The 57671-nt window shown below is 57.5% G+C and carries 39 protein-coding genes (2 of these 39 only partly in view); 25 read left to right on the plus strand and 14 right to left on the minus strand.

Features of this window, described 5'->3' with window-relative positions:
• Positions 1 to 1727, plus strand: the 3' portion of a protein-coding gene (locus ACVBEG_RS22135; RefSeq protein WP_322177521.1) for a putative bifunctional diguanylate cyclase/phosphodiesterase. Its footprint begins 967 nt before the window's first position; only the last 1727 of its 2694 coding nucleotides appear in the window; its start codon lies off the left edge, out of view; the stop codon is at positions 1725 to 1727.
• Positions 1728 to 1882: 155 nt separating this feature from the next.
• Positions 1883 to 2530: a peptide-methionine (S)-S-oxide reductase MsrA gene (gene msrA, locus ACVBEG_RS22140; protein ID WP_447108309.1), complete on the plus strand. Its 648-nt coding sequence runs from the start codon at positions 1883 to 1885 to the stop codon at positions 2528 to 2530.
• A 100-nt stretch (positions 2531 to 2630) separates the two neighbouring features.
• Here the strand turns inward: msrA and ACVBEG_RS22145 are convergent, their stop codons facing one another.
• From ACVBEG_RS22145 to ACVBEG_RS22180, 8 genes are all read right to left on the minus strand, one after another.
• Complete coding sequence (locus tag ACVBEG_RS22145; protein WP_322277931.1) at positions 2631 to 3467, minus strand: 23S rRNA (adenine(2030)-N(6))-methyltransferase RlmJ; 837 nt, start codon at positions 3465 to 3467, stop codon at positions 2631 to 2633.
• Between the two features lie 126 nt (positions 3468 to 3593).
• On the minus strand, positions 3594 to 4811 hold the full coding sequence (locus ACVBEG_RS22150; protein WP_447108310.1) for a hypothetical protein: 1218 nt from the start codon (positions 4809 to 4811) through the stop codon (positions 3594 to 3596).
• A gap of 119 nt (positions 4812 to 4930) precedes the next feature.
• Positions 4931 to 6130 (minus strand): hypothetical protein, encoded by a 1200-nt coding sequence (locus ACVBEG_RS22155; protein WP_447108311.1) that lies wholly within the window; start codon positions 6128 to 6130, stop codon positions 4931 to 4933.
• A gap of 144 nt (positions 6131 to 6274) precedes the next feature.
• Positions 6275 to 7486: a hypothetical protein gene (locus tag ACVBEG_RS22160; protein ID WP_447108312.1), complete on the minus strand. Its 1212-nt coding sequence runs from the start codon at positions 7484 to 7486 to the stop codon at positions 6275 to 6277.
• A 120-nt stretch (positions 7487 to 7606) separates the two neighbouring features.
• A complete protein-coding gene (locus tag ACVBEG_RS22165; protein WP_447108313.1) occupies positions 7607 to 10162 on the minus strand; it encodes a hypothetical protein in 2556 nt (851 codons plus the stop codon).
• A 179-nt stretch (positions 10163 to 10341) separates the two neighbouring features.
• Positions 10342 to 11559 carry a hypothetical protein gene (locus ACVBEG_RS22170; protein WP_447108314.1) on the minus strand — a complete coding sequence of 406 codons (1218 nt, stop codon included), beginning with the start codon at positions 11557 to 11559 and terminating at the stop codon, positions 10342 to 10344.
• A 115-nt stretch (positions 11560 to 11674) separates the two neighbouring features.
• The gene (locus ACVBEG_RS22175; RefSeq protein WP_443690230.1) at positions 11675 to 13630 is read right to left on the minus strand and encodes a hypothetical protein; all 1956 of its coding nucleotides are present in this window, start codon (positions 13628 to 13630) and stop codon (positions 11675 to 11677) included.
• Positions 13631 to 13665: 35 nt separating this feature from the next.
• Positions 13666 to 14415 (minus strand): hypothetical protein, encoded by a 750-nt coding sequence (locus ACVBEG_RS22180; protein WP_322177511.1) that lies wholly within the window; start codon positions 14413 to 14415, stop codon positions 13666 to 13668.
• 328 nt (positions 14416 to 14743) lie between these two features.
• On the opposite strand from ACVBEG_RS22180, the gene ACVBEG_RS22185 reads away from it, so the two are divergent.
• From ACVBEG_RS22185 to ACVBEG_RS22195, 3 genes are all read left to right on the plus strand, one after another.
• On the plus strand, positions 14744 to 17275 hold the full coding sequence (locus tag ACVBEG_RS22185; RefSeq protein ID WP_447108315.1) for an autotransporter outer membrane beta-barrel domain-containing protein: 2532 nt from the start codon (positions 14744 to 14746) through the stop codon (positions 17273 to 17275).
• A 165-nt stretch (positions 17276 to 17440) separates the two neighbouring features.
• Positions 17441 to 19687, plus strand: coding sequence for an autotransporter outer membrane beta-barrel domain-containing protein (locus ACVBEG_RS22190; protein ID WP_322177509.1), 2247 nt, complete (start codon positions 17441 to 17443; stop codon positions 19685 to 19687).
• A 185-nt stretch (positions 19688 to 19872) separates the two neighbouring features.
• The gene (locus ACVBEG_RS22195; protein WP_322177508.1) at positions 19873 to 20139 is read left to right on the plus strand and encodes a hypothetical protein; all 267 of its coding nucleotides are present in this window, start codon (positions 19873 to 19875) and stop codon (positions 20137 to 20139) included.
• A 41-nt stretch (positions 20140 to 20180) separates the two neighbouring features.
• On the opposite strand, the gene gbdR is transcribed toward ACVBEG_RS22195, so the two are convergent.
• The gene (gbdR, locus tag ACVBEG_RS22200; protein WP_322277924.1) at positions 20181 to 21284 is read right to left on the minus strand and encodes a choline metabolism transcriptional regulator GbdR; all 1104 of its coding nucleotides are present in this window, start codon (positions 21282 to 21284) and stop codon (positions 20181 to 20183) included.
• Positions 21285 to 21748: 464 nt separating this feature from the next.
• A complete protein-coding gene (locus ACVBEG_RS22205) occupies positions 21749 to 23125 on the minus strand; it encodes an L-serine ammonia-lyase (RefSeq protein WP_322177506.1) in 1377 nt (458 codons plus the stop codon).
• 476 nt (positions 23126 to 23601) lie between these two features.
• Between ACVBEG_RS22205 and ACVBEG_RS22210 the strand changes: the two genes are divergently transcribed.
• The 13 genes from ACVBEG_RS22210 to yccS all read left to right on the plus strand — a co-directional run bounded on the left by ACVBEG_RS22210 (position 23602) and on the right by yccS (position 41045).
• The gene (locus tag ACVBEG_RS22210; RefSeq protein WP_322177505.1) at positions 23602 to 24549 is read left to right on the plus strand and encodes a choline ABC transporter substrate-binding protein; all 948 of its coding nucleotides are present in this window, start codon (positions 23602 to 23604) and stop codon (positions 24547 to 24549) included.
• Between the two features lie 67 nt (positions 24550 to 24616).
• Complete coding sequence (gene choW / locus ACVBEG_RS22215; protein ID WP_322177504.1) at positions 24617 to 25462, plus strand: choline ABC transporter permease subunit; 846 nt, start codon at positions 24617 to 24619, stop codon at positions 25460 to 25462.
• Positions 25459 to 26637: a choline ABC transporter ATP-binding protein gene (gene choV, locus ACVBEG_RS22220; protein ID WP_322177503.1), complete on the plus strand. Its 1179-nt coding sequence runs from the start codon at positions 25459 to 25461 to the stop codon at positions 26635 to 26637. The genes choW and choV overlap by 4 nt, the downstream gene beginning before the upstream one ends.
• 190 nt (positions 26638 to 26827) lie before the next feature.
• Positions 26828 to 27421 carry a transcriptional regulator BetI gene (gene betI, locus ACVBEG_RS22225; RefSeq protein ID WP_322177502.1) on the plus strand — a complete coding sequence of 198 codons (594 nt, stop codon included), beginning with the start codon at positions 26828 to 26830 and terminating at the stop codon, positions 27419 to 27421.
• A 108-nt stretch (positions 27422 to 27529) separates the two neighbouring features.
• The gene (gene betB, locus ACVBEG_RS22230; RefSeq protein WP_322177501.1) at positions 27530 to 29002 is read left to right on the plus strand and encodes a betaine-aldehyde dehydrogenase; all 1473 of its coding nucleotides are present in this window, start codon (positions 27530 to 27532) and stop codon (positions 29000 to 29002) included.
• Positions 29003 to 29085: 83 nt separating this feature from the next.
• Complete coding sequence (gene betA / locus ACVBEG_RS22235; protein ID WP_322177500.1) at positions 29086 to 30789, plus strand: choline dehydrogenase; 1704 nt, start codon at positions 29086 to 29088, stop codon at positions 30787 to 30789.
• 203 nt (positions 30790 to 30992) lie between these two features.
• The gene (locus ACVBEG_RS22240; RefSeq protein WP_322177499.1) at positions 30993 to 31646 is read left to right on the plus strand and encodes an RraA family protein; all 654 of its coding nucleotides are present in this window, start codon (positions 30993 to 30995) and stop codon (positions 31644 to 31646) included.
• Positions 31647 to 31759: 113 nt separating this feature from the next.
• Entirely contained in the window at positions 31760 to 33202 is a 1443-nt protein-coding gene (locus ACVBEG_RS22245) for a TldD/PmbA family protein (RefSeq protein WP_447108316.1), read from the plus strand.
• An 8-nt stretch (positions 33203 to 33210) separates the two neighbouring features.
• Positions 33211 to 34536: a TldD/PmbA family protein gene (locus tag ACVBEG_RS22250; protein WP_322182995.1), complete on the plus strand. Its 1326-nt coding sequence runs from the start codon at positions 33211 to 33213 to the stop codon at positions 34534 to 34536.
• A 7-nt stretch (positions 34537 to 34543) separates the two neighbouring features.
• Entirely contained in the window at positions 34544 to 35974 is a 1431-nt protein-coding gene (gene mdtD, locus ACVBEG_RS22255; RefSeq protein WP_322177497.1) for a multidrug transporter subunit MdtD, read from the plus strand.
• Between the two features lie 54 nt (positions 35975 to 36028).
• Positions 36029 to 37408 (plus strand): ATP-dependent RNA helicase DbpA, encoded by a 1380-nt coding sequence (gene dbpA / locus ACVBEG_RS22260; protein ID WP_219064461.1) that lies wholly within the window; start codon positions 36029 to 36031, stop codon positions 37406 to 37408.
• Between the two features lie 129 nt (positions 37409 to 37537).
• Entirely contained in the window at positions 37538 to 38716 is a 1179-nt protein-coding gene (locus ACVBEG_RS22265; protein WP_322177496.1) for a BaiN/RdsA family NAD(P)/FAD-dependent oxidoreductase, read from the plus strand.
• Between the two features lie 145 nt (positions 38717 to 38861).
• Positions 38862 to 41045 carry a YccS family putative transporter gene (gene yccS, locus ACVBEG_RS22270; RefSeq protein ID WP_322177495.1) on the plus strand — a complete coding sequence of 728 codons (2184 nt, stop codon included), beginning with the start codon at positions 38862 to 38864 and terminating at the stop codon, positions 41043 to 41045.
• 19 nt (positions 41046 to 41064) lie between these two features.
• On the opposite strand, the gene ACVBEG_RS22275 is transcribed toward yccS, so the two are convergent.
• Positions 41065 to 41802 carry a substrate-binding periplasmic protein gene (locus ACVBEG_RS22275; protein WP_322277922.1) on the minus strand — a complete coding sequence of 246 codons (738 nt, stop codon included), beginning with the start codon at positions 41800 to 41802 and terminating at the stop codon, positions 41065 to 41067.
• Positions 41803 to 42233: 431 nt separating this feature from the next.
• On the opposite strand from ACVBEG_RS22275, the gene ACVBEG_RS22280 reads away from it, so the two are divergent.
• Both ACVBEG_RS22280 and ACVBEG_RS22285 read left to right on the plus strand, forming a co-directional pair.
• Positions 42234 to 42692, plus strand: coding sequence for a GNAT family N-acetyltransferase (locus tag ACVBEG_RS22280; protein ID WP_322177493.1), 459 nt, complete (start codon positions 42234 to 42236; stop codon positions 42690 to 42692).
• Between the two features lie 170 nt (positions 42693 to 42862).
• Positions 42863 to 43066 carry a hypothetical protein gene (locus ACVBEG_RS22285; protein WP_322177492.1) on the plus strand — a complete coding sequence of 68 codons (204 nt, stop codon included), beginning with the start codon at positions 42863 to 42865 and terminating at the stop codon, positions 43064 to 43066.
• Between the two features lie 135 nt (positions 43067 to 43201).
• Here ACVBEG_RS22285 and ACVBEG_RS22290 read toward each other — a convergent pair whose 3' ends face one another.
• Both ACVBEG_RS22290 and ACVBEG_RS22295 read right to left on the minus strand, forming a co-directional pair.
• Positions 43202 to 43498 carry a winged helix-turn-helix domain-containing protein gene (locus ACVBEG_RS22290; RefSeq protein WP_322278489.1) on the minus strand — a complete coding sequence of 99 codons (297 nt, stop codon included), beginning with the start codon at positions 43496 to 43498 and terminating at the stop codon, positions 43202 to 43204.
• Positions 43499 to 43518: 20 nt separating this feature from the next.
• Positions 43519 to 44040, minus strand: a complete 522-nt coding sequence (locus tag ACVBEG_RS22295; RefSeq protein WP_219064466.1) for a YgjP-like metallopeptidase domain-containing protein — start codon at positions 44038 to 44040, stop codon at positions 43519 to 43521.
• A 307-nt stretch (positions 44041 to 44347) separates the two neighbouring features.
• Between ACVBEG_RS22295 and ACVBEG_RS22300 the strand changes: the two genes are divergently transcribed.
• Complete coding sequence (locus tag ACVBEG_RS22300; protein ID WP_322177489.1) at positions 44348 to 45013, plus strand: polysaccharide lyase family 7 protein; 666 nt, start codon at positions 44348 to 44350, stop codon at positions 45011 to 45013.
• Positions 45014 to 45129: 116 nt separating this feature from the next.
• Here the strand turns inward: ACVBEG_RS22300 and putP are convergent, their stop codons facing one another.
• Entirely contained in the window at positions 45130 to 46620 is a 1491-nt protein-coding gene (gene putP / locus ACVBEG_RS22305; protein WP_322177488.1) for a sodium/proline symporter PutP, read from the minus strand.
• Between the two features lie 457 nt (positions 46621 to 47077).
• Here putP and putA point away from each other — a divergent pair, with 457 nt between their 5' ends.
• The 4 genes from putA to mscK form a co-directional block, all read left to right on the plus strand.
• Complete coding sequence (gene putA, locus ACVBEG_RS22310; RefSeq protein WP_443691105.1) at positions 47078 to 51031, plus strand: trifunctional transcriptional regulator/proline dehydrogenase/L-glutamate gamma-semialdehyde dehydrogenase; 3954 nt, start codon at positions 47078 to 47080, stop codon at positions 51029 to 51031.
• A 199-nt stretch (positions 51032 to 51230) separates the two neighbouring features.
• On the plus strand, positions 51231 to 53033 hold the full coding sequence (locus tag ACVBEG_RS22315) for an acyl-CoA dehydrogenase (protein WP_322177486.1): 1803 nt from the start codon (positions 51231 to 51233) through the stop codon (positions 53031 to 53033).
• 177 nt (positions 53034 to 53210) lie between these two features.
• Positions 53211 to 54953: a potassium/proton antiporter gene (locus ACVBEG_RS22320; RefSeq protein WP_322177485.1), complete on the plus strand. Its 1743-nt coding sequence runs from the start codon at positions 53211 to 53213 to the stop codon at positions 54951 to 54953.
• A 35-nt stretch (positions 54954 to 54988) separates the two neighbouring features.
• Positions 54989 to 57671, plus strand: the 5' portion of a protein-coding gene (gene mscK, locus ACVBEG_RS22325; protein ID WP_447108317.1) for a mechanosensitive channel MscK. Its footprint extends 680 nt past the window's final position; only the first 2683 of its 3363 coding nucleotides appear in the window; the start codon lies at positions 54989 to 54991; the stop codon falls past the right edge of the window.

Below are 57671 nucleotides of genomic sequence, written 5' to 3' on the forward strand. Positions count from 1 at the left end.
TGGCCGATCAATTCGCGCAGGTTCTCAACAACCACAACCGACGCACCGCCACCAGCGCCTTGCATTTGTTCCAGCGCGCCGTGGAACAAAGCGCCAACGCCTTCTTGCTGGTCAATTGCGACGGGGTGGTTGAATACGTCAACCCGAGCTTCACCGCGATCACCCAATACACCACCGAAGAGGTCCACGGCCACCGGCTGTCAGATCTGACAGCGCTGGAAAACCTCAACGAATTGCTGCTCGACGCCAACTCCAGCCTCGCCAAAAGCAACAGCTGGCAAGGCGAGTTCAAGAGCCGTCGCAAAAATCTGGAACCCTATTGGGGTCAGCTTTCGATCTCCAAGGTGTATGGCGACAATCGTGAGTTGACTCATTACATCGGCATTTACGAAGACATCACCCAGACCAAGCTCGCACAACAGCGCATCGAACGCCTGGCCTACACCGACAACCTCACCAGCCTGGGCAACCGGCCGGCGTTCATTCGCAACCTTGATGAGCGCTTTGCCCGTGACAGCGACACGCCCATCAGCCTGTTGCTGGTGGACATCGACAACTTCAAACGCATCAACGACAGCCTTGGCCATCAGACTGGCGACAAACTGCTGATCAGCCTTGCCCGGCGCCTGCGGAACAGCCTGAGCCCCAGCAGCAGTCTGGCGCGATTTGCCAGTAACGAGTTTGCCGTGCTGTTGGATGACACCGACCTCGACGCCGGCCAGCAGATCGCCATCCAGGTACTCAAGACCCTGGATAAACCGATGTTCGTCGACAACCAGTTGATCAGCGTCACCGGCTCCGTGGGCCTCGCCTGCGCGCCACTGCACGGCCGCGATCCGCAAACCCTGATGAAGAACGCCGGCTTGGCTCTGCACAAAGCCAAGGCCAACGGCAAACATCAGGTGCAAGTGTTCACAGAGGCCCTCAACGCCGAGGCCAGCTATAAGCTGTTCGTCGAGAACAATCTACGACGCGCCTTGACCCAAAACGAGCTGGAAGTGTTCTACCAACCCAAGCTGTGCCTGCGCAGCGGAAGGTTGCTGGGGATGGAAGCGCTGTTGCGCTGGAATCACCCGGAAAAAGGCATGATTCGCCCGGACCAGTTCATCAGCGTTGCAGAAGAAACCGGCCTGATCATCCCCATTGGTAAATGGGTCGCGCGTGAAGCGTGCCGCATGAGCAAACAACTGACCGCCGCCGGGCTGGGGCTCTTGCACGTTGCGATCAACCTGTCACCCAAGCAGTTTTCCGACCCGGACCTGGTGTCTTCGATTGCCAGCATCCTCAAGGAAGAACGTCTGCCAGCCCCCTTGCTGGAGCTTGAACTCACCGAAGGTTTGCTGCTGGAAGCGACCGAGGACACCCGACAACAACTCGATTCCCTGAAAAGTCTCGGGCTGACCCTGGCCATGGATGACTTCGGCACCGGTTACTCTTCCCTCAGCTACCTGAAAAAATTCCCGATTGACGTCATCAAGATCGATCGCAGCTTCATCCGCGACATTCCGGATAATCAGGACGACATGGAAATCACCTCAGCGGTGATCGCCATGGCCCACAACCTTAAACTCACGGTCGTGGCCGAAGGTGTCGAAACCGCCGAACAACTGGCGTTCCTGCGTCGCCATCGATGCGACGTCGGTCAAGGCTATCTGTTTGACCGGCCGATTCCAGGGCTGGAGCTGATCGACAAGCTCCGACGTTACCCTCGCGGCCCTCTGGTCTGACATCAGCGCGCCTCTCCCTACGCGTGTCCCGCCCCTTCCCTCGACCCTGAACAGTCGGGCAAACTGTCGGTCTATCGTCACTCACCCTCTATTAATCAGAAGCCCTGACTGACAATGCTTATCCGTTGTCTCGATCTACTCAGAGGATATGGCTCATGGTTTTGCGCTCGGAGATACTCGTGAACAAAAATGAACTGCCTACCGCCTCGCAGGCACTGCCAGGCCGTGAAACGCACATGACCGTGCCGGAAAAGCATTTCGTCAACGGCAACCCGTTGCTCGGCCCGTTTCCTGGCACCGTGGATTTTGCGATTTTTGGGATGGGCTGTTTCTGGGGTGCTGAACGCCGTCTATGGCAGCAACCGGGCGTGTACAGCACGGCAGTCGGTTACGCCGGAGGCATGACGCCCAACCCGACCTACGAAGAAGTCTGCTCGGGCCTGACCGGCCACAGCGAAGTCGTTCTGGTAGTCTACGACACCGAACACACCACCTATGACGCGCTGTTGAAAGTGTTCTGGGAAGCGCACAACCCGACTCAGGGCATGCGCCAGGGCGGCGACATCGGCACGCAATATCGCTCAGTTATCTATTGCACCAACGAAGCCCAACTCAAAGCGGCCCAAGCGAGCAAGGAAGCATTCCAGGCCGAACTGAACAAAGCTGGCCTGGGCCAGATCACAACTAAAATCGAAGAAGCACCGACCTTCTACTACGCTGAGGCGTACCACCAGCAATACCTGGCGAAGAACCCGGCTGGGTATTGCGGACTGGGCGGGACGGGGGTTTGTTTGCCGGCTTGAGTCAAGTGTCTAGCTAACTGTGGGCGCAGTTCATCCTGTGGGAGCAGGCTTGCCTGCGAAGAGGCCAGATCAATCACCGAAGATTAATCTGGCACCCAACTTACTCCGCGATCAACCAATCCATGCGCCAATCACCTTGGGTTTGCCCCAAGGTCTTGGCCAGCCATGGCATCAGCTCGCGCAGCTCCTCTTCCAGACCCCAAGGCGGGTTAGCGATGGCCAGGCCAGAGCCATTCAAGCTTTGCGGGGTGTCCAGCGGGTGCACGAATAATTCTACTCGCAACAACTTCGGCGCACCGGTTTCGGCCAGGTCTTGATAGAAGCGTTTCAACAGACGCTGATCCTTGATCGGGTACCAGATCGCGGTCACGGTCTGACGCATGCGGCCGATGGCTTCTTTCAGGGCCACGGCGCAGCGCTTCATTTCGTCGAGTTGTTCGAACGGCGGGTCGATCAGCAACAGCCCACGTTTTTCCGCCACTGGCAGCAGCGCACGCGGCACGTGCCAACCCTCACCCAAATGCACCGCAACGCGGCGATCACCCTTCATGTTCTCTTTAAGCAGTCGCCCGTCTTCGGGGTGCTTCTCATTGAGCAGAATGCGCTCACGCTCGCGGGTCAGGCGACGGGCAATTTCCGGAGAACCTGGGTAATAACGCAGCTCGCCGTCGGGGTTCATGTCGTGCAGCACTTGCAGGTAATCGGCCGCCAGCGCAGGCAGGTCCGGCGCGTCCCACAAGCGCGCAATGCCCTCGAGCCATTCGCCCGTGCGGGTGGCCTGATCGCCCTTGAGGTCATACAGACCAATCCCGGCGTGACTGTCGATGTAGGCGAACGGCTGCTCCTTGCGCGCCATCAGGGCGATCAAGCGAGTCAGGATCAGGTGTTTGAACACGTCGGCATGGTTGCCTGCGTGGAAGGCGTGACGGTAATTCATGGCGGCTCCTGGAAGGGAGCGGAGTTTAGCAGCTGTGCTGGAAGGGTCCAAATTGCTCGGCGATTATCGCTGCCCGAAATGGTGCGTTTGGGTGACTCCTGCAGGTCACCGGTCAAGGTGTCGTTATTATCTAGTTAGTTTTATTATTTCTATAATACTTCCGCCGGTATGGTCCGGAAATATTTTGATAACGTTCAGCCCAACATTTGAGAAAGAAATATCTATCGGTTTGGGGCCTACGCTTGGGTGTCGCTGACTAGATAATAGTATTCGATTTTTATCGTACGCTTCGAAGAGGCTCGCTTGTCCGTACCACCGAAAACTAACTTTCGCGTACGTTGACTTCAATCTGAGTTCCATCGCAAATACCGCAGGAGGGCTTTCATTGTCGTTGTAATGGAGATACCAAATGTCCCGAGGTGCCGCAGGGGGATAGCAAACAACGCTCACAATTGCGCTGGTGCTCCCCGAGACGAGTGCGATCTCCAGGAAAGGGGTGTCAATACTCCCCCCAAGGGACGTACTTTGTACAGGAATGAACTCAAACGTCTCTAACTGCGCACTTACCTTCAATCGAAGCACAGGGAAAGACATTGCATCATGCTGCGAGGGAGATTTGCCAAATCCAACTTCAATAGTCAGGGTAAGCTCACTGGAGTCTTTCAATCGCTCCAAGTCAACCTGAGGGATATTCAGCGCAATGCCATTCAAGATCTCTTGTTGACCAATAATATATCCATCCAGCAGATTTAGTTGGAACCTGGAGCCATCCACCATCGTACCAATGAGTGTCAGCCATACCGTCTGCCCTACCGCTATCAACGGCCAGGCCTCAACGGTTACATCGCCTCCCCCGTCAAACGTTGTCAAATCCAGTACGTCCTCCGAGACCTGAGTGATCTGCGGGGTGGGCAGTTTGTCTGCCGCGATCGGTTGCACGATCAGGTTCAGAATCTCGGACAGGATCACCCCATCCGGACGGACCACGGCATAGATGACCTGAATGGTTTTGCCCACCGCGAGAGTCACATCGGCGACGGGGACCAGAAACGTTACCTTTCCAAACAGGCTGCCATTTTTTACCTCGAAAGTGTCGTTGCCATTGAAGGACAAGCCAATGAAGTCGGACGACGTCATTGATGGATAAACCACCTCGACATTCACCCCGGAAGGGTTACCCAAAAGCGGGTCCAGGGAATCCGAAGGGGCTTCTTGCACATGCGGTTTGGGGTAATCAGCATTTTGCGTGGGCGCGAGGCTGTTGAGGACCGTCGACAACGCGCTCTTGGTTGCCGAGGCAAACGCGTTGCAGGCTTTTTTTTGTGCTTCGGTTAATGCGCTCATGGTGTTCGTCCTTGATGTTTAATTTCCAGATTGAGCCGCCCAGTACTTTATGGTTTGAGCCCGGCGATTAGTGAAAGGGCTGGTTTATGTACAACAATCAGCCCCCTATTTTCACTCTACTATTGGGTCATAGAGAAATTATCTATAAACGTGCTGGAATTATCACCTGTAACCACCGAAATAGATTTTATTTTTCTATCCGGGCTACTGGCGTATTCAAACCATATTCTAGATTCGAGTTGCTGCGAAACATGGGACCATATTAAACTTCCGCCCTCATCGAAATATGAAACTGTATATATCAAACTTTTGAAGGCGCCGAACCTAACTTTCCTTGCCGGCTTGTTAAGGGTTAACAGCACGCTGGAGGGGCTACCCAGCGTTATTGCCGAACCCGTTATCCACGGGGGCAGAGTAAAAAATCCAGCATCTCTAATAAAAACATTTCCCGCCCTTGCTGTGAGCACCATTGTCGGAAAACCTATTGATTGCCCTACGAGTAGATCTTGATTTGCAGCATTAAAAGCTTCGAACAATATAAAATCTTCAATTGTATATACGGGGTTTGGAAATTTAATCGCCTCTCCCTCATCACCGCCCCTATCGAACCCAACCGTAACCCAAACCCTCAACTCACTCCCAACCGTAAACTTCTCCAACTCCGCCCGCGCAATAGTCCCCCTAACCCCCTTACTCACATCCGCCGCCGTTACCACATAAGCCTTCAGCAACTCCATAGTCGGCCCCCCACTCGGCCCACTCACCGTCAACCAAACCGTCTGCCCCACCGCAATCAACGGCCAGGCCTCAACCGTCACATCGGCATCCCCGCCAAACGTTGTCAAATCCAGTACGTCCTCCGAGGCCTGAGTGATCTGCGGGGTGGGCAGTTTGTCTGCCGCGATCGGTTGCACGATCAGGTTCAGAATCTCGGACAGGATCACCCCATCCGGACGGACCACGGCATAGATGACCTGAATGGTTTTGCCCACCGCGAGAGTCACATCGGCAACGGGAACCAGGAACGTCACCTTTCCAAACAGGCTGCCATTTTTTACCTCGAAAGTGTCGTTGCCATTGAAGGACAAGCCAATGAAGTCGGACAACCTCATTGATGGATAAACCACCTCGACAAGCACCCCGGAAGGGTTACCCAAAAGCGGGTCCAGGGAATCCGAAGGGGCTTCTTGCACATGCGGTTTGGGGTAATCAGCATTTTGCGTGGGCGCGAGGCTGTTGAGGACCGTCGACAACGCGCTCTTGGTTGCTGAGGCGAACGCGTCGCAGGCTTTTTTTTGTGCTTCGGTTAATGCGCTCATGGTGTTCGTCCTTGATGTTTAATGCTTCTGGGTTTCCCGCCAGGACTTCATGCTCTGACGGGCGGGTAGAGACTGATTTATTTTCAACACTTCACCGAAAATCGGCCTGCCCCCCCTTTCTTAAACTTTTATCTGCCCCGCAGCTCATATATACGTGAACGTAAAGTTATCTAGCACGATCCCGGAGAACCCAGCAATTGTTGGGCGATCTATTATTATGGACTTTATTTTCCTTGTGGCAGTGAAATACGCTATCCATTTTGAGGCCGGATAGGTAATTACTGCGGGTTCTAGCTGAGTGGTGATTGTAAGTTCTTGCTCATCTTTGTATGTAATAGTGGCATCCCCTGATTGATATTGAGCTGCAAATCTGATGCTTTTTGCGGGGGATTTTAGTGTAATGGTTATCCGACCGAGATTAAAATGCGCCATTAAACCCGTCATATACGGCGGATATTCATAATTGGATTTAATCCTCCAGCTTTGGGCTGCTGAAATACTGAATGCTCGGAAGTTTTCTAGCTGTTCTGGAGGAAAGTTTTCTTCCTTTGCCGTCTCGAAACCTTCGAAGCTAATCAGAGCTAACTTGAATGCGGCAGTCGGAAGTTCAACTGCCTCTGCCTCATCACTCCCGCCCTCAAACCCAACCTTGCACCTTACCTCCAACTCTCTCCCATCCTCCAATTTCTCCAACTCCGCCCGCGCAATAGTCCCCCTAACCCCCTTACTCACATCCGCCGTCGTCATCACATAAGCATCCAGCAGCTCCATAGTCGGCACCCCACCCGGCCCACTCACCGTCAACCAAACCGTCTGCCCCACCGCAATCAACGGCCAGGCCTCAACCGTCACATCGGCATCCCCGTCAAACGTTGTCAAATCCAGTACGTCCTCCGAGGCCTGAGTGATCTGCGGGGTGGGCAGTTTGTCTGCCGCGATCGGTTGCACGATCAGGTTCAGAATCTCGGACAGGATCACCCCATCCGGACGGACCACGGCATAGATGACCTGAATGGTTTTGCCCACCGCGAGAGTCACATCGGCGACGGGGACCAGAAACGTTACCTTTCCAAACAGGCTGCCATTTTTTACCTCGAAAGTGTCGTTGCCATTGAAGGACAAGCCAATGAAGTCGGACGACGTCATTGATGGATAAACCACCTCGACATTCACCCCGGAAGGGTTACCCAAAAGCGGGTCCAGGGAATCCGAAGGGGCTTCTTGCACATGCGGTTTGGGGTAATCAGCATTTTGCGTGGGCGCGAGGCTGTTGAGGACCGTCGACAACGCGCTCTTGGTTGCCGAGGCAAACGCGTCGGAGATTTCTATTTCCTGTGCCGCAGTTAATACACTCATGGCGTTCTTCCTTGATGTGGGTGAAGCTGGCAGGCACGCGCATGACATGGCCTGCTCCGAGTTAGGGGAATGATTCAGTTTCGGACTTGCACCGAAAATCGATCCGTCCCCAATGGGCGATCAGACTTGCATTACAAAGTTATCCCACAGCGTCCAGTCTTTGTTTTGATTCACGATTTCTATGTAACGAATAGGCTTGCCAAGGCTTTCATAGTGCAAATGTTGATTGCTGGCTTTGGGCAGCACCTCTGCATGAAGCTCTAGTTTATTGGCATCCAGATACCGAATGGCCGTGCTACCGGTCTCTACGCCGTGGACATCGCAGTTCACTACGCGGCATTCGACATTCAGTTCAAGTTCAAGGGTTTGGTTGCCTGAGGCGGCATAACCGAGTTGTAGCACTGTGCCGACGAAATAGTCGGCGGCCTCTGGAGGCAGTATGTAGCCGGGAGCAAAACCCGCCTGCCCTGTCCCGGATAAAAACCGAATGGTCATGTGGGGCGTAGTGACCGACCCTCCGACGGTTATCAAGTCCCCGGTATGGATCGAAAAGTCGTCGGTAATCTCGCCAGGAACCGCATCGCCCAGAATGCTTAATGTTCTGGTGAACGATTTGGACTGGCCGCCTGCGCTGCGAAGCACCTCGTAAAACACATCGACACTTGCGTCTCGGCTAAAGCCAATCAATGCAGTCGTTATGGGCCATGTGAGCATTTGGTTGTCGGTGGCGGCTCTGAAATCCCGCGAGGCTGTGCCGTCTGCGGTGGCACCTGTCCAGTAAATCGTGACGGTGTCCAGTCGCTTCAATGAAATGGCCTGACCGTCTACATGTACAGATGTGCCCTGTGGGTACTTAGCGGGGTCGAAAACATCGCCTGGTGCGTTATCCACCGCTGGCATAAGCAGCAGGATACTGGTGCCTACCGTGTAGGTGGCCGCACTTGAGGGCTGGGTGTTTTCAGTTGTCGCTGACAGCACGCGATAGCTCACGGCCAGCGTGCCATTGATCAGTAGGTCAAGATGGCTTTTATCAACGAGGAAGGTGACGTCTGTGTTGCTCTCATTTTGCCCTACGCTGTACTCATCGGTGTGAACGAGCGAGGTTCCGGTCTGAGTTCTGCCCTCCCAGCGCAGGTAAATGATGTCGCCAAAATCCTTGCCGTTGTAAGGCTTGATACGTACTGTCGCCGCCAAGGTCACTGTGCCGGGATCAATGAGCGCGCCATTGGCCTCATCCACCGCAGGCGGTGCCAATTGGAGGGGCGTTCCGATGACCGTATACCCTGCAATCGGCGAGTTCTGTGTGCTGCCCGTCGCGCTGAACACCACTTGGTAACTCAACTCCAGCGCGCCGCCTGCCAGTTGATCGGCGTAGGCCCTCGGGACGTTGAAGGTGATTTCTTTCAGTTCGCCTCCCACTACGATGACGGTACTGCTGCTGTAGTTGACCGGGTCGCCTAAAGCGCTGGTGCCCTTCCAGTTGACGACGATTTTGTCGCCGACGCTTTGGCCGGAATAGGCGGCGATAGTTACCGTTGCGCTGTCGCCGATGATCAGGGCGAGGTCGATGGTGGTGGTGCCGCCAGCTTCTTTGACGACGGCCAGGGCGAGCTGAACTGGCAAGCCAGTGAGGGTGATGGTGGTGGTTTTTGATTGTTTATCTGGCGTAGCGCCTGTTTGGCTGAGGCTGTAACGCACCACCGCAGAGCCGCCCGCGATGAGTTTCAGGTGGGCGTTGGGGATGGTGAAGGTCGCGTGATCGAAGCCGGGATCGTCGACTGTCACTGGTGCAAGGGTCAGGCTGATGTCGGCGGTCGGTGTTTTGCCTACCCAGTCGAGGGTGACGGTGTAGGCTTTTCCGTTGCCGGTGTAAGAAGGAATCGCCACATGCGCATCAGCATCGCCGAGCGCTTCCAGATTGAGGATCAACGTAACGCGGTCGGCCTCATTAACCCGAGGGGAAGCCAACGCATCTGGATCAATCTCAACCCGCACATAAGTTGACGGTGACACCAACGAGTAGTTATCCACAATGTCGCGGACTTCATAATTGACCAGCAGCATGTCACTGCTGCCGCCCGCTTCGAGCGTCTCTGGGGGGACCACGACGTTTTGCGGCCCTAACGTTGTCAGCGCCGGATGGATCACGCGCAGGTTGTTCCACATCACAGTCAGTTCATCGCCTACTTCTTGATAAGCCCATGCAGGCACGGTGACGATGACAGCGGCAGCTGGGTTATTTACCGGATCAGGGCTGACCGTGCAGGCCACCAGATTTTCGTTGATGGCGGTCGAGGTATCGGGGTCCAAATCCCCCGGCGATAGGCGGCTGACCGCGACGGTGCGCGTGGGCGATGTCTGCAAGTCCCCGGCCTGGTTGTCAAACAGTGTGTAATACACTTCGGCGCCGGGGTCCTGAACAAGGACAGTGCCCACGCTGAAACTCAGCCAGCCCTGGTCGATGGTCGGCTGATCGAGGTTGTACTGCTGCACGTCGTTGTTATTCCAGTACAGCGTGATGGTGTCGCCCACGCGCGTGACGTCAGGGAGTTTGGCGGTCAGTCCGATTCTCTTGCTGGGGTCATAGAGTTGGTGATACCCCAGGCCGCGGCGGGGGTTTTCGTCGGAGTCGTTGAAGTCACTGAAGACCAGAGGGCCGAGATCGTCGATGTTCATGGTTGCCGTCCTTAATGTTTAACTTTAGATAGACTGTCAGAACGTTACGCTCTGACGAAGCGGGAAGGGTTTGATTTAGTTTCAACGCGCTACTGAAAACTTGACCCCAACTTCCGCAACCAATCATATGAATAAATCAAACTGCCTTATTCTTTCGCTGATGAATCAGTCCCATTGACTCATGGCGCGGGTCGGTGCGCTATGGAAAAATCATCCATGACTATTGCACCGCGATCACCGCGGCTATAAATTACAGATATAGTGTATATTTTCTTGCCAGAATCACAAGTATACTCGACCCATTTACCAAGCACGCCACCAAACTGGTACACAGACAACGACAGTCCCTGCACATCAAGATAATTGATTGTTATCGTACCGACTGAATCAGAGTAGATTCCAAAAACCACGCGCTCGGCGGGTGTTGCAAGTCTGAACTCTACTGTGCCGCCAAGCATCCAAACCATATAATTTGTTGCCCAAGGGCTATAGCCCGCATTTACGATTTTAACTTCGGTTCTGGCTAAAATAGTTAGTGCCGGGAATTGCCTAACGCCTCCGGCCGGGATAGTTTCATTGTGAATTGCAGTTTCGAAATTTTCGATTTCTATACGCCAGTTCAGACTTATATTAAAAATTGAAATCGGAAATCCAACAGCTATCGACTCATCACTCCCCCACTCAAACCCAACCTTAAAAACCACCCTCAACTCCCCTCCTTCCTCAAGCCTATCCAACTCCCCTCGCGCAATAACCCGACCAATCCCATTAGTCACATCCGCTGCCGTAATCGCATACCCCTCCAACAACTTCCAAATCGGTACCCCACCCGGCCCTGTAACCGTCAACCAAACCGTTTGCCCCACCGCAATCAACGGCCAGGCCTCAACCGTCACATCGGCATCCCCGTCAAACGTCGTCAAGTCCAGCACGCCCTCCGAGGCCTGAGTGATCTGCGGGGTGGGCAGTTTGTCTGCCGCGATCGGTTGCACGATCAGGTTCAGAATCTCGGACAGGATCACCCCATCCGGACGGACCACGGCATAGATGACCTGAATGGTTTTGCCCACCGCGAGGGTGACATCGGCGACGGGGACCAGAAACGTTACCTTTCCAAACAGGCTGCCATTTTTTACCTCGAAAGTGTCGTTGCCATTGAAGGACAAGCCAATGAAGTCGGACGACGTCATTGATGGATAAACCACCTCGACATTCACCCCGGAAGGGTTACCCAAAAGCGGGTCCAGGGAATCCGAAGGGGCTTCTTGCACATGCGGTTTGGGGTAATCAGCATTTTGCGTGGGCGCGAGGCTGTTGAGGGCCATCAACGAGGAGTCCTTGGTTGCCGAAGCGAACGCGTCGGTGGTTTTTTCTTGTGCTGCGGTTAATGCACTCATGGTGGTTCGTCCTTGAGGATGCGTTAATCGTCTAACGCTTCATGTTCTGAAGTAGCAGAGGAGGAGGACTCATTTCTACCGCTTAGCCGAAATAAGCCATCCCCCTGCTATAGCCCTAAAGTAAGGGGATCGAACAACTGCCTCCGGCCTCGTTCATGGCAAACCGGACAAACTTCTGGAGCCCGTTAGTTCTGCCGCGATCATTGCTGATGCTGTAGTCGAGAATCGCACCGTTCCGGCAAATCAAGTAGATCAACGAGTACGGCAGCGCAACCTCGTAATAACCGGCCGCCAGCATCGCCTGAGTAATGGGCACGTCATCCGACTTCAATCTCGACGCTTCAATGGGCGGGGCAGCTGGATCTGTTGCGTCCACGCTGCTGACGCCCACAAAGTTATAACTTAGGACGGGCGACCTACCGATGTCTATATTGCTTACCCCCGACAAGGTAATACGGAAAGTCGTGCCGTTTAGGCCGGCGGCCCGGGTAATAATATTGCTGGCGTTTGCTTCCGGAAAAATACCCCGTGCTAGCGGAGCGCCATCACCGGGAAGTTCAGCACTCGACGCAACCGTGACTACCTGAACTTTAGATTTAACGGTCACGGTGTTAGTAGCATCCAGCTTTCTTGTGACGGTGAAATAGACATTGATATCACCGACACCTATGGCCCCGATAACTGCAACAAAAGGTACCGGTATCAATATATTGCTCCCTTCGTTCGGCGCGGTGACCGTGACAAATGGCATCTCAGGCAAAGACACTGTGCCCCAGTACAATTGAATGACATCGCCAATAGTCCAGATGACGTTTAAGTCTTCCCCTACACGGGGAATGGTTGCGGTTGCATTCTGCCCATAATTCCCGGGATTTATCGTGTTAACCGGGCTGGTCCCACATTGGATGCTGGGGGGTTTGATGTTCTCATGCTCAGGCGTCGTTGGGTCTGGGTCTGGGTTTGGTCCGCCAGGTGTACGCAAGTCGACATTGACCAAGGCTACAAGGGAGTCGACACGAGGCGAACCGGTTCTCTGCAGCCAGTAGCTGACCTTGATATCCCGACCGTTTCCGACTTCCGCTACGACGTCGTAGGGTACGGCAATGGTCGCGATCGGATCGGGGGCAGGTGGAACTGGGTCGGACACGGAGAAGGGACTGATGGTCCGGCCACCCCAAATGACGTAAATAAAATCACCTGCCACGGCACCGTCGTAGTGCGGAATGACCACCCCGACATCGGCCACGGCATCGTTGTAGGTAATCAGACCGTCATCGTTTTCAGGCACCAGTGGTGCAAGTAATTCCGGCAGATTGAGGAATACGTCAATGGCGGTAGATTCCGGATTACTCCGGACATTTCCAGCCCAGTCGGTTACCCGATAGCTAAAATATTTTTTACCATCGGCCGTGGCTTTCAGATCGGCCTCGGTAATGGTGACAGGCAGTTGACGTTTAGGATCTGTCACCATGAACGTTGGCGAAAGAAAAGAACCTGTTGTGGGGCTGGTTCCCAGCCACAGTTCTACAAGGTCGTCCGCTTCGCTGTCGAAAAAGGGGTCTACGACAATATTTAGAAGCCCGTCCACCAAGTCGCTAACGGTAATACCTGAAAGCTGGGCCTCGGTAAATAGCAAGGGTGGTAACTGATCACCGCCTGGCGCGAGCCGGTCAAACCGGACCGTGAGTGGCAATAACGTAGTTTGACCGTCTTCGGAAGCGGTGTCGTAAATTTGGTAATTCAGTACAACCCGCGTGTCCGTTCCGTTTGCCGGAAAATCCGCTACTTTGATCAGAAGATCAAATTCAGTAAGTGACGGATCGGTAAGATCAACCAAGGACAAGTCAACAGGAGCGCCATAAGCGACGCCATCCCTAAGAAGCTGAATAGAGTCGGTATTTTTCATCTCTGGGGATTTTGGTACTTTCACAACGACATCGGCTGTCAGCAATGCAATTGGAATAGTCCCCCTCAGGGAATCAGCAGCCGGCACCGTGAGCGCGGGCAATGCGGACGGCGCAAGAGTGACTGCAGTTTTTTTTACACCCGCATACGCTTGAATAATGGTCATGATTACACCCTGCTTGATGAGTAGTGTTTAATTAATTAACCCACGTTAACCGCAATTTTTACCGTGCTAGAGATCACTGAAGTGTTACCCAACTTGTCGCGTACTTGATACCCAAAATAGTAATCGGCGGCTGCCGTGAAACTACCTTTAGGAAATCCTAGCGACGTCCTTGTTCCGGCCGTACTTATTTCTATTTCTGCATTTTTAATCAGGTACAGCTCTTGTGAGTCAGCAGAGGCGGGGAGTTCGCTTAGCCAAGGCGTGATAAAATCACCCTTTTCCATTCCGTACCAGGCATAGGCCGTCACCGGCAAGTAGCCATCGACCAAGTCCTCTTCGGTGATACCTTCTTTTTGCTCTTCGGTGAAAGAAAGCGCGGTCAACGAAGTGCCACCTGGGGATTCTCTGTCGAATACAACGGTCACTGTTTTCCCTGAGCGTTCGCCGTCTTCCGTCACAGGATCTATAATTTCATAATCCAGACTTAATTCAGTGAAGCCTCCGGCAGGTGGAAAACGCCCTTTAGGAATAAATAATTCCGCATTGAAATCAGGGTCTTCAGCCTCTCCTTTTTTAAGGGTATAGGTCATGATCAGCGAGGTGACACCGTCATAAAGGTTAAGTATGTCGGACTCTTTCATTTCCGCGAAATGAGGTATCCGCACTAAAAGATCCTCTTCATAACGATCGAGGGGAATCCGTCCGTCCTCCAAAGCAGCAGGGACTTCCAGGCTCGGGAGGTTAGCGCGAGTTTTAATTTTTTTGCGTGAGTGAGAATGTGCCATTTGCGTGACTCCATGTCAGAAGGCACGCTCAGGTTATTCATAAAGACTAAGCGCTGTAACCTGTCATAAATGACAGGTTGGGCGACCAGCAATCATAAAAATCAACTAACCCCCTGATGTTATTGCATATATTATTTAGCAATTGCATTTGTTGCGAATAGCTCTAGCCAAATCAACAAGACGACGACCAAGTTGTTGACGAATAAAACCCATAGGACTACTAAGTTGTTATTGCTTTTGGGAGTAGCGCCGCAATTTCGATCTACGTAGGAAACGAGATCAGCAGCATGCCATTGGGCATTGACTGCTTAACGATCAGGGAGGATTAATGGACATCAGCGATCGCTACAATCTTCAGTTCTGCGGCCAATGGATCGTCGCCATAACGGTTATTACTGTAAGCGGGCAAGCGTGGGGGCTCAATGTGCCCCCAGGTGGATCCGTTACCGTGAATAACGGGGAACCGGCGCAACAATGGTCGTTAACCGCAGCCAGTTTGACGGTAGCCCCAGGCGGGCAAACACTGGACATCGTCACCACAGCCGGGTCAACGGTGGTTCTCAATGGTGCAACTGTTTCTGCCACTTCACTGAGCGCACTGGTGTTAACCAACAGCATTGGAGCGATCACTGACTCGACCCTTGTTTCCACCCGCAATACCGGCCTGTCCGTTGTGCGCGGAGCAGATGACACGGTTCCGGGTTCTACCGCAACGGTCACCAACAGCATTATTTCTGCGGCCGGGCGTGGCCTGAATGTCTCGGGAGGAAGTATCGCCACGGTGATTAATTCACAAATCACGGGCACTGGTGCTGTAGGCGCATCAATTGCCGGTGACGGCCTTGGCATCTCGCTGGTGGGGGGGGAAGTCATCCTTCAGGGCAGTCAGGCAACGGGCAGTAATCATGGGGCTGGCTTATTTTCCAACAGAACCTTAACTGCGACGCCAACGTTGGTTCTCGATGGTTCCAGCCTTACATCCGGTACGGGCAGTGCCATTCTTGTAGGCAATATTGGCATCCCGCCGATGCGTGCCAATATTGAAGTGCTCAACGGCTCCACGATGAGGGCGGGGAATGGAGTGCTGCTTGAAGTTGGGCTTGCAACATCAGCGGTTGGTTCGGTGACCGCGGCACAACTTACCGTTGATAACAGTCAACTGGTGGGTGATGTGCAGGTGTTGGCCGGCGCTACCGCAGATGTCTTGATGCGCAATGGCGCAACGCTGACCGGGACCATGAGCAATATCAGCAGCCTGAACATGAATGCCAGCCAGGTTACCGGGAACGTGGTTGAGCCGTCCGGATCTTCGGCATCAGTCACTATGGCTGCTGGTTCTGTGTTTACCGGCGCGATGAGCAACATCAGCAGCCTGAGTCTGGATAACAGTGTGATGACCGGTGATATTGTCCAAGACGCTCAAACGCCCGCCACGTTGACGCTGACCCATGGCGGCCGCTTGACAGGCACCGTCAGCAGCGCGCAAAGCCTCTCGATTGACACTACGTCCACATTCAACATGGTCAACAACTCGACCGTTGGGGCGCTGACCTTGAACGGTGGGACCGTGAATTTGCGCGGCGGCAAGGGTGCGTTTCGAACCTTGACCGCATCGAGCCTGACAGGAAGCGGCACGTTTGCGCTGGGTACCGACCTTGCAGGTCATCTAAGTGATCTGGTCAACATCACCGGCGCTGCCAGTGGCAGTCATTCGCTTAGCATTCAGAATACGGGGGTCGAACCCCTCCAGGAAAATCATGCTCAGCAGGTTGTCCATACCGGCAGCGGAACAGCGAGCTTCACTGTGTTGGGTGGCCAAGTTGATGCGGGTACTTTTGTTTACCGTTTACAGCAGCGTGGCACCGATTGGTATCTGGTCCAGGAGACCACGGGCGATGGCGGTGATGGCAGTGATGGGGGTGATGGGGGCGACAGCGGGGGCGACCCGATCATCAGTCCAAGTGCTCGGGCTGTCATCGGCGTATTCAGTGCCGCGCCGACGGTGTGGTATGGCGAGTTGAGCACGCTGCGCAGCCGCATGGGTGAGTTACGCAATGGCCACGAGCAAGGCGGCGCCTGGGCCCGCACGTATGGCAACAAGTACAACGTTTCCGCAGCTGATCAAGTGCATTACAGCCAAGTTCAGCAAGGCATATCGTTCGGCGCAGATACGCCAATATCCACCGACGGTCATTGGCTTCTTGGCGTATTAGGGGGATACAGCAACTCTGATCTGAACATGCAACTGGGTTCCAATGGCCGGGTCAGCAGTTATTACCTCGGGCTTTACACCACTTGGCTTGCGAATGACGGCTATTACATCGATGCGATCATCAAGGCCAACCGCTTCCAAAACAAAGCTGATGTCACCATGAGCGACGGGGTCAAGGCCAAGGGCGATTACGGCAACTACGGCGTAGGCGGCTCGGTGGAGGCCGGCAGACACTTCGATTTCTCGGACGGCTGGTTCGTCGAGCCCTATCTGCAGGGTTCGGCCTTGTGGGTGACGGGCGAGAATTACGGCCTGGACCACGGACTTGAAGCCAAAAGTAACAAAGCCGACTCGTTCCTTGGCAAAGTAGGAACTCATGTAGGACGAACGATTGCGTTGAGGTCCGGTGGTTTCGTTCAGCCCTACGTGAAACTGGCGGTGGCCCATGAGTTTGCCAAGAGCAATGAGGTCAGCGTCAATCGCACCACCTTCAGTGATGACCTTTCCGGTAGCCGAGGCGAAGTGGGGGCTGGCATCGCGGCACAACTATCCAATGTGCTGCAATTGCACGCTGACATTGATTACAGCAACGGCAATAACATTGAACAGCCTTGGGGAGTCAACTTGGGTGTGCGATATACCTGGTGATACTGGCGGGCCCGCTATCTGCAAAACGCTGCCTACGTGATTTTGAGTATATCCGCTCATATTTTTAGGAAAAGTCCTACAGCAACTGCTGAAATGCCTGATCTTTTTATATAGTCCTTCTCTATCAAATGGCGCCCCTCGATTATTCAAGGTGTGGGCGTGGCAATGAAGCGGTTCAAAGGGCAAGCCGGGCAACTGGTGATGGTATTGGGCGTGATAACGGCCAACGTGTGCGAGGCCGCCATTGATGTACCGCCGGGGCAAAATGTGGTCATCCGAGATGGCGACCCCGTTTATGAGTTCAATCTTCAGGACTCACATTTGATCGTGAAGGCTGGGGGCGAAACAGGACGTATCCATGCGACCGCCGATTCCCGACTCGAAATGGACGGCGGCAGGGTCACTTCCACGGGTGAACCTGCCATCGCGCTGTACAACAGCCGTGCCGTTATCAACAACAGCACCATCATCGCCGAGGCTGATCCCGCCCGGCCCGACGTCAGCAGTTTCGGCATTCGGCTATCGGGGTTTGAGCAGGCTTCCAGCGCACACATCAGCAACAGCTTCGTTTCGGGGACGGACCGAGGCATTAACGTTACCGACAGTGCATCCCTTGAACTGTTCAATACGCATGTTGAAGGCCACGCGGGTGCTTCGGGCAATGGTTTTGTCAGCGGTGGCGCGGGCGTAGTGGTGGCCGGTGCCAGCGCCTCATTCAATCAGAACAGTGTGGTCACGGGCGATAATAACGGTGTCGTCATTTGGGGTGATGCAACCGGCGCAACTGAAAGACCTGCGTCGCTGGTAGTCGATCAGTCGTCCGTTGTGGGCCTGGAAGGCAGCGCCATTGTCATCACCCGATCGGCGGCTGCCAATCAAGATGTTCATATCGATATCCGCAACGGTTCGACGCTGTCCGGTGGTAACGGTATTGCCCTTGAAGTTAATAATGCGGCAACCGGCTATGTCGCTATTAATGACAGCCAACTGGTGGGCGATGTTCTGGTCACCAGTGACTCGATCGCGCACCTGTCTTTGGCGAACAATGCCAGCCTGACTGGCGCTATCAACAACGCTACGACGTTGAATATCGATGGTTCCTCGACATGGCTGATGGAAGGGAATTCCACGGTCGGCAAGCTCGAACTGAACGGAGGATCCGTTGACTTGCGCGGTACTTCAGACGGCTTCCAGACACTGACCGTTGGCGAGCTGAATGGCTCGGGGACCTTTGCCTTGGGCACCGATCTGGCGGCGCAGAAGAGTGATTTTCTCGATGTCACCGGCAGCGCAACCGGCAGTCATCAATTGCGCGTACAGAACACAGGTATAGATCCGCTGGAAGGCGCTGATCCGCAGCAAATAGTGCATACCGGCAGCGGCGATGCGCAGTTTTCGTTGGTGGGTGACAAGGTCGATTTCGGCACCTTCGCCTATGAGCTGGAACAGCAGGAAAACAGCACGGGCGGCACCGACTGGTCATTGGTGCAAACCGGCGAAGTTTCCGCCGGTTCGCGCTCGGTGATTGGATTGTTCAGCGCGGCACCTACCGTTTGGTATGGTGAGTCCGCAACCCTGCGCAGTCGCATGGGTGAACTGCGCAACGGTGGCGATCAGGGTGGCGGCTGGATGCGCAGCTATGGCAACAAATACAAACTGTCAGCCGGCGGCGGCGTCTCTTACTCGCAAGTCCAGCAGGGTATTTCCTTCGGCGCCGACGCACCGTTGCCAAGCAGTAACGGGCAATGGCTGGCCGGCCTGATGGGCGGGTACAGCAAGTCGGATCTCGACTTGAAAGAAGGCACCACCGGCGAAGTCGACAGCTACTACATCGGGGCTTACACGACCTGGCTGGCAGACGATGGTTTCTACGTCGATGCGCTGATCAAGGCCAACCGCTTCCAAAACTCTTCGGACGTAGTGATGCGCGACGGCGAGAAGTCCAAAGGCACGTACACCAACCACGGTATCGGTGTGTCGGTGGAAGCTGGCAAACGCATAAAGCTCAATGAAGACTGGTTCATCGAACCCTTCGCTCAGGTCTCCGGTCTGTGGGTCAGCGGCCAGGACTACGACTTGGACAACGGTATGCAAGCGAGCAGCAACAAGGCCGATTCGCTAATGGCCAAGGTCGGTACCCATGCGGGGCGTAAATTCGCGCTGACGGATGGCGGCTTTGTACAACCGTACGTGAAGGTCGCGGCGGCGCGTGAGTTCCTCAGCAGCAATCAAGTCAGCATTAACGGCAATCGTTTTACTAACGATCTGTCAGGTTCACGTGCCGAGTTGGGCGCAGGTATCGCTGCGCAACTGACCGATGTACTGCAAGTGCATGCTGACTTCGACTACATGAAGGGCAACAACATTGAGCAGCCGTGGGGCATGAACGTAGGTCTGCGCTACAGCTGGTAAATATTGATTTCATTTAGGGGGCCTAACGGCCCTTTTTTTGGTCTCGCCTTTGCTGCGAGGTGAAGGCGGCGGATCACCGAAAACGACCTGTTCATAGGAATGCCGGCCATTGCCCTCGCAGGGTCTTGCCGCCACGTACGGGCGCAACGAGAATCAACCCATACCGAATAAAAGGAGTGGACGACATGATGCATGCGGATTTGATTGACCAAGAAGACCTGCTCAGCCAACTCAGGGCCTTGGGTTTCGACATGCCCCCTGGCGCCACCGCCGAACAAGCCTGCACCCAAGCGGTATGCGGCCTGACCGAAGCCCGCGCCACGGCGTTACGCAGAATGATCGAACAAATACTCACCGGCAGCGCGACGATCTTGCCAGCAGTGCGCCAGGCAATTGATCAGCAATTGTTGCCAGCGTTGGCGGTATACAAAAAAAATAACCATCCCCTGTAGGAGCCAACACGTTGGCTCCTACAGGGGAGTACTAGCTCGTCTTACAACCGCACACTCGCAAATGTCGATTCATTACGCGCCTGGCTCAGCGCCGACAGCGGACCGGACAGCGGCGCCAGTACCAGTGATTGCGGGATTGGCATCATTGCGACTTGCTGCGCGGTGTTGGAGCCGACGCGTTCGTCACGCGGCGGAATGCCGAAGTATTCACGGTAGCACTTGGAGAAGTGCGGCGTGGACACGAAGCCACACACCGACGCCACTTCGATGATCGACATTGGCGTCTGCTTGAGCAGTTGCCGGGCGCGGATCAAGCGCAGCTTGAGGTAATAGCGCGACGGTGAGCAGTGCAGGTATTTCTGGAACAGCCGCTCTAGCTGACGCCGGGAAACGGTGACGTACACTGCCAGCTCGTCCAAGTCGATAGGCTCTTCCAGGTTGGCCTCCATCAACGCAACGATTTCCTGCAGTTTCGGCTGATTGGTGCCGAGCATGTGCTTGAGCGGCACACGCTGGTGATCCTGCTCGTTGCGAATGCGCTCGTAGACGAACATCTCGGAAATCGCTGCCGACAGTTCGCGACCGTGATCGCGGCTGATCAAGTGCAGCATCATGTCCAGCGGCGCAGTGCCGCCAGAGCTGGTGAAGCGGTTACGGTCGAGGGTAAACAAGCGGGTGCTCATGGCCACACGCGGGAAAGCTTCCTGCATCGCGGCCAGGCATTCCCAGTGCACGCTGCAATCGAAACCGTCAAGCAGGCCGGCACAGGCCAAGGCCCAACTACCGGTGCAGACAGCGCCCAGACGACGCGATTGGCGCGCCTGGCTTTGCAGCCAACTGACGTGCTCGCGGGTCACGGTGCGCTGGATGCCCACGCCGCCGCACACAATCACGGTGTCCAGGACGGGGGCTTTGTGCATGGAGGCGTCAGGGGTGATTTGCAGACCATCGCTGGCCCAGACTTGCCCACCGTCGGCGCTCAGGGTGGTCCAGCGATACAGCTCACGACCAGACAGCTGGTTGGCCATTCGCAGCGGCTCAACCGCCGAGGCGAGGGAAATCAGCGTGAAATTATCCAACAGCAGAAAGCCGATGGATTGCGGCGCGCGGTTCTGGGGTTGGGCCCCGGAGTTGAACGAAGTCATCACGGTATCTCCTCACACAAAGCGATTGATGGCCTCAGGCGAGGCTCTTGTTATTGCCCATGCGATGAGGGCTTTGTGATGACAACGCAAATGCCATGCCTAAAGTTGAATGGCCATTCAATAAAACCTGAAAACGACGTCGTGATGCGTCTATATAAGGACCCACGACTAGAGGGGTTATACGTCGCAGACGCCTTATGCTGCGGGCTGATTCGGGAGGTTGAGCACTTCGGTAGCACTTGTGTGAAGTGCGTACCGACCTAGACTAAAGGAGTGTCACTGCAGTGCACGAACCGACCAGCGGTAGGTGCTCAAAGTGCCGCGCGCTAAAAGGTGGCGGTGCAGACGGACAGTGCCCATTGAAGGAGCAAGCCTATAACTACGCGTCCCGCCGCGATGGCAGTCTGCCTGGCTAACCCGTCAAGCCCGCGCCTGCAGGATTTGGGCTCGCCGCAGATGGTGTCTCAACACTCAATGGCGCTGACCGCCAACCCGCCGCGCGAGGTTTCCTTGTATTTGTCATGCATGTCAGCGCCCGTATCACGCATGGTCCGGATCACCCGATCCAGCGAGATAAAGTGCTGACCGTCGCCCCGCAAAGCCATCTGCGCAGCATTGATCGCCTTCACCGCCGCGATGGCGTTGCGTTCGATGCACGGCACCTGCACCAGCCCGCCGACCGGATCGCAGGTCAGCCCCAGGTTATGTTCCAGTCCGATTTCCGCCGCGTTGCACAATTGCTCCGGGGTAGCGCCGAGAATGTCCGCCAACCCCGCCGCCGCCATGGCGCAGGCCGAACCCACTTCGCCCTGGCAACCGACCTCGGCACCCGAGATCGATGCGTTCTTCTTGCAGAGAATGCCCACCGCTGCGGCCGCCAGGAAGTAGTCGACCACATTGGCCTCGCTGACTTCCTCGCTGAACTTGACGAAGTAATGCAACACCGCCGGAATAATCCCCGCCGCGCCATTGGTGGGGGCCGTGACCATGCGCCCGCCTGCGGCGTTCTCTTCGTTGACGGCCAGGGCGAACAGGTTGACCCACTCCATGGCGCTGAGGGTCGAGCCGATCACGTTAGGCTTGCCTAACTCCAACAGGCTGCGATGCAAACGCGCAGCGCGACGGCGCACATTCAAACCGCCGGGCAGAATGCCTTCGTGCTTAAGGCCCTCTTCGACACAGTCCTGCATGGCGCGCCATAAACGCATCAGTCCGGTGCGGATTTCTTCTTCGCTGCGCCAGACCTTTTCGTTAGCCATCATCAGCTCGGACACGCGCAAGCCATGCTGCCGGCACAGGCCAAGCAGCTCGGCAGCGCTGGAGAAATCGTACGGCAACACCGTTCGGTCCATGTCCAGCACGCCGCTTGCAGCCTGGGCTTCATCCACCACAAAACCACCACCGACCGAGTAATACGTGTCTCGGTGCAGCTCTCCGTCAGCGCCTTCGGCAATCAGGGTCATGGCGTTGGGATGGAACGGCAGGTTTTCATCAATGAGCCGCATGTCGCGCTGCCACTGGAACGGGATGGGCAAGGCACTGTCCAATAGCAGCGTGTCGGTTTCCTTCAGGGTGGCGATGCGCAGCCCGATCTGCGACGGGTCGATAGCATCCGGCCATTCGCCCATCAACCCCATGATCACCGCATTGTCGCTGCCATGGCCGATACCGGTGGCCGACAGCGACCCATATAGCCGCACCTCAACCCTGCCGACCTGGGCCAATTGCTCACGCTCGCGCAGCCCTTGAACAAAAAGCGCCGCGGCGCGCATAGGCCCCACGGTGTGTGAACTGGAGGGACCGATACCGATCTTGAACAGGTCGAACACACTGATAGCCATTACCGCAAACCCTCTGTAGTCGAGACTCCCGACGCCAAAAGCGCCCGGTGACGGAGCTGCTACGCTGAAGCTGCTATCCGCCGAGATGGGCGCATCATCAGGCTTTTATCGCGGCGTACGGCGTCTGACACCGACGTACCCATACTCACTAACGTCGCCGCCGATGGAGAGCATCCCGGCATGACGGTTTGCGACTGATCTGAACATCAAGATGCCGTATCGACACCTGAAAGTACCTTTTTGCCGGCTAAAAAATCTGTAAGCGACGTTGCCGACACTGGATACGACCCTGTGTGTACTGGATGCGACGCCCCCTGTAGGCGTTTGTTTTTCACTGTTACATGATCAGTCTCGACTCGATTGCCAGGCGCAGCGGTAGAGCTGTTGCGTGACACGCCTCGCCATTCAGCTGCAACACACAAACCGCATCAGCCCCTTCGGCTGATGACGAGAAGAAAACACCCAGGAGTCCATCGATGAAAGGTTCCCAAACGTTGCTGTTGGCCGTTGCGCTGAGTCTGCCGCTGTTGGCGCAAGCTGCAGAACCGGCGCAGTGCGCGACCGTTAACTTCTCCGATGTCGGCTGGACCGACATCACCGTGACCACCGCAGTAACCAGCGCCGTGCTTGAGTCGCTCGGTTACAAAACTAAAACCACCATGATTTCCGTACCCGTGACCTACAAGTCACTGGCCGACGGCAAGAACATGGACGTGTTCCTCGGCAACTGGATGCCGACCATGGAGAACGACATCAAGGCTTATCGTGATGCCGGCACCGTGGAAACCGTTCGTCCTAACCTGGAAAACGCCAAGTACACCCTGGCCGTTCCTCAGGCGCTTTACGACAAAGGCCTGCATGACTTCGCCGACATCGCCAAATTCAAGAAGGAACTCGACGGCAAGATCTACGGCATCGAACCGGGTAACGATGGCAACCGCCTGATCCAGTCCATGATCGACAAGGACGCGTTCGGCCTCAAGGCCGCGGGCTTCAAAGTGGTCGAGTCCAGTGAAGCCGGCATGCTGTCCCAAGTGGATCGCGCCTCGCGTCGCAACACTGACGTGGTCTTCCTCGGCTGGGAACCGCACCCAATGAACACTCGCTTCAAGATGAAGTACCTGACAGGTGGCGACGACTACTTCGGTCCGAACTTCGGTCAGGCCACCATCTACACCAACACCCGCAAGGGCTACACCCAGGAGTGCAGCAACGTGGGTCAGTTGCTGAAAAACCTGTCGTTCACCTTGAACATGGAAAGCTCGCTGATGGGCAACGTCCTGGACGACAAAATGAAGCCTGATGTAGCAGCCAAAGCCTGGCTGAAGAAAAACCCACAGATCCTTGATACCTGGCTCGCTGGCGTGACCACCATTGACGGTAAACCAGGCCTGGAGGCCGCTAAGGCCAAACTGACCCAGTAACCCGAGTGCAGGCGGGTTCGCCCGCCTGCAGTTGTAAATATTCCCCCGCATGCGGACGTTCAATACCATGCTGACTGATCACAAAATCCCTCTAGGCCAGTACATCGCTGCCTTCGTCGAATGGTTGACTAAACACGGTGCCAACTATTTCGATTTGATCGCTTCGACACTGGAAACGATGATCCACGGCGTGACGTTCGCGCTGACTTGGTTCAATCCGCTGGCATTGATCGGCCTGATTGCTCTACTCGCGCACTTTATCCAGCGTAAATGGGGCCTGACCGCGTTTGTCATCCTCTCCTTCCTGCTGATCCTCAACCTGGGTTACTGGCAGGAAACCATGGAAACCCTCGCCCAGGTGCTGTTCGCTACCTTCGTCTGCGTGCTGATTGGCGTACCGCTAGGCATCGTCGCAGCGCACAAACCGATGTTCTATACCATCATGCGACCGGTCCTCGATCTGATGCAGACTGTACCGACCTTCGTTTACCTCATTCCTACCCTGACTCTGTTCGGTCTGGGTGTGGTACCCGGCCTGATTTCCACGGTGGTGTTCGCGATTGCCGCGCCTATCCGCCTGACTTATCTGGGTATCCGCGATGTACCGCAAGAGTTGATGGACGCCGGCAAGGCCTTCGGCTGCTCGCGCCGTCAATTGCTCTCGCGCATTGAATTGCCCTATGCCATGCCGAGCATCGCAGCCGGTATCACCCAATGCATCATGTTGTCGTTATCGATGGTTGTGATCGCGGCACTGGTAGGCGCTGACGGCTTGGGTAAACCCGTGGTCAACGCATTGAACACTGCCGATATCGCCCTGGGCTTCGAAGCAGGCCTGGCGATCGTACTGCTGGCGATCATGCTCGACCGTATCTGCAAACAGCCTGACGCACAGGTAAGGGGTGACGCATGAGCATAATCCGCTTCGACAACGTAGACGTTGTCTTCGCCAAAGACCCGCGTGAGGCCCTGAAATTGCTGGACCAAGGCCTCACGCGTGATCAGATCCTGAAGAAGACCGGCCAGATCGTCGGTGTAGAAAAAGCCAGCCTAGATGTCGAGAAAGGCGAAATCTGCGTGCTGATGGGCCTTTCCGGTTCAGGTAAATCCAGTCTGTTGCGGTGTATCAACGGTTTGAACACTGTCAGCCGTGGCGCATTGTTCGTCGAACACGAAGGCGCGCAAATCAATATCGCGTCGTGTACACCGGCCGAATTGAAACTGATGCGCACCAAGCGTATCGCCATGGTCTTCCAGAAATTCGCCCTGATGCCGTGGCTGACGGTGCGCGAGAACATCAGCTTCGGTCTCGAGATGCAGGGGCGTCCCGAAAAAGAACGTCACAAGCTGGTGGATGAAAAACTTGAGCTGGTGGGCCTGACCCAGTGGCGCAATAAAAAACCCGATGAGCTTTCCGGGGGCATGCAACAGCGTGTCGGCCTGGCGCGTGCACTGGCGATGGACGCCGACATTCTGCTGATGGACGAACCCTTCTCGGCCCTCGACCCACTGATTCGCCAGGGCTTGCAGGACGAGCTGCTGGAGCTGCAAAGCAAGCTGAACAAAACCATCGTATTCGTAAGCCACGACCTTGATGAAGCGCTCAAGCTCGGCAGTCGGATCGCGATCATGAAAGACGGTCGGATCGTCCAGTACAGCGTGCCCGAAGAAATCGTCCTTAATCCAGCTGATGAGTATGTGCGCACGTTCGTCGCCCATACCAACCCGCTGAACGTCTTGTGCGGCCGTAGCTTGATGCGCACCGTGGATAACTGCACCCGCGTCAACGGCGAGATCTGCCTCGACCCGAGCGGGGACTCGTGGATTGGTCTCGCGGAAGGCAACACCATCAAGGGTGCTCGCCAAGGCGCAGCCAACCTCGACCTGCAAAACTGGACGCCCGGGCAACCCATGGAAGGGCTGCACCGTCGTCCGACGCTGGTGCATTCAGACATCGGCATGCGCGACGCGCTGCAAATCCGCTATCAGACTGGCAACAAGCTGGTCCTGCAAGAAGGCAACCGCGTGGTCGGCATCCTCGGCGACAGCGAGTTGTACCACGCATTACTCGGGAAGAATTTGGGCTGACTCCACTGTGGGAGCGGGCGAGCCGGCTCCCACATTTTTTCTCCTTTCATAACCCGAACATCAAGAACATCACCCCATAGTCGTAGCCGTTATTTTTTATTGATTGAACGTTCAATTAAAACAAAATAGACTGCTTCACCGCCGAATCGATCAAAACATGATCACTTGGCGACCTAAGGAGATGCTTGAAATGCCAAAGGTCGGTATGCAACCCATCCGCCGTCAACAGTTGATCCAGGCCACGCTAGAGGCGGTCGATCAGGTTGGGATGGGCGACGCCAGCATCGCGCTGATCGCACGATTGGCCGGTGTGTCGAACGGCATCATCAGCCACTACTTCAAAGACAAGAATGGCCTGATCGCAGCGACCATGCGCCATCTGATGAATGCCCTGATCGTGAACGTCAGCGAGCGCCGCATGGCACTCAGCGATAACAGCCCACGGGCGCACCTTCAGGTGATTGTCGAGGGCAACTTCGACGCCAGCCAGGTCAACGGCCCGGCGATGAAAACCTGGTTGGCCTTTTGGGCCGCCAGCATGCACCAGCCTTCATTGCACAGGTTGCAGCGGATCAACGATCACCGTCTGTATTCAAACCTGTGCTGCCAGTTCCGCCGGGTACTGCCACAGCCTCAAGCGCGCAGTGCAGCCCGCGGCCTGGCGGCTTTGATCGACGGATTATGGTTGCGCGGCGCGCTGTCGGGAGATGCTTTCGACACCGAGCAGGCGCAACAGATCGCTTACGAATACATGGACCAGCAACTGGCGAAGCAGGCGAGCTAGAACGCACAACCGCATCAGCCCCTGAACTACCACTGACTCGCGTTGCCACAACCAGATGGCACCAGATCAGTGGTGAGCGCCAAACCACACCGCACTTGCGAGGACACTATGGCCCGTTTCGAACTGCAAAAACTCTACATCGACGGCGGTTACGTCGACGCCAGTGGCGATGCCACTTTCGAATCCATCAACCCGGCTAACGGCGAAGTCCTTGCCACCGTACAGCGCGCGACCAAAGAAGACGTCGAACGCGCCGTGGCAAGTGCCGAAAAAGGTCAGAAAATCTGGGCCGCGATGACGGCCATGCAGCGCTCGCGCATTTTGCGTCGGGCGGTGGATATTTTGCGTGAGCGCAATGATCAACTGGCCGACCTGGAAACCCTGGACACCGGGAAATCGATTTCCGAAACCCGTTACGTCGACATCGTCACCGGCGCCGACGTCCTGGAATATTACGCAGGCCTGGTCCCGGCCATCGAAGGCGAGCAAATCCCGCTGCGCACCTCTTCGTTTGTCTACACCCGCCGCGAGCCGCTGGGTGTAGTCGCCGGTATCGGCGCCTGGAACTACCCAATCCAGATCGCTCTGTGGAAGTCCGCCCCAGCCTTGGCGGCCGGCAACGCGATGATCTTCAAACCCAGCGAAGTCACGTCACTGACCACCCTGAAGCTGGCCGAAATCTATACCGAAGCCGGTGTTCCGGATGGCGTATTCAACGTGCTGACCGGCAGTGGCCGTGAAGTGGGCACCTGGCTGACCGAACACCCGCGCATCGAAAAGATTTCGTTCACGGGGGGTACTGACACGGGCAAGAAAGTCATGGCCAGTGCGTCGAGTTCGTCGCTCAAAGACGTGACCATGGAACTGGGCGGCAAGTCGCCGCTGATCATTTTCGACGATGCCGACCTGGACCGTGCGGCCGACATCGCGATGATGGCCAACTTCTACAGTTCCGGTCAGGTGTGCACCAACGGTACTCGGGTGTTCGTACCGAGCGCATTGAAAACCGCCTTCGAAGCCAAGATCCTCGAGCGCGTCAAGCGCATCCGGGTCGGCAGCCCGCAGGATGAAAACACCAACTTCGGCCCGCTGGTGAGCTTCGCCCACATGGAAAGCGTGCTGGGCTACATCGCCAAAGGCAAAGCAGAAGGCGCTCGTCTGCTGTGCGGCGGCGAACGGTTGACTGAAGGTGAATTGGCTAAAGGCGCATTCGTTTCAGCCACCGTATTCACTGATTGCACCGACGAGATGACCATCGTCCGCGAAGAAATCTTTGGCCCGGTCATGAGCATCCTCAGCTACGACACCGAGGAAGAAGTAATCCGCCGCGCCAACGATACTGAATTCGGTCTGGCCGCCGGGGTCGTCACCAAAGACCTGAACCGCGCCCACCGCGTCATTCACCAGCTCGAAGCCGGTATCTGCTGGATCAATGCCTGGGGCGAGTCAGCCGCAGAAATGCCGGTCGGTGGCTACAAGCAGTCGGGCGTAGGTCGTGAAAACGGCATCAGCTCGCTGGCGCAGTACACCCGCATCAAGTCCGTACAAGTTGAACTGGGCGATTACGCGTCGGTGTTCTGACATCCCACTGGCCGCCTTCGCGAATACATTCGCGAAGGCGGCACATCTGACACACCCCCGCCCATTAACAGAGGGTGCATTTAATGTCCCAAGCATTCGATTACATCATCATCGGGGCCGGCTCTGCCGGTAACACCCTGGCGGCCCGTCTGACTGAAGACCCCGGCGTAACCGTGCTGCTGCTCGAAGCGGGCGGCCCGGACTATCGCTTCGACTTCCGTACCCAAATGCCTGCTGCCCTGGCCTTCCCGCTTCAGGGCCGTCGCTACAACTGGGCGTACGAAACCGATCCAGAACCGCACATGGACAACCGCCGCATGGAATGTGGTCGTGGCAAGGGCCTGGGTGGCTCTTCGCTGATCAATGGCATGTGCTACATCCGTGGTAACGCCATGGACTACGACGGCTGGTCGAAAACCCCAGGCCTGGAAGACTGGAGTTACCTCGACTGCCTGCCGTATTTCCGCAAGGCGGAAACCCGTGATATCGGCCCGAACGACTACCACGGTGGCGACGGCCCGGTCAGCGTGGCCACACCTAAAGCCGGTAACAACCCCCTGTTCCACGCCATGGTCGAAGCCGGTGTGCAAGCTGGTTACCCGCGTACCGACGACCTGAACGGTTATCAGCAGGAAGGTTTCGGCCCGATGGACCGTACCGTGACGCCCAATGGCCGTCGCGCCAGCACCGCTCGCGGTTACCTCGATCAAGCCAAAAATCGCTCGACCCTGACCATCGTCACCCACGCCCTGACCGACCGGATTCTGTTCGATGGCAAGCGCGCAGTCGGCGTGTCTTACATGGTCGGCGACAGCGATACCCGTATCGAAGCCAAAGCGCGCAAAGAAGTGTTGCTGTGCAGCGGCGCCATCGGTTCGCCGCAGATTCTGCAGCGCTCCGGCGTCGGCCCGGCCGCACTGCTCGAGAGCCTGGACATCCCTGTGGTTCACGACCTGCCAGGCGTGGGCCAGAACCTCCAGGACCACCTGGAAATGTACCTGCAGTACGCCTGCACCCAGCCGGTTTCGCTGTACCCCTCGCTGTTGTGGTGGAACCAGCCGGCCATTGGCGCAGAGTGGATGTTCCTGGGTACCGGCATCGGCGCCAGCAACCAGTTCGAAGCCGGCGGTTTCATTCGCTCGCGTGAAGAATTCGAGTGGCCGAACATTCAGTACCATTTCCTGCCGGTCGCGATTAACTACAACGGCAGCAACGGCGTGAAAGAACATGGCTTCCAGGCGCACGTCGGTTCCATGCGTTCGCCGAGCCGTGGTCGCGTGCAGTTGAAATCCAAAAACCCGCGCGAATACCCGAGCATCCTTTTCAACTACATGGCCACCGAGCAGGACTGGCAGGAATTCCGCGACGGCATCCGCCTGACCCGGGAAATCATGCAGCAGCCAGCGCTGGACCCGTACCGTGGCCGTGAAATCAGCCCGGGCATCGACGTGCAGACGGATGAGCAACTCGATCAGTTCGTGCGTGAACATGCCGAAACCGCGTTCCACCCCTCCTGTTCGTGCAAGATGGGCACCGACGAATTGGCCGTGGTCGATGGTGAAGGTCGCGTGCATGGGGTGCAGGGTTTGCGTGTGGTCGACGCGTCGATCATGCCGCTGATCACCACCGGCAACCTCAACGCACCCACGATCATGATCGCCGAAAAAATCGCCGATAAAATCCGTGGCCGGTCTCCCCTGCCCCGCAGCACGGCTGTCTACTATGTGGCCGGCGACAAGCCTGCACGCGGCAAACCGCTGCGTGAAGTCAGCCGTACGGCACAGTAAGCCTGACTGACGCGGTGTGTCCCGCACACCGCGTCAAACCCTTCCTGCACCTGACCGCACTTGATCCCGACCTGTGCGCAGGCCTAATCTATTGCCACGCAAACGATCAACCCCCTGCTTCAATCGACGCGCCAGCCCTGACTGGCCACGAGGCTTTTTCTATGTTTGATGTAGTGTCTTCGAGCTTATGGCCCACGGGCTATATGATCAACCCAAACGCTGAACCCCTCGACCCGAAATGGCTGCAAGCCTTCAGCAAGATTCCCGCCGCAGCGGTCAGCGACTGCCTGGGCCGCAATGTCGGCGGTCTGGGGCTCAAAGCGTTCCACGGTAATACTCCCATGCTCGGCAGCGCCCTGACCGTGCGCGTTCGTCCTGGCGATAACCTGATGATCCTCAAAGCCATGCAAATGGCCCGTCCCGGCGATGTGCTGGTCATCGACGGCAGCGCCGACCTGACCCGCGCGGTGTTCGGCGGCATCATGCGCGCCATGGCACTCAAGGCCGGCATCGTCGGCGTGGTCATCAACGGCGCCCTGCGTGACCTCGATGAGTGGCAGACCGGCGAGCTTCCGGCTTATGCCATCGGTGGCGTACACCGTGGCCCGAGTACCGACGGTGGCGGCGAAATCAACGTGCCGATTTCCTGTGCGGGCATGCTGGTAATGCCGGGCGACCTGATGATTGGCGACGGTGACGGCGTGGTCGCCGCAGCCCGCAGTGAACTGGCCGAACTGCTGGTGCGCTGCCACGACCTGCTGGCGCGCGAAAAAGCCACGCTGGAAGCGATCCAGGCCGGCACGCTGGACCCGGCACGCTTCGACGCAATTCTGCGCAGCAAGGGTTGCCCGGTTTAAAACTGTTCAGGCTGAACCTATAACCCTGTCAGCTATTTTGCGACCGCTATGCGGTCGATCGCGGGTAAGCGCGCTCATACATCCGCGATGCCCGCAAAAAGGAGCCTCCCTGCATGTTCGATTTCTCCGCTCAGCTCAAGCAGCGGTTTGCCGCCTTGCAGAGTCGCGCCGAATTTTTCTCGCTGCGTTACGTCCGGCAAACCAGCCAACACCTGTCGGTACGCAAAAACGTCGCCGAGCCCCCGCACCTGAGCCGTGACGAAGGTGCGATGTTGACGGTTCGGATCAACGGCGTCGAAGCCTACGCCGCGACTAACGATGTCTCGCAACGGGGGCTACAGACCGCGCTGGAAAAAGCCGAGCAACATGCTCTGGCTCTCGCACCCCACGCCCTTCTGGATCTTCGCGATCAGCCGGTGTCCATCAGCCGCGCCGATTATCTTTCGCCCAACCTCAGCGACGCCTTCCCATCGCTGAGTGAGTGTTACCAATTGCTCGGCGCCGAGTCTGCCGCCGTGCCCGCCGACAAACGTCTGGTGAGCTGGCAGGTCAGCCTTGGCCTGGAGAACGTCGAGCAAATTTACCTGAACAGCGCCGGTGCCGAGATTCGTCAGGCCCAGCGTTACGTCTACCCGGGAATGAGCGTCACCGCTTACGACGGCCAGGACAGCCAGACCCGCAGCCTCGGCCGCGACAACTTTGGCCAGCAAGGCGGCGCCGAAGTCATCGCCAACTGCGGGCTGATTGGCGCGGCGGCGCAGGTTGCCGATCAGGCCTTGCAACTGATCATGGCCCCCAACACCCCGTCGGGACCGCGTGATCTGCTGCTGACGCCGGACCAGATGATCCTGCAAATCCATGAATCAATCGGCCATCCGCTGGAACTGGACCGCATTCTCGGCGACGAGCGTAATTACGCGGGCACCAGCTTCGTCAAAGCCAGTGACTTCGGCAGCCTGCAATACGGCTCGGAACTGCTCAACGTGACCTTTAACCCGGACATACCCGAACAGCTCGCCAGCTACGCGTATGACGACGACGGCACGCCAGCGAACAAAGAGTTCCTGATCCGCGAAGGCTTGCTGATTCGGCCCTTGGGCGGCGCGTTGTCGCAATACCGCTCCGGCATGGAAGGGGTCGCCAACAGCCGCGCGTGCAGCTGGAACCGCCCGCCGATCGACCGCATGGCCAATCTGAATATCGAGCCCGGAGACCAACCACTGGAACAGCTGATCGGCGGCATCGAGCACGGCATCCTGATGTCGACCAACCGCTCGTGGTCGATTGATGACGCACGCAATAAATTCCAGTTCGGGTGCGAATGGGGTCAATTGATCGAAAACGGCGAACTCAAAGGCGTGGTAAAAAACCCGAACTACCGGGCCATTTCCGCGTACTTCTGGTGCAACCTCAGCGCTGTTGGCGATGCCAGTACCTTTGAAGTCCTGGGCACACCCAACTGTGGCAAAGGCGAACCTAATCAGGTGGTCCGCGTAGGCCATGCCTCACCCGCCTGTGTCTTCTCCCAGGTCGATGTTTTCGGAGGGGATGCGTGATGGCGCAGATGACTCAGCAACAGCAGTTCGAAGCGCTGGTCGAGTGGCTGCGCAGCGCGATCACCGGAACGGAAGCTTTCACCCTCGGCTACAACGCCGAAGCCTCGGAATTCATTCGTTTCAACCATGCCAAAGTACGTCAGGCCGGGCATGTGCAGCAGGCCAGTCTGAACGTCAAATTGATCAATGACGGCCGACATGCAGACCTGCACCTGACCTTGGCGGGCGATGCTCAGGTCGATCAGGCACGCTTGGCCGAGGCGCTGCAACAATTACGCGAAACGTTGGTATTGCTACCGCAGGATCCCTATCTGCTGCCCAACACCGACGCCTGGCAGATCAGCAACAGCCAGAACCCGCCGCTGCCAGACACCGCCCGCGTGCTTGAACATATCAGTGATCTGGCTGAAGGCCTGGACCTGGTGGGCTTTTACGCCGCTGGCCCGCTGTACCGGGGTTTCGCCAGTTCATGGGGTGCTCTGGGCTGGCATCAGGCCAACAGTTTCAACTTCGACTGGAGCCTGTTCCACGCCAACGGTCAGGCAGTCAAAGCCAACTACGCGGGCCACGACTGGGACGATGCGACGTTCGCCCGGCGCTTCCAGCAAGCGTGTGAGCAACTTGAGTTTCTCGATCAACCCCTGCACACCCTGGCGCCCGGCCAATACCGCGCCTATCTGGCCCCCGCCGCGCTCGATGAAATCATCGGCATGTTGTGCTGGGGTGGTTTTTCCGCGGAAGCGCTGGCCAGCAAGACCAGCCCGCTGCAACGGCTGTACAACGGCGACGCCCAGCTCAACCCGCGAGTGAGTCTGGACGAACAGGTGACAGGCTCACTGTCACCGGCGTTCTCCGGAGAAGGGTATCCGCGCCGGGATCTGCCGCTGATCAATGCGGGCCTCGCCCAAGAACAACTGGTCGGTTCGCGCAGCGCGGCAGAGTATGGCCTGGCCGCCAACGGTGCTGGCGGAGGCGAATCGCCAAGTGCACTGAGCATGGCGGCAGGTACGCTGGAGCTGGAGCAGGTACTCGAACAGCTCGGCACCGGGCTCTATATCAGCAACCTTTGGTACCTCAACTTCTCCGACCAGGCAGCCGCACGCCTGACCGGGATGACCCGCTTCGCCACGTTCTGGGTCGAGAATGGCAAGATTCAGGCGCCCGTCAGCACCATGCGTTTCGACGACAGCGCCTACAGCCTGCTGGGTACCGCCCTCGAAGCGTTGACCCGAGAGCGGGAACTGATTCTGTCCGCCAGCACCTACAATCAACGCCAGACAGCTTCAAGCCTGCTGCCGGGCGCCTTGATCAGCCGATTGACCCTCACGCTCTAAGGATCGTATGCCGAACAGCACACCGTTTCTGGATGCTCGAACCCTGCGCTGGCTGCCATGGGTCGTCGCGATTGCGTTTTTCATGCAAAGCCTCGACGGCACGATCCTCAACACCGCGTTGCCGGCCATGGCCCGTTCCCTGGCCGAAGACCCGTTGCGCATGCAGTCGGTAGTGATCGCGTACATGCTGACCGTGGCCTTGCTGATTCCAGCGTCGGGCTGGATCGCGGACCGGTTCGGCATCAAGCGGATTTTCTTTGGCGCGATCCTGTTGTTCAGCCTGGGCTCACTGCTGTGTGCGCTGTCCAGCTCACTGAGCATGCTGGTGGCCGCACGCGTGGTTCAGGGCCTGGGCGGTGCGTTGATGGTGCCCATCGGCCGCTTGATTGTGTTGCGCGCCTACCCCCGCTCCGAGCTGGTGCGGATCATGAGTTTCATCACGGTGCCCGGCCTGCTCGGCCCGTTGCTGGGACCTACCCTGGGTGGCTGGATCGTTGAGTACCTGAGCTGGCACTGGATTTTCCTGATCAACCTGCCCGTGGGACTGCTCGGCTGTTACGCGGTCAAAACCCTCGTGCCGGACCTGCAAGGCGGTGGCCGAACACGCTTCGATGGCGTCGGCTTTGCGCTGTTCGGTGCGTCGATGGTGCTGATCACCATCGCTCTGGAAGGCTTGGGCGAACTTCACCTGCCGCACATGCGCGTGGTGCTGCTGTTGTTTGGCGGCATGGCCTGTCTGGCGGCTTACTGGCTGCGGGCCGGGAATATCGATTACCCCTTGTTCGCACCAGCGCTGTTCCGAACCCGGTCTTTCGCTGTAGGGATTTTTGGCAACCTTTTCTCCCGGCTGGGCAGCGGCGCCCTGCCCTTCCTGGTACCGCTACTGTTACAAGTGGCCCTCGGTTATTCACCCTCCAAGGCCGGGATGAGCATGATCCCGCTGGCCATCGCCGCCATGCTCACCAAGCCGGTGGCACGCCCGCTGATTGAACGCCTCGGTTACCGTGTGGTGCTGACCGGCAACACGTTTCTGCTGGGTGCACTGCTGGCGAGTCTGGCGCTGGTCGACGCACAGACTCAGTATTGGGTGTTGCTGGTCCATCTCGGCTTGATGGGCGCGGTGAATTCACTGCAGTTCACCGCGATGAACGCCGTGACCCTGATCGACCTCGACGACGCCAGCGCCGCCAGCGGTAACAGCCTGCTGTCCGTTGTGGCGCAGTTGTCCTTGAGCCTTGGGGTGGCCTGCGCCGCCGCGTTGCTGGGCGGCTTTACCGACGACGTGACCAGCGGCGAAGTGAGCAGCCTGTTGGGCGCGTTCCAAATGACCTTCCTCAGTGTTGGCGTGCTGTCGATGCTGGCCGCCGGGATTTTCTTGCAGTTGCCGCCCAAGGGGAGTCAGGGTGTTCCTCGTCCGGAACCAGAGATCGAGCATTAATGCTGGCCCGCGACCTGATACACTGCGCGACATTTTGTTTTGCAGGCCCGTCCCGTGACTAGCACCGCTTTTAACTCACTGCCTCTTTCCGCACCCATGTTGGCTAACCTGGAGTCCCTTGGTTATGCCGAGATGACGCCGATTCAGGCACAGAGCCTGCCGGTGATTCTCAAGGGCATGGACCTGATTGCCCAGGCCAAGACCGGCAGTGGCAAGACCGCTGCGTTCGGCATCGGCCTGCTCAACCCGATCAACCCGCGCTTCTTCGGTTGCCAGGCGTTGGTGCTGTGCCCAACCCGTGAGCTGGCCGACCAGGTGGCCAAGGAAATCCGCCGTCTGGCGCGCTCCGAAGACAACATCAAGGTCCTGACCCTGTGCGGCGGCGTGCCGTTCGGCCCACAGATCGGTTCGTTGGAACACGGCGCGCACATCATCGTCGGCACCCCAGGACGCATTCAGCAGCACCTACGCAAGGGCTCACTGGTCCTCGACGGCCTGAACACGCTGATCCTCGACGAAGCCGACCGTATGCTCGACATGGGTTTCTACGACTCGATCGAGAACATCATCGAGCAGACCCCGGCCAAGCGTCAGACCCTGCTGTTTTCGGCGACCTACCCGACCGGTATCAAGCAGCTGTCCTCGAAGTTCATGCGCACGCCGCAAACGGTCAAGGTCGAAGCCTTGCACGCGGACAGCCAGATCGAGCAGCACTTCTACGAAATCACCCCGGAGCAACGTCTTGAAGCCGTGGTGAAGGTACTCGGGCATTTCCGCCCTCAGTCCTGCGTCGCGTTCTGCTTCACCAAGCAGCAATGCCAGGAAGTGGTCGATCACCTGACCGCCAAAGGCATTTCCGCCGTCGGCCTGCACGGCGACCTGGAACAGCGTGATCGGGATCAAGTCCTGGCGATGTTCGCCAACCGCAGCACCTCGGTGCTGGTTGCGACCGATGTCGCGGCGCGTGGTCTGGATATCGACGCACTGGACATGGTGCTCAACGTCGAACTGGCACGGGACTCGGAAATGCACATTCACCGGGTTGGTCGTACCGGTCGCGCCGGCGAGAAAGGTCTGGCGATCAGCCTGGTTGCACCGTCCGAAGCACACCGTGCCCGAGCCATCGAAGACGTGCAGAGATCTCCGCTGAAGTGGGAACAACTGGACGAACTGAAAAGCAAAGGCGGCGCACCGCTGCAACCGACCATGACCACGCTGATGATCGGCGCGGGCCGTAAGGATAAGGTTCGCCCTGGCGATATTCTTGGCGCTTTGACCGGCGATGCCGGCATTCCCGGCACCCAGGTCGGTAAAATCGCCATTTTCGATTTCCAGGCGTATGTGGCCGTCGAAAGCGTCGTGGCCATGCAAGCGCTGGAGCGCTTGAACAACGGCAAAATCAAAGGCCGCTCGTTGCGCGTGCGGATTTTGTAAGAACCGCCGAAAAGCTTCGCGGATAAATCCGCTCCCACAGGGAAACGCATTCACATTGTGGGAGCGGATTTATCCGCGAAGACGTCATATCAAACACCGAAGATTCAACTGCTCTTTGAGGATTCTGCTTTGCCCGTTACTGACGTTGTGATCATCGGCGCTGGCGCCGCAGGCTTGATGTGCGCGCTGACCGCCGCCAATCGTGGGCGCAAGGTGATGCTGATCGATCACGCGAACAAGGCTGGCAAGAAAATCCTCATGTCTGGCGGTGGGCGCTGCAATTTCACCAACCTCTACACCGAGCCTGACAACTTCCTCTCGCAAAACCCGCACTTCTGCAAATCCGCCCTGGCGCGTTATACCCAATGGGATTTCATCGCCCTGGTGGCCAAGCATGGCGTGGCGTACCACGAGAAAAAACTCGGTCAGTTATTTTGTGATAACAAATCCAGCGACATCCTCGACATGCTGCTCAACGAATGCGAACAGGCTGGCGTCAGCCTGCATCTGGACACGTCGGTGCAGAACATCGAAAAAACCGACACCGGTTACAGCCTGAACACCACGGCGGGCGTGTTGAATTGCCAGTCGCTGGTCGTCGCCACTGGCGGCCTGTCGATCCCGACGCTGGGGGCTACCGGCTTCGGTTATCAAGTGGGCAAGCAGTTCGGCCATACCTTGCTGCCGACCCGTGCCGGGCTGGTGCCGTTCACCATCACCGACCAACTCAAAACGCTGTGCACCGAGTTGTCCGGTACATCGGTGGATTGCCTGGTCAGCTGCAACGACACAAGCTTTCGCGAAAACATCCTGTTCACCCATCGCGGCCTCAGCGGGCCGGCGATTTTGCAGATATCTTCGTTCTGGCAATCAGGCGAAACGGTCGTCATCAACCTGATGCCGGACCACGATGTGCCAAGCTGGCTACTGCAACAACAAGCCGAACGGCCCAACAGCGAACTGAAAACCCTGCTGGGCGAAATCTTCACCAAGAAAATGGCCAACCTGCTCGCCGAGCACTGGTTCGTTTCCAAACCGATGAAGCAGTACACCCCGAGCGAACTCAGCGATATCGCCGAAAAACTCGCGTGCTGGCAGGTGGTGCCCGCAGGTACCGAAGGCTATCGCACGGCGGAAGTGACCCTCGGCGGAATAGACACTCGTGAAGTGTCTTCCAAGACCATGGAGTCGCTGAAATCGCCAGGGCTGTATTTCATTGGCGAAGTGCTGGACGTCAGTGGGCATCTGGGCGGTTTCAATTTCCAGTGGGCCTGGGCCTCGGCCTATGCGGCCGCGCAATACGTCTGACCGGGTGTCGCGGTGAGCGGCAAAGATCGACCAGGAAATAAATTTTGCTAAAGCTCATGTACAGCCCTCGATTGGCGCTGTACATACTTAGCTGAATTTAGCTGAATGCTTAAAGAAACCAGCGAACAAGGCCGTTAGCTCACTTATGTCATCGACTTCCTTTCGTCATACGCTCCGTCGTTTGTGGGCGCTGGACAAGTTCAGCTACAGCATGCGGGTGTTTATTGCGCTAACCGGCAGCATGGCGCTGTGCTGGTATCAAAATGAAATGGGCCTGCTGACCCCGGTTTTTCTGGGAATTATCGCCAGCGCCCTGGCCGAAACCGATGACAGCTGGCAGGGCCGCCTGAATGCGCTGGCAGTGACGCTGGTGTGTTTCAGCGTCGCGTCACTTGCCGTCGAGCTGCTATTCCCCTACCCCCTGATTTTTGTCTTTGCGCTGGCGCTGGCCGCCTTTGGCCTGACCATGCTCGGCGCCTTGGGCGAACGGTATGGCACCATCGCTTCGGCCACGCTGATTCTGTCTGTGTACACCATGATCGGCGTGGATCAGCGCGGGGGCGAGGTCAACGATTTCTGGCACGAGCCCATGCTGCTGGTCGCTGGCGCCGCCTGGTATGGGCTGCTGTCGGTGCTGTGGCAAATGCTGTTTTCCAATCAGCCTGTGCAGCAAAGCCTGGCCCGACTGTTTCGTGAGCTGGGGCTGTATCTGGAACTCAAGGCGACACTGTTCGAGCCGATCCGGCAACTCGACATCGAAGCGCGCCGACTGAAACTGGCGCAGCAAAACGGTCGCGTCGTCGCGGCCCTGAATGCAGCCAAGGAAATCATTCTGCACCGCGTCGGCGATGGGCGGCCCGGCGCCAAGGTCAGTCGCTATCTGAAGCTGTACTTTCTCGCCCAGGACATTCACGAACGCGCCAGTTCGTCGCATTACCCCTACAACGCGTTGGCCGAAGCGTTCTTCCACAGTGATGTACTGTTCCGTTGTTTGCGCTTGCTGCGCCAACAGGGAGTCGCCTGCCGCTTGCTGTCGGAGTCGATCCAGTTGCGTCAGCCATTCATCTACGATGAGGGCTTTGCCCACGCGCAGGAAGACTTGCACGCTTCGCTGGAGTACCTGCGCACCCAGAACAACCCGGCATGGCGTGGGCTCCTGCGCTCATTGCGCGCTCTGGCCGCGAACCTGGGCACACTCGATCGACTGATCAAGGATGCCAGCAATCCCGACAGCCTGGCCGACGCCACAGACAGCAGCCTGCTCGACCGTTCGCCCCACACATTCAAGGACGTGTGGGATCGCTTGCGCCTGCAAATGACCCCCACCTCGCTGCTGTTCCGCCACGCCTTGCGTCTGCCATTGGCGTTGAGCATCGGTTACGGCATGGTGCACTTGGTGCACCCGACCCAGGGTTACTGGATCATTCTGACCACGCTGTTCGTCTGCCAACCCAACTACGGCGCAACCCGGCGCAAACTGGTTCAACGGATCAGTGGTACGGCGATAGGCCTGACTGCAGGATGGGCGTTGTTTGATCTATTCCCCAGCCCGCTGATTCAAGCAATGTTCGCCGTGGTCGCTGGTGTGGTGTTCTTCGTCAACCGAACCACCCGCTACACCCTGTCGACGGCGGCAATCACCTTGATGGTGTTGTTCTGCTTCAACCAGGTAGGCGACAGTTACGGACTGTTCCTTCCGCGGTTGTTCGACACCTTGCTTGGAAGCTTGATTGCCGGGCTGACCGTGTTCCTGTTCCTTCCGGACTGGCAGGGGCGGCGCTTGAATAAAGTGCTGGCGAACACCCTGACCTGCAACAGCATTTACCTGCGCCAGATCATGCAGCAATACGCCAAAGGCAAAAGTGATGACCTGACGTACCGCCTGGCCCGGCGCAACGCGCACAACGCCGATGCGGCACTGTCCACCACCTTGGCTAATATGCTGATGGAGCCGGGGCACTTCCGCAAAGAAGCCGACGTGGGCTTTCGCTTTCTGGTGTTGTCACACACGTTGCTCAGCTACCTGTCGGGCTTGGGCGCGCACCGCGAAACCCAGTTGCCGGCCGAAGTACGCGAACATTTGATTGAGGGTGCTGCGGCAAGCCTGGCAGCGAGCATTGATGAAATCGCCCAAAGCCTGGCCAATAAAAAACCGGTAGCGATCCAGAGCGATGCCGAAGAAGCGCTGGCCAGCGATCTGGAGCACATGCCCGATGACATGGACGAAAGCCAGCGATTGGTGCAAACCCAACTCGCATTGATCGGCCGGCAATTGGGACCGCTGCGAACATTGGCTGCGCATTTGATCAAAGAGCCCACAGAAGCCTGAAACCTGTTCACACAGCCTGTTACAGGCCGTGCTGGCGAAACATCCGGGCGTAACTGCCATCGGCTTTCATCGCTGCAATGCCTCGGTCAAAGTTGGCGACAATCTGCGCATGATTGGGGTTCTTCAGACTGACCAGAATATGCAGACCGTTCTCGCTCAGTGGTTTAGGCAAAAATTCAACACTCTCGCGGACACGAGGCGCTTCACTGCTGAGGTTGTAGCGAGCGACATATTCGTCCTCCACCGCCAGCGCCACCCGTCCTGCTGCCAGCATGCGCACCGCCACGGAGAAACTGTGCACCGGAACTTTTTGTAGTTCGGGATCACCGTCGAAAGCGGATGAATAGGCATAGCCGCGTACCACGGCAATCGGGTAAGCGTGCAGCGCCTTCAGACGGTCGAACTCGATGGACGAGTCCTTGCGTTTGAGGAAGCGCACCCGGTTGATCAGGTACTCGTTAGAAAACTCACCGATCAACGTTCGCTCATGATTGAACCAGGCACTGACCAGCACGTCATAACGCCCGTCGCCAATACCTTGCAGCGCCCTTGCCCACGGCACTTGTTCGAACTCGCTGGCGTATCCCGCCCGCGCCAGGGCCGTACTGACAAGATCAGTGGCGAGGCCGCCATTGACCAGATTGATGTCGGTGAACGGAGGCCAGGCATCGGCCACCAAACGTAGCTTCTCCGCTGCGGCGGCTTGCGTCAGCAACAACAAACCCATCAAACCCATGGCTCGAAGCAGTCGCGGCATGCTCAAGTTCCTGAGGCAGGCAGATCGCCCGCCGTATTAAGGGCGCGTTACGCTTGGACTCTCATTAACAGTGGTCCATAAAACCCGGAACCCAGGGGCTCAATGCAGATTACACAAATATGACATGGCAACCAATCCGGATGAGGGCTATTAGCCTCGATTGAATACTCATAGTGGAGCAGGCACAACTCATATGAGTGATTGATGTGAGCGCTGGCTCAAGGAATCGTTCTAATGCGGTGCTTGCCAGCCAAAGACTGACCCCGTAGCCATGCCACTGGACAGGTTGTTTTTTGCGCTGAGCTACTGCTTTATCAAGACCTCCTGGCCTGAATCACCGCACTCAGCATTAAGCCGCTACAGTTTTGTTTGGCCTCTCACACGATGCTGGCTTTAGTATTCGACCAGAATGTCTATTCAGAGTCCGCCATATGTCTATCAATTGGGTCTGCAAACACCATACCGATCTCAGCAAAGAACAGCTGTACGCCATTTTGCAGCTGCGTGCCGAAGTGTTCGTGGTCGAGCAAAAATGCTGTTATCAGGATGTCGACGGTCAGGACCTGGATGGCGACACCTGCCACCTGATGGCATGGGAAAACGATCTTCTGGTGGCTTATCTGCGCCTGCTTGACCCCATCCAGCAAGGCGGCGACGTAGTGATCGGTCGGGTTGTGACAGCCCCCACTGCGCGCAATAAAGGCATGGGCCATGCGCTGATGATTCAGGCGCTGGAGCACGCTGAAAAGCAATGGCCTGACCAACCAATCTACCTTGCGGCCCAAGCGCATCTGCAAGGCTATTACGGACGCTATGGCTTCACCCCGGTGGGCGAGGTGTATCTGGAAGACGACATCCCCCATATCGGCATGCGCCGTGACTTGGAATAAAAACGCATTCCTGGATGAGAAGAGCGAAAGCAGGACGTATTGGAAACATGCCGCAAAACTCATGCGGCTTTAGCGGGGGACGCGACAAATATATACCGCACAGCAGGGGCCGACAGAGGTAAACATCAGGGCGTCCATAAGGACATCTCAACTGCATAAGGAACATGTACATGACTAATGAAGAAGCCCTTCAACAGATCCAGCATTTGATCGGCAGCCGCTACGTGCCTACTGTCAAAGCCTACATCAGTGAACTGACCGGTCGACCTCGCGTGGTCGGTCTGAAGGACGTTGCCACCCGGGAGTTTGATACACAGCGAATTGGCATGACCGGTGATGACGCAGGCATCGTCACAGCCTTCAGTTTCGGCTAAGCAGGTACCCTTGAGCATTCAACTTTTCCCTGGATGCTCATTACTCCATTCGGCTTGCTCGCCGACACGCTCCAACGATGAGAGCTAAGCGCTATAGCGTTGGCTCTCATCGCCAACTCGCAGGCACATCGCGCCTCAGGGGTAGCCCAGCACCGTCTTGATCTGCACCAGATGCTGCGCAATCCAGCCTTTGTCGATCGCCCCCCACTCGCGGATCTGATAACCGCCTGCATGATTGCGTGCGCCGTCCAACTGTTCGAATTCACAGAGAATATCGAGATCGGCCAGGGCGGCAATGGTGTCCTGCGCCGTGCGACGCGGCATGCCGGTGGCCTCCATCAAAGCGGGGACACTGCTGGCGATCCGGCTGTCTATCAAATACGCCACATACAACCGGCGATAAAAACTGCTTTTGGTCTTGCTGACGTCCATCGTCAAATCCTTATCGAGGCTCATTCGGTGGCCTTGCCTTGCAGGTCGCGCCAGGTCAGGTAAATGCGTAGATCGAACTCCAACTGGTGGTAGCCGGGCTGCATGTACTCACAAAGCTGATAAAACGCCTTGTTGTGGTCGGATTCCTTGAAGTGCGCCAACTCGTGCACCACGATCATTTTCAGAAACTCTGGAGCGGCCTCCTTGAACAACGACGCGATGCGGATTTCTTTCTTGGCCTTGAGCTTGCCACCCTGCACACGGGATATCGCCGTATGCAGGCCCAGCGCTCGATGCGTCAGGTCCAGACGATTATCGAACAGCACCTTGTCGATATTCGGCGCATTACGCAGATGCTCTTGCTTCAACGCCAAAGCATAGGCGTACAGCGCTTTATCGCTCTGCACGGCATGCCGCTCCGGGTAGCGTTGCTTCAGGTAAGCGTCCAGCCGATTCTGTGCAATCAACTGACGCACTTGGTCTTGCAAGGCCGGCGGGTAGGCTTGCAGGTATTTCAAGGGAGAGAGGGCTGGCGCGGTCATAAGGAGCAACGAAGATTTGGGAGCACCCAGTGTACCGAATTCAGCTCACTTTGAGCCCCGCCCCATCGAACGGTTGGGCAAACTGCGCGACGGTAACCAACGACGAAACGCAGCTCGATCCGACTAACGGTATATCGCTTCAGGGAGTAACGCACGGGTGTTTGAGCCCCTGCAGAGGCACTTTGACACCACCCATTCACCGGGCCAGCATTAACAAACACGTGCTCAGCCCGTATAAAGGTCGCGCCCAAACCCTTGCGCTAGACGCTTTCCTGCTGGCAATGAGACATATTTGGAAGACTGAACAATGATCGATCTGGCATCCTGGAATTTGAGCATCCCCGTGGGCTCCCCCCCGGCGACTATCGACACGCCCAAATTGGTCGACGGCTACAACGGCAAATATTTCCACGCCGACACGGGAACCCTGTTTTTTTGGGCTCCGGTCACGGGCTCGCGTACCGCCAACGCCAAATACCCGCGCAGCGAACTCCGAGAAACCTACTCCAATGGCACGCTGCACAATTGGTTGTACCCCAGCGGCGATCACTTTTTGCGCGCAACCCTCGCCGTCAATCAGGTGCCATCATCGGGCAGAATCGTCATCGGCCAGATTCATGCCTACGAGAGTACCGAGCCGCTGCTGAAGGTCGAATACCAATACAAGGACGCGACGAAGAGCGGCATCGTCGTCGCCAAAGTGCGCAATCGGTTTGATGACCAGAAGAGTCGCGTGATTATCATCGCCGAGAACGTGCCGCTCAATGAACAATTCAAATACATCATCCACCTGAGCCCGGGGGGTGACTTGGGCGTTAGCGTGCGCGACGCGAACTGGAGCAGCCCGATCAGTGCCACCTGGCGTGACAAGCCTCTGTACTTCAAGGCTGGCGTCTATGCCCAGGACAACTCTGGCTACACCAATGAAGGAGGTATGGCGACGTTCTACAAGCTGGATATCGACCACAACTAAACCTGATCACACCGCTCACTAAAAACGACCCCACACAAAAAACGGCCCGACATCCTGAAGATGCGGGCCGTTTTTTTTGAAACATGAGCCAGCCGTAAGCCAGCCCATCCATTCACTCAGCGAGAAGCGTCGTTGAACTCTTTCTCGGCTGCATCGAAGCGCGTCAACATACCCGCCGTTGGCCCCTTGCCAATCAGGCTGAAAACCACGATGGCAATGCTGGCGAAGATGAAGCCAGGAATGATTTCGTACAGACCCAGCAGGCTGAAGTGCTTCCAGACGATGACGGTGATCGCGCCGACCAGAATACCGGCTAGGGCGCCGTTACGCGTCATGCCCTTCCACAGCACCGAGATCAATACCACAGGACCGAAAGCAGCACCGAAACCTGCCCAGGCATAGCTGACCAGACCCAACACCCTGTTATCCGGATTAGAGGCCAGGGCGATGGCAATCAGCGCGATCAACAGAACCATGCTGCGCCCTACCCATACCAGCTCGGCCTGCGAAGCGCGTTTGCGGAAGAAAGCTTTGTAGAAGTCTTCGGTCAGCGCGCTGGAGCACACCAGCAACTGACAGCTCAAGGTACTCATCACCGCAGCAAGAATCGCCGACAGCAACACACCGGCAATCCATGGGTTGAACAGGATTTTCGCCAGTTCGATGAATACCCGCTCCGGGTTCTCGAGAACCGGGCCGACGAGATCAGGGTGCACCGAGAAGTACGCGATACCGAAGAAGCCCACTGCTACCGTGCCGCCCAGACACAGGATCATCCAGGTCATGGAGATCCGACGCGCTTTGGCAATCGACTTGACCGAATCCGCCGCCATGAACCGCGCAAGGATGTGCGGTTGGCCGAAGTAGCCCAACCCCCAACCCATCAACGAAATGACGCCGATGAAGCTGGTATTTTTCAGCATGTCGAAGTTAGTCGGGTCTTTCGCTTCGATCACCAGGAATGTGGTATCGATGCCTCCGGTGGCCAGCAATACGATAATCGGCGTAAGGATCAACGCGAAGATCATCAGCGTGGCCTGCACGGTATCGGTCCAGCTCACCGCAAGGAAACCGCCGACGAAGGTGTAGGCGATGGTCGCGGCAGCGCCGGCCCACAACGCAGTCTCGTAAGACATGCCGAAAGTGCTTTCAAACAAGCGGGCGCCGGCCACGATGCCCGATGCACAATAGATGGTGAAAAACACCAGGATCACGATGGCCGAGATAATCCGCAGCAACCCGCTCTTGTCTTCGAAACGGCCGGTGAAGTAATCCGGCAGGGTCAATGCGTCGCCATTGTGTTCGGTCTGCACCCGCAGCCGCCCCGCAACGAACAGCCAGTTCAGGTAAGCACCGACGATCAGGCCGATGGCGATCCAGCTTTCCGACAGACCTGACATGTAAATGGCGCCTGGCAGCCCCATCAACAGCCAGCCACTCATGTCCGATGCGCCAGCCGAAAGCGCGGTGACCACACTGCCGAGGCTACGACCACCCAGAATATAATCAGAAAGGTTGTTGGTAGAGCGATAGGCCATGAAGCCGATCAGCACCATTGCTGCGATGTAGATCACAAAGGTGATCAGGGTTGGGTTGCTGACAATCATTGAGCTGAGCCCTGGCATTGTTTTTATTTAGCGGCGGCTATCAGGCACGCCGAAACGAAGAGCTCGCCTCGCATGCATGAACTACTGACCGCGCGTTTGACTGAAATTTCCCCAGGAAAATGTCAGCAGATGAACCTCATGCGTACCGGGTTGCACCTTGGCCGCGAATCCTAGTCAACTATGCAAATAAGGCGCAACCAGTTTTGGAAATTAAGTTGCACCTTATTGAGTCTTTTACGTACCGGAATGTTTTTTGCTTCCTTTCGGAGCAAAAAAGCACTTTTACATAATTAAAAGCACCATAAGAGCGCGCTTAGTTCTGGCTGCTCCTCGTTTTCCGAGATGAGCAAAAAATTTCCGATGAAAATAGGTTGCACTAGGTTGCACCCCGTCAAACGCGAGGCTAATCTGAGCGCCAGCTGATGCCACACCGTGGTGGCGATAACGAGGACAAGAAATGGCGACGACCACCCTGGGTGTCAAACTTGACGACCCTACCCGTGAGCGATTGAAAGCCGCTGCTCAATCAATCGACCGCACTCCACACTGGTTGATCAAGCAAGCGATTTTCAACTACCTGGAAAAACTCGAAGGGGGTGCAACCCTGACAGAGTTGAACGGGCTGACACTCAAGGATGGCGACGACCACGTCGGCCTGCCAGCAGACATCGCCCACCAGTGCTTCCTCGAGTTCGCCGAGAGCATCCTGCCGCAATCGGTTTTGCGTGCGGCGATTACCTCCGCCTATCGCCGCCCGGAACCTGAAGTGGTACCGATGCTGCTGGAACAGGCGCGCCTGCCCGTGAGCATGGCCGAGGCCACCCAGAAGCTCGCCGCGAGCATCGCCGAAAAACTGCGCAATCAGAAAAGCGCGGGAGGCCGTGCCGGCATCGTCCAGGGTTTGTTGCAAGAATTCTCGTTGTCCTCTCAAGAAGGCGTGGCACTGATGTGCCTGGCCGAAGCGCTGCTGCGCATCCCGGACAAGGGCACCCGCGACGCACTGATTCGCGACAAGATCAGCACCGGAAACTGGCAGCCGCACTTGGGCAATAGTCCGTCGCTGTTCGTCAACGCTGCCACGTGGGGCCTGCTACTGACCGGCAAACTGGTCGCTACCCATAATGAAACAGGCCTGACCTCTTCGCTGAGCCGGATCATTGGCAAAAGCGGCGAGCCGATGATCCGAAAAGGCGTGGACATGGCGATGCGCCTGATGGGCGAGCAGTTCGTCACCGGCGAAACCATCGCAGAAGCCCTGGCCAATGCCAGCCGCTTCGAAGCCAAGGGCTTCCGCTACTCCTACGACATGCTCGGTGAAGCGGCCCTGACCGAACACGACGCACAGAAATACCTCGCGTCCTACGAGCAAGCGATCCACTCCATTGGCAAAGCGTCCCATGGTCGTGGCATTTATGAAGGCCCCGGGATCTCGATCAAACTCTCCGCCCTGCACCCGCGCTACAGCCGCGCGCAGTACGAACGCGTCATGGAAGAGTTGTACCCGCGCCTGTTGTCGCTGACCTTGCTGGCCAAGCAATACGACATCGGCCTGAACATCGACGCCGAAGAGGCCGACCGTCTCGAGCTGTCACTGGATCTGCTGGAACGCCTGTGCTTCGAGCCGCAGCTGACCGGCTGGAACGGCATTGGCTTCGTGATTCAGGCGTACCAGAAACGGTGCCCGTATGTGATTGACTACGTGATCGATCTGGCCCGCCGCAGCCGCCATCGCCTGATGATCCGCTTGGTGAAAGGCGCGTACTGGGACAGCGAAATCAAACGCGCCCAGGTCGACGGCCTGGAAGGCTATCCGGTCTATACCCGCAAGGTATACACCGACGTTTCCTACATCGCCTGCGCACGCAAACTGCTGTCTGTGCCGGAAGTCATCTATCCGCAATTTGCCACGCACAACGCCCACACCCTGGCAGCGATCTACCATATTGCCGGTCAGAACTATTACCCCGGCCAGTACGAGTTCCAGTGCCTCCACGGCATGGGCGAACCGTTGTACGAACAAGTGGTGGGCAAGGTTGCCGATGGCAAGCTGAACCGCCCATGCAGGGTCTATGCACCGGTCGGCACCCACGAAACATTGTTGGCGTACTTGGTACGTCGCCTCCTGGAAAACGGCGCGAACACCTCGTTCGTCAACCGCATTGCCGACCACTCCATCGCCATTCAGGAACTGGTGGCCGATCCAGTGAGCAGCATCGAGCAGATGGCCGCGCAGGAAGGCGGCTTCGGCCTGCCACACCCACGTATCCCGCTGCCGCGTGATCTTTACGGCCCGGCTCGCGCCAACTCCAGCGGTATCGACCTGGCAAACGAACACCGCCTGGCGTCGCTGTCCTCGGCATTGCTGGCAACCGCGCACAACGACTGGAAAGCCGCTCCGATGCTCGGCAGCCCTGCGAGCACCGGCGCTTTTGCGCCGGTCCTGAACCCGTCGGATTTGCGTGATGTGGTCGGTCACGTTCAGGAAGCCAATCTGGAAGACGTCGATAACGCCATCCAGTGTGCGCTCAACGCCGCCCCCATCTGGCAAGCGACACCACCCGCAGAACGCGCTGCGATCCTGGAACGTGCCGCTGAGTTGATGGAGGGTGAAATCCAGCCGCTGATGGGCCTGCTGGCGCGTGAAGCCGGCAAGACATTCGCCAACGCCATCGCCGAAGTACGTGAAGCCGTGGACTTCCTGCGTTACTACGCAGTGCAGGCGCGCAATGACTTCACCAACGACGCGCATCGCCCCTTAGGGCCAGTGGTCTGTATCAGCCCGTGGAACTTCCCGCTGGCTATTTTCAGTGGCCAGGTCGCCGCCGCATTGGCCGCCGGTAACCCGGTGCTGGCCAAACCCGCCGAACAAACCCCGCTGATTGCTGCACAAGCGGTGCGCTTGTTACTTGAAGCCGGCATCCCTGAGGGCGTGGTGCAACTGCTGCCGGGCCGTGGTGAAACGGTCGGCGCACGTCTGGTGGGGGATAATCGGGTCAAGGGCGTGATGTTCACGGGTTCGACCGAAGTCGCGCGCTTGCTGCAACGCAATATCGCCGGTCGCCTGGACGCACAAGGTCGGCCGATTCCGCTGATCGCCGAAACCGGCGGACAAAACGCGATGATCGTCGACTCCTCCGCGCTGACCGAACAAGTGGTCATCGACGTGGTGTCCTCGGCCTTCGACAGTGCCGGTCAACGCTGCTCGGCTCTGCGTGTGCTATGCCTGCAAGAGGACTCTGCCGACCGCGTGATCGAAATGCTTAAAGGCGCCATGGCTGAATGCCGCCTTGGCAACCCGGAGCGTTTGTCCGTGGATATCGGGCCGGTGATCGATGCCGAGGCCAAAGCCGGGATCGAGAAGCACATCCAGGCCATGCGCGACAAAGGCCGCACCGTGTACCAGATGGCGATTGCCGACAGCACAGAAATAAAGCGCGGCACCTATGTGATGCCAACCTTGATCGAACTGGAAAGCTTCGACGAACTGCAACGGGAGATCTTCGGCCCAGTGCTGCACGTGGTGCGCTACAAGCGTAAGGAACTGGACCAGCTGATCGGCCAGATCAACGCCTCGGGCTACGGTCTGACGCTCGGTGTGCACACGCGTATCGACGAAACCATCGCCAAGGTCGTCGACAAGGTCAATGCCGGTAACGTCTACGTCAACCGCAACATCGTCGGCGCTGTAGTGGGTGTGCAGCCGTTCGGAGGTGAAGGGTTGTCGGGCACCGGGCCTAAAGCCGGTGGACCGCTGTACCTCTATCGCCTGCTCTCGGTTCGCCCGGTGGATGCCATCGAGCAGTCCTTCGCTCGCGGCGATGCGCTGGCTGCGCCGGACACCCAGATGCGTGAAGCCATGAGCAAACCGCTCGGCGCCCTGCAAGCCTGGGCCAGCAGTCACCAGCAAGACGCGCTGGGCGCGTTGTGCAAACAGTTCGCCGAGCAGTCGCAAAGCGGCACCATCCGCTTGCTGAACGGCCCGACCGGCGAACGCAACAGCTACAGCCTGCTGCCCCGTGAGCATGTGCTGTGTCTGGCGGACATCGAAGCTGACCTGTTGATCCAGCTGGCCGCCGTATTGGCCGTCGGTAGCACCGCTGTGGTGCCGGAAAACGACGTGAGCAAACCACTGCGCGCTCGCCTGCCTAAAGAAGTACAGGCACGCATCCAGTTGATCGCTGACTGGAACAAGGACGAAGTGGTCATCGATGCAGTCCTGCATCACGGCGACTCCGACCAACTGCGAGCGATCTGCCAGCAAGTCGCCAAACGCGCTGGCGCTATCGTCGGGGTTCAAGGCCTGTCACACGGCGAAACCAACATCGCGCTGGAGCGCCTGGTGATCGAGCGAGCCCTGAGCGTGAACACTGCGGCAGCAGGAGGAAATGCCAGCTTGATGACGATTGGTTAATCGTTAGCGCAGCGGGTACAAAAGGGGAGCTCAGGCTCCCCTTTTTTTCACAAAAAAATCGTCCGGCAAATTTGAAACAGCACGTCATCTAACTCGACTTACCCCACGTTTTACCCCTCCATCACCCGCATCAATCTTGCTATTCAGCAGCCTGCTCCAACGCCTAGACTCCGAGCACTCCAAAAAAAGGTAGGCCGCCATGTCCGAGACGCTGCTCAGTTCCCGCAATCTGGCTTTCGAGCTGTATGAAGTGCTCGATGCCGAAGCCCTGACCCAGCGCGAGCGTTTCGTCGAGCACAATCGCGAGACCTTCGATGCGGCGATTAGTACGGCGCGGACCATTGCGGAAAAGTATTTCGCCCCGCACAACCGCAAGGGTGACGAGAACGAGCCGCGCTATGAAAACGGCGAGGCGATCCTGATCCCGGAGGTCAAGCCTGCGGTGGATGCATTCCTTGCAGCGGGCTTTCTTAATGCCGCACGTAGCTTCGAGGCGGGCGGTATGCAGTTGCCTACGCTGCTGTCGCAAGCCTGTTTTGCGCATTTTCAATCGGCCAATGCCGCGTCGACGTCGTACCCGTTCCTGACCATGGGTGCGGCCAACCTGATCGAAAGCTTTGGCAGCGAAGAACAGAAACAGCGCTTTTTGCAGCCGATGATCGACGGACGCTTTTTCGGCACCATGGCCCTGACTGAACCGCATGCCGGCTCCTCGCTGTCGGATATTCGCACCCGCGCCGAACCTGCGGCGGACGGCAGCTATCGCCTGCGCGGCAATAAGATTTTCATCTCTGGCGGCGATCATCCGTTGTCGGAAAACATCGTGCACATGGTCCTGGCCAAGCTGCCTGACGCCCCAGCCGGGGTAAAAGGCATCTCGCTGTTTATCGTGCCCAAGTTCCTGGTCAACGATGATGGCAGTCTGGGCAAACGCAACGACGTGCTGCTGGCCGGTTTGTTCCACAAGATGGGCTGGCGCGGCACCACGTCCACGGCGCTGAACTTTGGTGATAACGGCGAGTGTGTCGGCTATCTGGTGGGCAAGCCGCATCAAGGCTTGAGCTATATGTTCCAGATGATGAACGAAGCACGGATCGGCGTCGGCATGGGCGCCGTGATGCTGGGTTACGCCGGGTATCTGTACTCACTGGAGTACGCCCGCGAACGCCCGCAAGGTCGTCTGCCGGACAGCAAAAACCCGGAAACCGCGCCGGTTGCGATCATCCAGCATGCCGACGTCAAACGCATGTTGCTGACGCAGAAAGCCTACGTCGAAGGCGCCTTCGACCTCGGTCTGTATGCGGCGCGGCTATTTGACGACACCACCACCGGGGAAACCGAAGAGGTCCGCAAGCAGGCCCACGAGTTACTCGACTTACTGACGCCTATCGTCAAATCCTGGCCCTCCGAGTTCTGCCTCAAGGCCAACGAACTGGCGATCCAGATTCTCGGCGGCCATGGCTACACCCGCGAATACCCGGTGGAACAGTACTACCGCGATAACCGCTTGAACCCGATTCATGAGGGTACTCACGGCATTCAGTCGCTGGACCTGCTCGGGCGAAAACTGGGGCAAAACGGCGGTGCCGGACTCAAGCAACTGATCCGCCTGATCGCCGACACCGCAGCACGTGCTCAGGCTCATGAAGGTTTAACCCCGCTGCGCCAACCACTGGAGCAATTGGTGGCACGCCTGCAAACCGTGACCATCGGCCTGTTGACCGACCTGGCGCAGGGCAAGGTCAATAGCAGCCTGGCCAATTCGGCGCTGTACCTGAAGGCGTTCGGCCATACCGTGATCGGCTGGCGCTGGCTGGAACAGGCGATCCGCGCAGAAGAAGGCCTGGCAAAAGGCAACGAAGCCGATGTCAGCTTCTATAAAGGCAAGCTTCAAGCTGCCCGGTACTTCCTGACGTGGGAAATACCGGGCTGCCATCACGAGCTGGCGATTCTCGAAGCGAGGGATGACACCTGCCTGTCAATGCAGGACGCCTGGTTTTAACGGGCTGGCAGACTCGCTGTCGCGCACGTCATAAGGCAAATCATCCCGACTGATCCAAGCCCCAAACAGACAAAGCTTTGACAGCCAGCCAATTCAACAGGTTAGAATCGCTTGGCACGCGGACTGCATAGGCAGTTCGCGCCCAGCCTTTTGAATTTGCTTTCTGGAGTACCGCCCTTGGATGCAACAACCATCAACAGCCTGTTCTTGATCGGCGCGTTGCTGGTGGGTGCAAGTATCCTGGTCAGCTCCCTCTCTTCACGTCTGGGCATCCCGATTCTGGTCATCATCCTCGCGGTGGGCATGGCCGCGGGCGTCGATGGCGGCGGGATCATTTTCGACAACTACCCAACGGCGTATCTGGTCGGCAACCTCGCCCTGGCGGTGATTTTGCTCGATGGCGGCTTGCGCACACGCGTCGCCAGCTTCCGGGTTGCGCTGTGGCCGGCCCTGTCATTGGCAACGGTCGGTGTACTGATCACCACCGGGCTGACCGGGGTAGCGGCTGCATGGTTGTTTAATCTGAATTTGATTCAGGGCCTGTTGATCGGCGCCATTGTTGGCTCCACCGATGCTGCGGCGGTCTTCTCGCTGCTGGGCGGCAAAGGCCTGAACGAACGGGTCACCGCCAGCCTGGAAATCGAATCCGGCAGTAACGACCCGATGGCGGTTTTCCTGACCGTGACCCTGATCGACATGCTCGCCAGCGGCGAAACCGGCCTGCACTGGGGCCTGCTGGGGCAACTGATTCGTGAGTTTGGTATCGGCGGGATTATCGGTCTGGGCGGCGGCTGGCTGATGCTGCAACTGGTCAACCGGATCAATCTGGCAAACGGCCTGTACCCCATTCTGGTGATCAGCGGCGGGCTGGCGGTGTTTGCCCTGACCAACGCCATCCACGGCAGCGGCTTTTTAGCGGTGTACCTGTGTGGCCTGGTGCTTGGCAACCGTCCGATCCGCAGTCGCCACGGCATTCTGCACATGCTCGACGGCATGGCCTGGCTGGCGCAGATCGGCATGTTCCTGGTGCTGGGCCTGCTGGTCACACCGCATGATTTACTGCCTATCGCCCTGCCCGCGCTGGGTCTGGCACTGTGGATGATTCTGTTTGCCCGGCCGCTGTCGGTGCTGGTCGGCCTGCTGCCATTCAAGGCGTTCCATGACCGGGAAAAAGCATTTATCGCCTGGGTCGGTCTGCGCGGCGCGGTGCCGATCATTCTCGCGGTGTTCCCGCTTATGGCCGGGCTGCCCCACGCCCAGCTGTATTTCAACCTCGCGTTTTTTATCGTACTTGTCTCGTTGTTGGTCCAGGGAACCAGCCTGCCGTGGGTCGCCAAGCTGCTGAAAGTCACCGTACCGCCAGAACCGGCACCGATTTCACGCGCCGCGCTGGAGGTGCATGCCACCAGTGAGTGGGAACTGTTCGTTTACCGCCTGGGTGCTGAAAAATGGTGCATCGGCGCCGCCCTGCGTGAACTGAAAATGCCCGAGGGCACCCGTATCGCGGCCCTGTTTCGAGGTCAGCAACTGCTCCATCCGTCGGGTAGTACCACCCTTGAAGTCGGTGATCTGCTTTGCGTGATCGGCCATGAACATGACCTGTCTGCCTTGGGCAAGCTGTTCAGCCAGGCCCCGCAGCGCGGTCTGGATTTGCGTTTCTTCGGCGACTTCGTCCTCGAGGGAGACGCTCAGCTCGGGCCTGTCGCAGCATTGTATGGTTTGAAACTCGACGGTCTGGATCCAGAGATGCCGCTTAGCCAATTCATCATTCAGAAGAATCGCGGCGAGCCTGTGGTCGGCGATCAGATCGAATGGAACGGTACCATTTGGACCGTTGCGGTGATGGACGGGAACAAGATCCTTAAAGTCGGCGTCAAATTTCCCGAAGGGAGCCGCCCAGGTCCTGGGTTGTTCCTCTAAACTCCCTCTCTCTTCGATCAGTTCGACCGGTACTTATGCTCAACCTGCGCACTTTTTTTGTTGCCGCCCTTCTTGGGCTCTGCCTCTCTACCATCCCGGCACAGGCTGCCGAGCCGCCCACCCGCAGCGCCGTACAGCAAAGTCTGGATAAAATTGCCGAACGCAAATTGGCTGATGCGGATCAAAAAGCCCTGCAACAGGTGCTTGAGCAAACCCTGACGCTGATCGCCAGCAAGGAAGACGCTGAAAAGCGTCTGACCGAACTCAAACAGCAACTGAGCCTGGCTCCGCGCCAGACGGCGGAAAACCAGCGCGAACTGACTCGTCTCAAAGCCAGCAAAACCGTCCCGACGACCCAGCGTTACGCGAACCTCGACGTGCCGCCACTCGAGCAAATGCTCACCGAGCGCAGCACTCAGCTCAACGACCTGCAAAAAAGCCTGAACGATGCTAACAGTCTGACCATCACCGCACAGACCCGTCCGGAACGGGCGCAGGCCGAGATCAGCAGCAATCAGACGCGCATTCAGCAGATCAACAACCTCCTTAAAACGGGCAAGGACAGCGGCAAACCACTCAGCGCCGACCAGCGTAACCAACTCAATACCGAACTGGCCTCGCTCAACGCCCTGACGGTATTGCGCCGTCAGGAACTGGCAGGCAACAGCCTGCTGCAAGATCTGAGCAGCAGCCAGCATGACCTGCTGACCGAGCGCGTCAGCCGGCAAGAGCAGGATATTCAAGACCTGCAAACCCTGATCAACGACAAGCGCCGTGCCCAGTCACAACAAACCGTCACACAACTGTCCATCGAAGCGCAAAAAGCGGGCAGCAGCAGCCTGCTGGCCACTGAAAGCGCGGCCAATCTCAAACTCTCGGATTACCTGTTGCGCGGCACTGACCGCCTCAACGACTTGACCCAGCAAAACCTCAAGACCAAGCAACAGCTGGATAGCCTGACCCAAAGCGATCAGGCGCTGGATGAACAGATCAGCGTGCTCAAGGGCAGCCTGCTGCTGTCCAAAATCCTCTACAAACAGAAACAGGCACTGCCGCACCTGACGCTCGACAGCGGCTTGGCAGACGAAATCGCTGACATTCGTCTGTATCAATTCGAAGTCAATCAACAGCGGGAATTGATCAGCAGCCCAAGCGCTTATGTCGAAAAGCTGCTCGCCACCCAACCGCCAGAAGACGTTACGCCGCTGCTGCGCAAAACCCTGCTTGACCTTGCGACCACCCGCAGCGATCTGCTGGAACGTTTGAACCGTGAGCTGAGCGCGCTGCTCAACGAGTCCATTACCCTGCAGCTCAGTCAGAAACAGCTGGCCAGCACGGCGCTGAGTCTGCGCTCGACCCTCGACGAGCAGATGTTCTGGATTCCCAGCAATAAACCGCTGGACCTGGAATGGATAGAAGGCATCCAGCCGCGCCTGACAAAACAGCTCGCCACCCTTCCATGGACGTCAAGTGTCAGCGAGTTGGCAGACGGGCTGACAAGCAGACCCCTGCTGTTTCTGCCGCTGCTGTTGTTGATCGGCGCACTGGTATGGAAACGCAAAGCGCTCTACAGCAAGCTGAACAAATTGCACTCCGATATCGGCCACTTCAAACGCGACAGCCAATGGCAGACACCGCTGGCGATCCTGATCAATATCTTGCTGGCCATGCCCGTGGCGCTGGGCCTGGCGTTGTGTGGCTATGCCCTGCAAATTGACGCACGCGGGCAAAACGCCAACCTGGGCTCGGCCTTGCTACAAATCGCCCTGGCCTGGCTGGTGTTCTATACCGCTTACCGGATTCTCGCGCCGGGAGGCGTCGCACAACTGCATTTCCGCTGGGAAAAACCACAGGTTGAATTCCTCAGAGGCTGGATTCGCCGCCTGGGCCTGGTGGTGCTGGCGTTGGTCGCCGTCGTTGCGATGGCGGAACATCAACCTGCCACGCTGGCCGACGACGTCCTGGGGATTGCCGTTGTTCTGACGTGCTACGCCATGATGACCTGGCTGCTAAGCCGTTTGCTGATCAGCAGCCCCACTCGCGAGAGCGCGTCGCTGTTCCGCAAAGCGGTCGGCGTGATCTTCACCGCCCTGCCAATCGCCTTGTTCATCGCGGTGTGCTTCGGCTACTACTACACCGCGCTGAAACTCAGTGATCGACTGATCAACACCCTGTACTTACTGATGCTGTGGCTGGTCATCGAAGCCGCCTTCATCCGCGGCCTGGGCGTAGCGGCAAGGCGTCTGGCCTACCAGCGCGCCCTGAGCAAACGTCAGGCGGCCAAGGAAAGCGGTGACGGTGACTCGGTAATCGAAGAGCCGACACTGGATATCGAACAGGTCAACGAACAGTCCTTGCGCTTGATTCGCCTAGCCCTGCTCGGCGGCTTTATCGGCGCACTGTATTGGGTCTGGTCCGACCTGATCACGGTATTCTCCTATCTGGACAACATCACCCTCTACGAATACACCAGCGGCACCGGCGCGACCATGAGCATGGTGCCAATCAGCCTCGGCGACATGATTGGCGCACTGATCATCATCTGCATCACCGTCGTACTGGCCGGTAACCTGCCAGGCCTGCTCGAAGTGCTGGTGCTGTCACGCCTGAGCCTGGCCCAGGGCAGCGCCTACGCGACGACGACCCTGCTGTCGTATGCGATTGCCGGGGTCGGTTTCGTTTCCACCCTGTCGGCGCTGGGCGTGAGTTGGGACAAAC

Source organism: Pseudomonas sp. GG8 (assembly GCF_052976945.1).

Bases quoted from the DNA above. Each gene is read 5' to 3' on its own strand.
- msrA (WP_447108309.1), top strand. From the start codon at position 1,883: ATGGTTTTGCGCTCGGAGATACTCGTGAACAAAAATGAACTGCCTACC.
- ACVBEG_RS22145 (WP_322277931.1), bottom strand. From the start codon at position 3,467: ATGAATTACCGTCACGCCTTCCACGCAGGCAACCATGCCGACGTGTTC.
- ACVBEG_RS22150 (WP_447108310.1), bottom strand. From the start codon at position 4,811: ATGAGCGCATTAACCGAAGCACAAAAAAAAGCCTGCAACGCGTTTGCC.
- ACVBEG_RS22155 (WP_447108311.1), bottom strand. From the start codon at position 6,130: ATGAGCGCATTAACCGAAGCACAAAAAAAAGCCTGCGACGCGTTCGCC.
- ACVBEG_RS22160 (WP_447108312.1), bottom strand. From the start codon at position 7,486: ATGAGTGTATTAACTGCGGCACAGGAAATAGAAATCTCCGACGCGTTT.
- ACVBEG_RS22165 (WP_447108313.1), bottom strand. From the start codon at position 10,162: ATGAACATCGACGATCTCGGCCCTCTGGTCTTCAGTGACTTCAACGAC.
- ACVBEG_RS22170 (WP_447108314.1), bottom strand. From the start codon at position 11,559: ATGAGTGCATTAACCGCAGCACAAGAAAAAACCACCGACGCGTTCGCT.
- ACVBEG_RS22175 (WP_443690230.1), bottom strand. From the start codon at position 13,630: ATGACCATTATTCAAGCGTATGCGGGTGTAAAAAAAACTGCAGTCACT.
- ACVBEG_RS22180 (WP_322177511.1), bottom strand. From the start codon at position 14,415: ATGGCACATTCTCACTCACGCAAAAAAATTAAAACTCGCGCTAACCTC.
- ACVBEG_RS22185 (WP_447108315.1), top strand. From the start codon at position 14,744: ATGGACATCAGCGATCGCTACAATCTTCAGTTCTGCGGCCAATGGATC.
- ACVBEG_RS22190 (WP_322177509.1), top strand. From the start codon at position 17,441: ATGAAGCGGTTCAAAGGGCAAGCCGGGCAACTGGTGATGGTATTGGGC.
- ACVBEG_RS22195 (WP_322177508.1), top strand. From the start codon at position 19,873: ATGATGCATGCGGATTTGATTGACCAAGAAGACCTGCTCAGCCAACTC.
- gbdR (WP_322277924.1), bottom strand. From the start codon at position 21,284: ATGACTTCGTTCAACTCCGGGGCCCAACCCCAGAACCGCGCGCCGCAA.
- ACVBEG_RS22205 (WP_322177506.1), bottom strand. From the start codon at position 23,125: ATGGCTATCAGTGTGTTCGACCTGTTCAAGATCGGTATCGGTCCCTCC.
- ACVBEG_RS22210 (WP_322177505.1), top strand. From the start codon at position 23,602: ATGAAAGGTTCCCAAACGTTGCTGTTGGCCGTTGCGCTGAGTCTGCCG.
- choW (WP_322177504.1), top strand. From the start codon at position 24,617: ATGCTGACTGATCACAAAATCCCTCTAGGCCAGTACATCGCTGCCTTC.
- choV (WP_322177503.1), top strand. From the start codon at position 25,459: ATGAGCATAATCCGCTTCGACAACGTAGACGTTGTCTTCGCCAAAGAC.
- betI (WP_322177502.1), top strand. From the start codon at position 26,828: ATGCCAAAGGTCGGTATGCAACCCATCCGCCGTCAACAGTTGATCCAG.
- betB (WP_322177501.1), top strand. From the start codon at position 27,530: ATGGCCCGTTTCGAACTGCAAAAACTCTACATCGACGGCGGTTACGTC.
- betA (WP_322177500.1), top strand. From the start codon at position 29,086: ATGTCCCAAGCATTCGATTACATCATCATCGGGGCCGGCTCTGCCGGT.
- ACVBEG_RS22240 (WP_322177499.1), top strand. From the start codon at position 30,993: ATGATCAACCCAAACGCTGAACCCCTCGACCCGAAATGGCTGCAAGCC.
- ACVBEG_RS22245 (WP_447108316.1), top strand. From the start codon at position 31,760: ATGTTCGATTTCTCCGCTCAGCTCAAGCAGCGGTTTGCCGCCTTGCAG.
- ACVBEG_RS22250 (WP_322182995.1), top strand. From the start codon at position 33,211: ATGACTCAGCAACAGCAGTTCGAAGCGCTGGTCGAGTGGCTGCGCAGC.
- mdtD (WP_322177497.1), top strand. From the start codon at position 34,544: ATGCCGAACAGCACACCGTTTCTGGATGCTCGAACCCTGCGCTGGCTG.
- yccS (WP_322177495.1), top strand. From the start codon at position 38,862: ATGTCATCGACTTCCTTTCGTCATACGCTCCGTCGTTTGTGGGCGCTG.
- ACVBEG_RS22275 (WP_322277922.1), bottom strand. From the start codon at position 41,802: ATGCCGCGACTGCTTCGAGCCATGGGTTTGATGGGTTTGTTGTTGCTG.
- ACVBEG_RS22280 (WP_322177493.1), top strand. From the start codon at position 42,234: ATGTCTATCAATTGGGTCTGCAAACACCATACCGATCTCAGCAAAGAA.
- ACVBEG_RS22285 (WP_322177492.1), top strand. From the start codon at position 42,863: ATGACTAATGAAGAAGCCCTTCAACAGATCCAGCATTTGATCGGCAGC.
- ACVBEG_RS22290 (WP_322278489.1), bottom strand. From the start codon at position 43,498: ATGGACGTCAGCAAGACCAAAAGCAGTTTTTATCGCCGGTTGTATGTG.
- ACVBEG_RS22295 (WP_219064466.1), bottom strand. From the start codon at position 44,040: ATGACCGCGCCAGCCCTCTCTCCCTTGAAATACCTGCAAGCCTACCCG.
- ACVBEG_RS22300 (WP_322177489.1), top strand. From the start codon at position 44,348: ATGATCGATCTGGCATCCTGGAATTTGAGCATCCCCGTGGGCTCCCCC.
- putP (WP_322177488.1), bottom strand. From the start codon at position 46,620: ATGATTGTCAGCAACCCAACCCTGATCACCTTTGTGATCTACATCGCA.
- putA (WP_443691105.1), top strand. From the start codon at position 47,078: ATGGCGACGACCACCCTGGGTGTCAAACTTGACGACCCTACCCGTGAG.
- ACVBEG_RS22315 (WP_322177486.1), top strand. From the start codon at position 51,231: ATGTCCGAGACGCTGCTCAGTTCCCGCAATCTGGCTTTCGAGCTGTAT.